Source organism: Arthrobacter sp. 4R501 (assembly GCF_002929755.1).
Taxonomy (GTDB): Bacteria; Actinomycetota; Actinomycetes; order Actinomycetales; family Micrococcaceae; genus Arthrobacter.
Map to the genome: position 1 here is coordinate 1 of NZ_PJIW01000030.1, position 44,176 is coordinate 44,176.

Genomic DNA, 44,176 nt, shown 5'->3' on the forward strand with positions numbered 1-44,176 from the left:
CCGAAACCAAAGAATCAACCCGCACCAGAATCAAGCAGGGACCGGGCGGCCAACGTCACTCTGATGAAAAATTCGGGCTAGTCTGTCTCAGGCTGTTGGCATACCGTTCGGCCGACTAAACACTTGCCCACGACCGAGAAGTTGAACGCTCCGGCCCAAGTACGAATGCGATTGCCAGTCACCAACGGCGCGGACACAAGCAACGACTGCAATGTCACAAACGCTGTTTACTCCAGGGAAGGGCAGTAACTTCACGTCACATCGGCGCCGCGGACGTATATATACGCTGCAAGTCTCGAGATACAGATTTCATTGAAAATTCACGATTGACCAAATCGAGGCCGCGCCGAGACATTTCTTGGCGTAGTGACGGGTCCTCCATCAGCATCTCGATGGCTCCGACCAAACCTTCGAGCGAAGCATCAACCACGAAGCCACAACCGCTCCGCGATACGTCAGGGGCAAGACCGCACGAGTCGGTGATGACTACGGGTAGCCCAATCGACAAGGCTTCGAGAACGCTCATCGGGAATGGTTCGTCAACGGAGGGCAAAACGTAGATGGACGATTGCAGCATGCGTTCCAAAGTGCGCTCTGGCGCTAGGGAACCCTCCCATCTAATTTTGCCTCTGAAATGGGACTCCGAAATCATCGATTTTACTTTTTGCCCCTCCCCCTCATCCGGCCCAACCAAGGCGAATCCCCAGGTGTCCTGCCTTGACAAGATGTCAATGGCAGCCTCGACGAAAAGCGCTGGTCGCTTGCGGCTATGCAAGCGACTAAGAAACAGAACGTCTTTTGCCTCATTAGACGTGAGGGATTGGCGGGCCGGAGGTACGCCATTGCGTATGTTCGCGAGATTATCAGCCTTAGAACTCATCACGTTCCTGAGTGATCGCTCCTCGACGGGGGTAAGCCAAAAAACCTTGAATGCCGATTGCAGCACTCTTCGAATTGACAAAAAATCCAGTAGTCGAGCGAGCCACTTGTCGCTCTCATCAATCATTCCGTGCGGCTGCGCCACGTACCGCACTTTCCTCAGACGCGTCAATTCGGCCGCTGGTAGCGTCACCAGGTCTCGTGCCAAATGGACGTGAACCACGTCGAAGGAAGCAACGGTTCGCAGTAGTCTCGCCAGGAGGCCAGGGGCAACCAGCCCAGCAAAACCTGTACCTGGCACAAGCCTCCGGACGGCAAAGAGCTCAACAGGGACACCATCTATTTCCGACGGCGGACTCTCAGCAAAGCCGGAATGACCAGCGTATATAACGACCTCATGTCCATCTTGCATTAGGGCCTTTGCCTGATTCACTGCGACACGGATTGGGCCACCGTAGGCGCCATCTGGCGTGACGAGAGTAGCAATATGAAGGATGCGCACGCTGTCTACGCTACACGGAAGGTGTGCGAATTGCCCCCCTCGATTATGCGTGCGTTTGGAGTGGTACCAAGGCCTCTGTAACACATAGGTTCGTGCAGTAGGATTAGTCCCTAAAGAGACTTGCGAGCCTAACATCAGGGGGCGATGTGGAGCGCTGTAACTACAGCATCACGGAAGAAGCCGGCGAAACCGTAGATCTGTCTCGTTTCTCCGGTCAAGGTCTTGACCGCGGTCGTTCGCGACTCGTAGAAATCTTATGGTGGATTGCAAAGCTGTCTATTGTGCAAACGCGGGCACCTTGGCCGTCATCCGTTCGCAGAGCGGTTCTCCGCCTTTTTGGGGCGAACATCGGACAAGGGTTCTACATCCGTCCATCAGTAAATGTGCATTTTCCTTGGAAGTTAACCATTGGCGATAACGTTTGGATTGGCGAAGGTTGCACAATCCTAAATCTCGAACCAATCGTAATCCGCAGCAATACTGCCATCGCGCATGAGGTTTATATCACTTCTGGCGGTCACGACATCAGCAGCCGGGACTTCGCATACGAAAATAAGCCGGTACTAATCGAATCGGGCGTTTGGCTGGGTACAAGGTCATTCGTCGGTGCAGGGGTTACTGTCCACCGCGGTGCAGTCGTCGCCGCCGGTGCGGTCGTCGTCAAAGATGTCCCCGAATGGGCCATTGTCGGCGGGACCCCAGCCCGAGTCATTGGTACTCGGAAAATGGAAAGGTCCAAAAAATGAGGATCCTGGTAACAGGAGGAAGTGGCTTCATCGGAACAAATCTCGTGGAAGTTCTGAAATCGAACCACGACGTACGCAATTTCGACCACAAGATGCCGCAGGATCGGACGCACTTTCAGTTCTGGACCGAGGGAAGCGTTGACGACTACGACGCGCTGGCAGCCGTCTACAACGATCATCAACCAGAGGTCGTCTACCACTTAGCGGCGCGCACAGACCTTCACGGAGAATCAATCGATGACTACCCTGCGAACACCCAGGGAGTTCGAAATATCATTGCGGCGGGCGAAAGTTTAGCGAACCGGCCCCACACTGTTTACGCCAGCAGTCGCCTTGTTTTTGCGATAGATCATGTACCGACCCACGACTATGACTATAAGCCGACCACTCCATACGGAGAAAGTAAAGTTCAGACGGAACTGATTATCCGAGATGAGGCCGACAGGGGCGGCACGTGGACCATGGTCCGACCGACATCCATTTGGGGTCCCTGGTTCGGAATTCCGTATCGCGATTTCTTCGACACAGTCGAAAGGGGCAGGTATGTCAAGACCATCGGCCAGAACCCCAATAAGTCGTACGGCTTTGTCGGAAACGCAGTCCACGAACTCGTCCAACTCGCCATGGCCCCGACCGAGAAAGTCCACGGAAAAGTTTTTTGGCTGACAGACTACCCGCCAATTGTGTTGGACGAATGGGCTGATTTGATTGCAGATGAGTTCAGAGTGCGCCGCCCATATTCAGTTCCGCTTTGGGCCTTGCGTGCCGCAGCTAAATTAGGAGATGCGGCAAAGGCTCTCGGATACAGAGAACCGCCGCTAACATCCTTTAGACTCCGCAATCTCTTAACGGATATGAACTATGATGCCACTTCGACCCAACAAATCGTAGGTGATCTCCCATACTCCACGAATGAGGGTGTCCGACTGACGGTTGACTGGATTACGCAGCAACGCACAACGACCAAACAACCGGCCGAGGCGGTTCTGTAGATCCCGACACCTTCGACGCTTGTGTCGAAAGCGCCTCTGACCTTCGTTCGCTGTCAAAGTCCGACTTACTGCCTAAGAAAGTCAGACGACTAAATTCGCTTCTAACAATTTGAGGATAGAACTATGCATATCGTTATCACCGGGGTTGCGGGATTTGTCGGGAGCGCTATCGCCAGGCGAATGCTTGCCGAAGGACACTCTGTCGTTGGAATTGATTCGCTCACCAGTTACTATGATCCGAAAATTAAATTGGCTAACCTAGGAGATTTGAAGTCTTCGAAGTTTGAATTCATCGAAGGTGACATCAATTACATCGATCTCGCCGACGCTTTGGATGGCGCCGAAATTATCTTTCATGAAGCCGGACAACCTGGCGTTCGAAAATCATGGGGGGAAGAATTTTCCGAGTACACAAACGCAAACATTCTCGCAACCCAGAAGCTTCTGGAGGTCGCCAGATCAATCTCGACACTGAGAAAATTCGTCTACGCATCTTCCTCATCTCTGTACGGTGACGCCGAAGGATACCCAACGTCAGTGGAAGCGCTGCCGGCTCCTATCAGCCCGTATGGCGTGTCTAAGTTGGCGGCCGAGCATCTCTGCACCCTTTACGGAAAAAACTTTGGTGTGCCGACAGTTTCCCTACGGTACTTCACGGTGTTCGGTCCAGGACAACGTCCGGACATGGCCTTCACCCGTTTTATGCGGGCAGCCATACTTGACGATGAAATCCAAATTTTCGGCACGGGCGAACAAATTCGTGACTTCACGTACATAGATGACGTAGTTCAGGCCAATTACCTAGCTGCTACGACCGATACAGTGCCAGGTGTGGTTTACAACGTTGCTGGCGGCAGCAGCATCTCTGTAAACGACGTCCTGAAGATTGTGGCAGAAATCCACGGGTCTCCTTTGAACGTCCGTTACACGACGCCCGTTGCTGGGGATGTGTTTCAGACCGGAGGGGACATAACCTCAATTAGGCGCGACCTCAATTGGTCCTCCCAAGTGGATGTAAAGGAGGGCCTGAAGCGCCACTATGCGTGGGCTCTCAAGACCTTCGCCGGACAAAGTGCCAGCTTATGATCGGAACATCCGCCAGCGGTGGAACTCAGGTAACAGAATCTTCCGATAAGAGGGACAGCAGATGCCTCGGTTAATAGTCGTCATGCCGGCACATAATGCGGAGCAAACCATCGCGTCCGCATTAAAATCAACACTAAAGTTTTTGCCTAAAGATTCACGGATTGTCGTTTGGAATGACGGCAGCTCCGACCAAACACTTGATTGCGTTTCCCGTCTTGCAGACAGTCGCGTTCAAGTAATGGACTCGGCGATAAGTGTCGGCGGAGGAGTGGCACGATCCGAAGTCATCGCTCAAACGGATAGTGAATTCGTAGCCAATATGGATGCAGATGATATTTGCTTTCCTTGGCGCTTTGCCGTTCAGCACCACCACATTCAATCCGTCGATATTTCGTTTACCGCAGCAATAAAGTTCGGAAACTCGCTGCGTCAGATCCGACCCACAAGCCCTCTCCCTTACCGGCCAGAGGATGTAGCAGCATCTCTCGCATTCCACAATACGCTGTCCCATCCGTCTATGTTTGCTCGTCGGAGTGCACTCGAGCTTGCCGGTGGCTATAGAGACCTCAAAGTGGCCCAGGACTACGACCTTTGGCTTCGTGCAGCAACTGTCGATGTTCGGATGGGCCGAATTGGATTGCCTTGTATTGGGTACAGACAGAGCCCCGTTCAGATTTCCAAACAGGCTGGGTACAATCAGCGGATCGTTTCTCAGCACCTGATCAACGATGCATATCTTGCATACGCTGAGCACCGGGTGCCAGGCACTTCTGAGCGACTTCAAGCTGCGAGTGCTCACGAACAGTCCCGCGACTCCGCACTCAATAACCTGCTTTCAGCTCAGCTGCGTGACTTCAACCCAATTCTGCGGGCCTATTATAAACAACTCCTGAGGCAAAAGAGGCTAGGCCCCTTTGCTGTCTCCAAGTTGGCTATGGATACTGAGAAGTGAAAATCAACGGCTACAACGCTTTAGGTTTTGCCCTGAGTGGAATAGAAAAAGATCAAGACTTTATGCGCCGATTATTCGGAACGTCTTTCAAAAAGCGTTCGTCTATCCGAGCTTGGCTCACTAATCCAAGCATTCGAGCCGCCTTCTTGATGAGGCTATCATCATGGGGCGGGGTAATAGGGATCATCGCCCGGCAAAGACTAATCTCCAATTTTTCCTGTGATGTAACACCGGGCGCCCAGATTAGGGGGGCCCTATATCTTCCCCATCCGGTCGGTATTGTCATAGGGTCGGGCACTAACTTGGTTGGATCCATTTCAATTTATCAGGGGGTGACGATCGGTTCCAATAAAAACGGTAGTTACCCGACGGTTCACGAAGGCGTTCGCATTTTTCCAAATGCTTTAGTTATTGGCAACGTAACGCTACATGCCGATTCTACCGTAGGGGCAGGTGCATTCGTTTCCCGCGATGTTGCTGAGCGCGGGTTGGCCCGCAATAGTGAGACCTGAGTGTTCCACGTGAGTTGCACAAAGAGTGCATGGTCAGACCAGGATTCTGAGAATACTTCTATCCAAACAAGAACGGCAGAGGTTTGCTGAGGCAAATTTTGTCCTTGGCCGAGCGACTCGCTCCCAGGCTAACTTCTTCTTTGTTGTTACTGTCTCTCGCATTCTTTGCCGATCCGCATGTTGTTGGGATCTACAACTGGGGGATACTTGTCTTCACCCTCTTTCAAGCGGTTACTGATGCTCCGATTAGGCAAGTGATAATTGTCGCAATATCGAGCAGGAGAGGCCTTAGATTTCTCTCAAGATACAGAGTCCTAGTTCCTGTCTTTGGCTTCGTTAGCATCCTTTCCTGCTGTCTGGTTTTGAACCTAACGCTACCGCGCGAGTCCGCTGGGCAAGCTTGGACGCTCTTGCCTATTGCGTTCGCCCCGCTCTTCACTGCGGCTGGCGTGGAGAGCGTAGGGCGCCTCCAACGTGCACACAAATGGCGAATACTGGCCACCGGCCAACTGGTTGCGGCAACCGCTTCGCTTGCCATCGCCGTACCTGTATTGGTTTTGTTCCGTTCACCCCTGGGATGTTCCCTCGGCCTTCTGGCTACTGAAGTAGGTTTCGCCCTGTGGTGCCGAGTCCAAGCTCGCCGTAGCTTCACCGAACTCCCTCTCCAGAGAAGCGGCCGAATTAGACCACTGTTCCAGGGTATGGCAGCGTACTCCGGGCTGGCATGGACACAAGGTCAGGCGGACAGAGTCCTCATAGGTGCCTTTTCGGGCCCATCGAACCTTGGTATTTTCTCTATGGCTATAGCCTTGGCGCGGAGCTTGGGAGATGCGATGGCAGCTTCGAACGCTAACGTCCTCAGAAGCGAACTCAGCGACTTAACGGTCGATCAAGTGAATCAAACACGCGAGCGTGCCACACGAGTGCTCAATCGCGGTGTGTTGCTTGCAACGTGTGGGGCAGTCTTGTCAGTAGCTCTGACACAAATTCTTGTAGCGCCACTTCTCGGGCCCGAATGGGCACCGTCAACGGAGGTTGTACCAATCCTTGCCTTGTGCACGGTGCCATCGATGCTTTCGTGGAGTTCTGCGGTCCTGCACGTTGCTCGTCGCACATCGACTCGCGCTTTGGTGGCACCAATAGTTGGCATTCTGTTCGCCGTCCCAATAGCTCTCCTCGCAATCACCGACCTCCCAGCTGCGGCGTGGGCAGTCTTGGCGAGAGAAGTAACACTGACGTCCATCGGATATGGCCTTATTGGAAGGGCCGCTCCCTGGAAGAGTTACTTATTCGGAATGGTCCTCGTGGCCGTCGGATCAATTTACTTGCTTGCCATCATATGACCCGTCGCGTTCGAATTACAGCCACTGAAAGAATGCTTCGGGATTCTGAATCAACTTTTTCATCAGAACTCAACATGTAGGAGATAGGCATGACCAACCCACGGCTACGAGTTACCATCATCGGCCTGAACTATGCCCCGGAACCTTCAGGTAATGCACCTTATACCTCCGGGTTGGCGGAAGGGCTCGCCGCACTTGGGCACCGAGTAACGGTCATCACCGGATATCCCCATTATCCTGAGTGGAGACTCACCGACGGATATAAAGGATGGTCCTCTGCTGAGGAGATCAATGGCGTAAACGTTCTTCGGTTACGCCATCATGTACCGACTAAACCCGCGGCACTTTCCCGGCTGCACATGGAATTAAGTTTTGGTCTGCGATCCATCTTTGCCTCATGGGACAAACCCGACGTCGTGCTATTTGTAAGCCCCGCCCTGTTTTCCTCGGGGCTGGCCATTATCAGGGCAAGGTTGCAGCGCAGGCCCGCCGGTGTCGGTATCTGGATCCAAGACATCTACAGTCGTGGCCTCGTAGAAACCGGGATGTCTCCTGGACCGGCCACGAGATTAGCCACATGGATCGAGTCTCGCATATTGCGATCTACCAATGGTGTAGTAGCCATCCACGATCGGTTCAAGAACTACATCGTGACTTCGTTGGGAGTGAGTCACGACGATGTGACCGTTATTCGTAACTGGACGCACCTTCCACCCGCACCGGACGGCATTCGCGATGAAACTCGAGCGCGCCTTGGGTGGAAGGACACAGATCTGGTCGTCCTGCACTCCGGCAACATGGGAAAGAAGCAAGGACTGGAGAATGTCCTAGCTGCAGCGCGGCTTGCAGATTCGAGGAACAGCCGTGTTCGATTTGTCCTGATGGGCGACGGCAACCAGCGGGCCAAACTTGAACAGTCCGCTGATGGGATACAACGTGTACAATTCGTTCCGTCGCTCCCAGACGCTGAATTTCAGGCCGCGCTGGTTTCAGCTGATCTTCTACTCGTGAATGAACTCCCTGGGGTTACGGAAATGGCCGTCCCCAGCAAGCTCACGTCGTACTTCAATTCTGGCGTGCCCATAATCAGTGCAACCGATGAGGGCAGCGTAACTGCGGGAGAGATTGCTACCTCGGGTGGCGGTATTCGCGTCGATCCTGGGAACCCGGCAGCGTTACTCGAAGCTGCCGAGACCCTAGGCCAGGATGGAAACACTATGCGACGTCTTGGCGCAGCAGGCTTAAGGTTTCGTCATGAAACATTGTCGGAGGCGGTCGCCATCTCCAAGTATGATGATTTCATTACAAGCCTGGCATCGTCGCGCGGCCTTTAGGGCTGCGCGATTTCTTTTCGCACAATGGGGGTCTAAGTGACTAAGCGCGCACTTATTACGGGTATCACAGGGCAAGATGGCTCATACTTAGCCGAACTGCTACTGCAGAAGGGCTACGAAGTTCATGGTTTGATCCGCAGGGCGTCGACGTTCAACACCGCACGGGTGGACCATCTTTACGTTGACCCTCACGATCCAAAGGCCAAGCTCTTCCTTCACTATGGAGATCTCAGCGACGGGGCGCGTTTGGTCACGCTTCTGGCAGAGATCAAGCCCGACGAGGTTTACAACCTCGCCGCCCAGTCGCATGTTCGAGTTTCCTTCGATGAGCCCGAGCACACCGCGGACACAACGGGTGTTGGAACTATCCGGCTTCTTGAGGCCGTTCGAATGTCTGGAATTGAAACGCGGTTCTACCAGGCCTCATCTTCTGAAATGTTCGGTGCTACGCCTCCGCCTCAAAATGAAGAAACTCCGTTCTATCCGCGTTCCCCCTACGGTGCCGCGAAGGTGTACAGCTACTGGATCACCAAGAATTACCGCGAGGCCTACGGGATGTTTGCGGTCAATGGCATCCTTTTCAACCACGAATCGCCTCGTCGAGGCGAAACTTTTGTAACCCGCAAGATCACGCGTGCGGTGGCCGCAATCAAGGCCGGCAAACAAGACCTGCTATACATGGGAAATCTGGACGCAGTGCGTGACTGGGGTTACGCTGCGGAATACGTCGAGGGAATGTGGCGCATGCTGCAGGCTGACGAGCCTGACGATTTTGTGCTAGCGACTGGTGGCAACTACACCGTCCGCGACTTCCTCAACATTTCGTTCGAACACGCGGGCCTGAATTGGGAGAACCACGTCCGCTTTGACGAACGCTACCTGCGTCCGACTGAGGTTGATGCTCTCGTCGGAGATGCGTCGAAAGCCCAGGAGAAGCTGGGTTGGAAGGCCTCGATTCACACGCCGGAGTTGGCTCGCATCATGGTCGACGCGGACATCGAAGCCCTCAAGCACGCCGGCAATCACTGGATCGACACGGTCAACCTCGAAAGCTGGAAGAACTAGTGTCTGAAGACGTCACTTTCGAACCTACTGTTCTAGACCGTTCCTCGACATTCTACGTTGCAGGTCATCGCGGGCTTGTGGGATCTGCGATCTGGCGGAATCTAGAAGCCCAGGGCTTTACGAATCTTGTCGGGCGAACGTCATCCGAATTGGACCTAAAGGACCGCGATGCAGTATTCGCTTTCTTTGCGAAGTCGAAGCCACGTTACGTTGTCCTCGCGGCTGCCAAGGTAGGTGGGATTCTTGCAAACAGCACCTATCCGGTTGACTTCCTCAGCGATAACCTGCGAATCCAGGTCAACGTTCTCGACGCAGCACGCGAACACGGTGTGAATCGTCTCCTGTTCCTGGGGTCCTCCTGCATCTATCCGAAATTCGCCGAACAGCCAATACGGGAAGACTCACTGCTTACAGGGCACTTGGAGCCAACCAACGACGCGTATGCCGTTGCCAAGATCGCTGGAATCATGCAGATCCAGGCGGTTCGTCGGCAATACGGGCTTCCCTGGATCTCTGCCATGCCGACCAATTTGTACGGACCCGGCGACAATTTCTCGCCAACAGGGTCCCACGTCTTGCCAGCGTTGATCAGGCGCTATGACGAAGCAGCGAAAGCCGGAACCCGTATCGTCACCAACTGGGGGACAGGGTCTCCCCGGAGAGAGTTCCTTCACGTAGACGATATGGCGGCAGCCTGCTTACATCTGCTCGAGCATTATGACGGCCCCTCGCAGGTCAATGTTGGGACAGGAAGCGATGTAACCATTCGCGAGCTCGCTTCGTTGGTTGCGTCAGCGGTCGGCTATACGGGCGAAATTGCCTGGGACGCTACCAAGCCCGATGGAACGCCTAGGAAGCTGCTCGATGTTTCCAAATTGGCCGATGCCGGTTGGTCAGCGTCGATCGGACTTGAAGACGGAATTCGCAGAACAGTCCAATGGTTCAGAGAAAACTCTCTGTCTGTCCGCAGCTAAATAGCTTTGGGGAATGGGGGAACTGTGAGTGAGGACGCCAACTGGCGCAGGCGTTCATCGCGGCGTCTCCGGGTAGTAGATGCCTTCGTGGTCATTTGGGCTGTCGTGGGAGCGTACCTGATTCGGTTCGGAATGGACCCGGAATTTAGTTCCGCGGGTCAGGATGTCCCGTACATCTGGTTTTCAGTGGTCCTCGCTGCCGCGTGGTGGTTAATGCTGGGAGCTTGGAATACTCGGCAGAGCCGCATCCTCGGTTCCGGACCGGACGAATACAAGCGAGTGGCCGCAGCCTCCCTATGGTTGTTCGGCATCGTTGCCATAGTTTCCTACGTCCTCCGAATTGACACTGCCCGTGGGTACGTTGGGTTGGCTCTTCCCGTAGGTTTACTTGGACTTCTGCTTGGCCGTTGGCTGATCAGACAACACCTCAGCATCAAGCGCGGACAGGGCCACAGCATGTCTCGTCTTCTCTTGGTGGGTGGACCCGGTGCGGTCTCCCATTTGGCGTCGTCATTGACTAGCGCGAAGCATGCTGGATACCTTCCCGTCGGGGTTTACATGCCTGGGGTCGAAAGTGACCTTAAGGTCGAACCAAATTCGGGACTCGAGATTGTGGGGCACGAACCCGACACTCATTCCATAGTCGCCGCTTTAGAAGCCTGTGGGGCGGATGCTGTAGCAGTTTCCGCAGGCGTTCAACTGCACCCTCAGACCCTCCGACATCTGGGATGGGAGTTGGCGGCCCGGAACATTGGGCTGATTATGGCTCCTGCCCTCACGGACATCGCGGGGCCTCGGATACATACACAGCAGGTCGCAGGCTTGCCGCTGATTCATGTCACCACTCCGACACTTGAGGCAGGCCAACGTGTCGCTAAGCGGCTTTTTGACCTTTTCGCAGCGAGCATTTTACTCCTCCTGGCAGCGCCTGCAATGGTTCTGGTGGCCGCCCTGATAAGGCTGGATAGTACTGGCCCCGTATTCTTCCGTCAGGAACGAGTAGGAATGGAAGGGAACCATTTCCATATGCTCAAGTTCCGTTCCATGGTCCTCGACGCAGAAGCCCGCCTTACCGAGCTGGCTCGGAAGAACGAAGGTAGCGGCCCGCTCTTCAAGATGAAGAATGACCCACGTGTGACACGAATTGGCGGACTCCTGCGGCGTTTCAGCGTCGATGAATTGCCGCAACTGCTAAACGTCCTTAGCGGATCCATGAGCCTAGTCGGCCCGCGTCCTCCCCTCCCCCGGGAAGTAGAGGCCTATGAAAGCGACGTCCGCCGTCGTCTGCTGGTCAAGCCCGGGCTCACAGGATTGTGGCAGGTGAGCGGACGCTCGAATCTGTCATGGCAGGACTCAGTACGCCTGGATTTGTACTACGTAGAAAATTGGTCGCTCGCCGGCGACCTCGTAATAATCCTCCGAACCGTCCGTGCTGTCTTTGGCAGTACGGGCGCCTACTAAACCTCGCTGATCTCGCTTCGACGCGAAGGAACAACTGACCCCTTGGGGAAGGAATCATCACAATGCGCATTTCTGTAATCGGTTGCGGCTATCTAGGCGCTGTTCATGCGGCCTGTATGGCGAAGTTGGGCCATGAGGTAGTCGGTATTGATGTCGACGCGCGGAAAATCGAAGAACTGTCTGCAGCGCGTGCGCCGTTTTACGAGCCAGGTCTTGAAGACCTCCTAAGGGAAGTTCAGGAAACGGGACGGCTGTCCTTCACAACCGACATAGCCGCTGCCGCAGGAAGCGCTGTGCACTTCATTTGTGTGGGCACGCCTCAGAAAAAGGGCGAGAACGGTGCAGATATGACGTATGTCGACGCCGCCGCTACAGGGCTCCTCCCCTACATCTCTCCAAGCGACGTGGTAGTGGGAAAATCGACAGTACCTGTGGGAACAGCCTCGCGTCTCGCTGAGCTTCTCCGTGCAGAGCAGCCTGATGCCCACTTGGTCTGGAATCCAGAGTTCCTTCGTGAAGGTCATGCCGTTGCAGATACACTCCATCCCGACCGATTCGTTTACGGTGTTTCCGATGGATCTGAGGAGAATCCTGCAGTTGCCGTACTCGACGACGTTTACGCGTCTCCACTCGCGTCTGGCACCCCGCGTCTGGTGACAGACCATCCGACAGCGGAGCTCGTCAAGGCGGCTGCAAATTCGTTCCTTGCCACAAAGATTTCATTCATAAACGCCATGGCTGAAGTTTGCGAAGCAGCTGGAGCAGACGTAACGCACCTTGCGGACGCTATCGGCATGGATGATCGGATCGGACGAAAATTCCTCAATGCAGGTATCGGTTTTGGAGGTGGCTGCCTGCCGAAGGACATCCGTGCGTTTATGGCCCGCGCCGGAGAGCTGGGCGCCGATCAAGCGCTGACCTTCCTTCGCGAGGTCGACGCCATCAATATGCGTCGCCGAACGCGTGTGGTTGAGCTCGCACGCGACTTATGCGAAGGGTCTTTGCTGGGCAAGCGGGTCACTGTACTGGGCGCCGCATTTAAGCCTGAAAGCGACGACGTACGCGACTCCCCTGCGTTAAGCATTGCGGCGCAGCTGCAATTGCAGGGTGCTGTCGTCACCGTGACGGACCCGAAAGCTCTGGCAAACGCCGCGCGTAGATTCCCGGAGCTCCACTACGAGGCCGACACTTCGACTGCAGTCCGGAATTCGGACGCTTTGCTGTTGCTCACCGAGTGGCAGGAGTATCGGGACCTGGACCCGTACGAGTTGGCGGGGTCGGTATCTTCGCCTCGGGTCCTTGATGGCCGCAACGTTTTGGATGCTGCCAAGTGGCGGGCTGCTGGCTGGAACTACCGCGGACTAGGCCGACCCTAACGATGGATAAACCACAAAGCTCCTCGGCTAACGATGCTTCCTCAAGGATTCGACGGACTTCGCAATCCGGCCGAAAAAGTCCTCGGCGACGGATCCTGTTCGCCCTTGCCACCCTGGGGGGCCTCACTCTCATTGCCGTGGCCGGCACAGTCTGGCTGGGAAGCAAAGCGTCAGAGATAAGTTCCGAACTCACCTCGGCGACCCAGCTGATTCCCTCGCTCAAAGAAGAGATAACCACGGACAACGCCGATGGGGCTGCAGCCACAGTCGATGAACTTCGCACGCACACCGCGGCCGCGAAACAGGCAGCTGACGACCCTCTCTGGACTTTAGCGACGACTCTGCCGATGCTCGGGTCCAACTTCAGCGCCGTCGCGGAGGTTGCACGATCAGCCGACGATGTGGCCAACCTGGGTCTCGCACCGCTCGTAAAGGTTTACAGCTCCCTCAATTGGGAAATGCTTCTCCCCAGCAGCTCAGGTACTGATCTGAAACCGCTCGAAGCAGCTTCTCCAAGCATTTCTGCTGCATCTCATGCCGTGCGGCTTTCAGCTGACAGGCTCAGTCAGATCGATACGACCAAGCTTTTGCCTCAAGTGGCCGACCCTTTGACTAGTGCGAGAGATCAACTGCAGGACCTCACTTTGGCTCTCGATTCCGCCGCCAACGCCGCGAACATCGCGCCTGAGATGCTCGGCGCGCAAACACCACGCAATTACCTCCTCATCATCCAAAACAATGCCGAGGCTAGAGCCTCTGGCGGCATTCCTGGAGCTCTTGCCGTTCTCAGCCTGGACAAGGGCAAACTGACGTTGGGCTCTCAGAGCAGCGCCGGAGCCGTCGGCGTCATGTCGCCCATCGTGCCGTCGGACCCCGAGCAACAACAGATCTATTCAGGGCGCATGGGTAAGTTCATGCAGGATGTGAACCTAACGCCGGACTTTCCCACGGCGGCCAAAACCGCTCAAGCCATGTGGGAGCGGAAGACCGGACAACGTGTTGACGGCGTTATCTCCATTGACCCAGTGGCCTTGAGCTACATCCTGGATGCCACCGGTCCTGTCAAGATCACGGACCCTGAGCTCGTGGCACTCGCCGGCGCGCGCTTGCCGACTGAGCTTACGGGTAAGAACGTCGTCCAAACCGTACTTTCTGATGTCTATGCAGAAATTGAGCAGCCCCGCCTCCAAGATGCCTACTTCGCCGGAGTCGCTCAAGAGATCTTTGCAGCATTGTCCGGCGGCAAGGGAGATGCGAAGGGCCTCATTGAAGGGCTTACACGCGGCACCGATGAGGGTCGTGTTCTTGTCTGGTCAGGGCTGCCCACAGAGCAGTCCGTCATCGCCAAGTACGCCTTGAGCGGATCCATTACGGGACCCAGCATTGCCCCGGCCCAGTTTGGCGTCTACTTCAACGACGGCACTGGAGCGAAGATGGACTACTACGTCAAGCGGACCGTCCAGCTAATAAAGGAATGTCCGAAGGACGGCTACGAGCAGACAACTGTCCGCGTCACCAGCACAAACAGCGCCCCCGCAGACGCAGCCACTTCATTGCCGGCCTACGTTACGGGAGCCGGCAACTATGGCGTACCCGCAGGCTCCATCCAAACAAACATTGTGGCTTACGGGCCCGTCCAAGCCAACGCAGAGACTGCCAAGTCGAACGGACAGAAAGCAGACTTCGCTTCATACATCCACGGCAACAGGCCTGTAGGCGTCATGGCGATCAAGCTCGCACCAGGTGAAAGCCGCACCGTTGAATTTACTTTCGGGAAGATCGTGCAACACACGGAACCTAACGTAGTCGTCACGCCCACTGTCCAAGCTGTCAAAGATGTGATCCTGCCCACAGAAATTCCCTCGTGTGGGTAGTAGTTATAGACAGTGCGTTAACACTATGTAAACCGACTGGATAGAGATTGCTAGCTGCTCTACGCGGATGGTAATGTCGTTGTGGGATATATATCCGGGATTTCTGCACAGGTCTCGTGCGGAGAGGAACCTCCTCAATTCGGGTACACACAAAAACTTAAACGTCTCCGGGGGGACAATAATGAAAAAAACACTCGCAGCACTCGCACTTGCAGGATCTCTTGCACTGGTTGGCACCGCACCGGCTATCGCCGCCAACTACCCGCCGATTCCGCCGCAGGCTGCTGTCTCTGACGGCACCGTTGGCCCGGGTGAACAATTTATCTTCCGCGGACGTGGCCCCTTTGCTGGTGAATCCCTCACCATCACTGTGACGCCGGGTAACCCGCCCGCATCCCAGGGCAGGTCAGTTGCCGTAAAGATCCCCGTTTTCCAGGCGCAGACCTTCGGCGCTCAGGCGGACGCTCAGGGCAACTACTCAGTTCCGATCACGATCACCGAAGCCGGCACCTACTTCATCACCGCTACGGGCAATGTTTCAGGTAACACGGTTGGCCCCGTCACGGTTGTAGTGGACCCGAGCTTCGCCAGCAACGGCGCCCCGCTGTCCAACACCGGCGGCGCTCCGCTCGCAAACACCGGAGCTGGCCTTGCCAACACCGGTGCTGACTCCGGCCTCATCCTCTGGACCCTGGTCGGCGCTGGCGCGCTGGCCGCCGGTGCAGCCTCTGTAGTTGTAGTTCGTCGCCGCGCCAAGACCGAAGCAGCAGCGTAACCGCAGCACTCACTAGCACCAACGAGGGTGGGTGGTTCTCCGGGAAACCGGAGAACCACCCACCTTCTGCATTTAAGGTTTCGACAGGCTCAACCACCGAAGAGAAGTTTTCTACCACCGAACGGTCAGGTTAAACACCGAACTGTGGTACTTATTTGATCTATGGGGAGACATTGGCGCAGAAGACCGTGGCACTGGGACTTGTCGGTTCCTCTCCCCCGCCCTCAGGCGCTCCCCTACATCCTTCTCATGGTGCTGGCCGTAGCCGCTCTGGGAATGGCTGCTATGGCCTTGCTGAGAACTACCTGAGGGTCCGTTGAGGATCCCGGACAACCCGAGGCTCTGGCGCGCGGTTCTGGTCGCCATGCTTGTGCCGCTGGCGCTGGTCGCATTCTGGCCCAGCCCTGTCGATGAGCCTTTGCAGGGTGATCTGGCCAACCTCCTGAGATTCCTTCATGCCCACGGAATTCCCACCTGGTTCAACTACCAATTCGTCGAAGCATCTGCCAATGTAGCGCTCTTTATTCCCCTCGGCGCCGTCGCAGCCCTGGCCTATCCAGGAAAACGCTTGTGGCAGATCGGAATTCTTGGACTGATTGTCTCGGGCTGCATCGAACTGGGCCAGCTGCTATTTCTTCACAATCGGTTTGCAAGCGCGCTGGATCTTGTCACAAATACTGGAGGGGCCGTAATTGGCGCTCTCTTGGTCGCTGCGGCCCTTAAACGCCTACAGGCCGGCCGCTGGTCAGCGGCCGGCCTGTAGGGCGTCACAGAAGCATCAGGAGTTAGCCGACGAAGGCCTTCAACCAGGTCTTCAAGTCTTCGCCGAACTCCACGCGCTCGGAAGCCAGCGTAATGACGGCCTTCAGGTAGCTCAGCTTGTCGCCAGTATCGTAGCGGCGGCCTTTGAACACCACGCCATACACGCCCGAGCCTTCACCCTCGCTGGCGGCCAGGGTCTGGAGCGCATCGGTCAGCTGGATCTCCCCGCCGCGGCCGGGCTCCGTGTTCTCGAGGACCCCAAAGACGGACGGGTGCAGCACGTACCGGCCGATGACGGCCAGATTGGACGGTGCCTCGTCCGCGGCCGGCTTCTCTACCAGGCTGTTGACGCGGACGTAGTCCTCACCATCGATGGCAGTGATGTCCGCGCAGCCGTAGGCGCTGATCTCCGAGGGATCCACCTCGATGAGCGCGATGACCGAACCGCCCGTCTTCTGCTGCACCTCCATCATGGTGGTGAGAAGGGTCTCGGCCTCATCAATGAGGTCGTCACCCAGGAGAACGGCGAACGGTTCGTTGCCAACGTGCTGGCTGGCGCACAGCACTGCGTGCCCCAGGCCCTTGGCTTCGCCTTGGCGGACGTAGTGGATAGGACCAAGATCAGACGCCTCGTGGACCAGGTCCAGGCGACCCTGATCGCCCTTCAGCTCCAGCGCGCGCTCCAAGCCGGGTTCACGGTCGAAGTGGTCCTCAAGGGCGCGCTTGCTGCGCCCCGTGATCATCAAAATGTCGTCGAGGCCGGCCTTGACGGCTTCCTCCACGACGTACTGGATGGCCGGGCGGTCAACCACCGGCAACATTTCCTTCGGCATCGCCTTGGTGGCGGGCAGGAAGCGAGTCCCCAGGCCGGCAGCAGGAATGACGGCTTTTGTAATAGATTTCCCCATTGTCATAGGTGAACCTTACAAATCGATTGCCAAAACACGCAATTGATTTCGACAGGCGCAATCACCGGCCTTCGAACACTGGCGCCCGCTTCTCCTGGAATGCCCGGAAGCCTTCGGCATAGTCCGCGCTCTTGCAAAGCCGCGCCTGCTCCGCATTTTCCTCGGCCATGGCGTCCCATAGGCCCAGCCGCTGGTCGCGGATGTGCGCCACCAGCTCCTTGCTCGCCGTGAAGGCACCCGTTGCCCCGGCGGCAACCTTCGTCACAATTTCCCTGGTATTGGCCAACAATTCATCGGCGGGCATGGCCCGGCTGAACATCCCCTGTGCCACGGCCTCCGTGCCGGACATGAGCTCTGCCGTGTAGATCAGGTCCAAGGTCCGGTGCATCCCCAGCCGCTCGGTGAAGTACCAGTGCCCGCCCGAATCCAGCGTTGCCCCCAGCTTGGCGAACGGCGAGCCGAACTTGGCGTTCTCCGCCACGTACACCACGTCCGTGGCCAGCAGCAGGCCCAGGCCCACGCCCAGGCAGGCGCCATGGGCGGCCGCGAACGTCGGCGCCGGGAACGCGCTCATCTTCCTCAGCAGCGGCTGCACCAGCCCACCCAGGTACGCTTCGGCGTCGTCCGTCTCCGGCGTCACGCCCGAAATGTCCCGGCCCGCGCAGAAGGCGCGGCCCTCTCCCCTAAGCAGCAGCGCCCGCACTTCACCGCGCGAGGCGGCGGCAGCGGCGTCGTCGTACGCCTGTGCTAAATCAGCGAGCGCCTGCTCGTCCAGGGAGTTCAGCTTGTGCGGCGCGTCCAGGACCACTTCGGCGACGTTGTTGGCGATGGAGAGGGAGATCATTGGGCTCCTTGGGTCGGGTTCGGGGGTTTCGACAGGCTCAACCACCGATCACACGTCGAAGTCGACTGTTACTTCTTTGCTGGTGGGGTGGCTCTGGCAGGTCAGGACGTACCCCTTGTCCAGTTCATCCTGCTCCAGCGCGTAGTTTTCGTCCATGGTCACGGTGCCGGTGACCAGTTTGGCGCGGCACGTGCCGCACACTCCCCCGGCGCACGCGAACGGCACATCCGCCCGGACCCGCAGCGCCGCGTTCAGGATGGATTCGCGGGCGTGCGTGGGGCTGGCCACGTCGCCCTGCAGGCCGTCCAGCTTGAACGTGATCCTGTACGTCTCCTGCGACTCGTCCACCACCACGGGACGGCCGGCGTGGCCCTCCGGGCGGTCCGGCTTGCCCGATGTGAACAGCTCGAACCGCACGTGCTCCGGCTTCACGCCGCGCTCGGCCAGGGTGTCCCGGCACAGCTGCACCAGCTCGAACGGCCCGCACAGGAACCACTCGTCCACATCGTCCGCGTGGATGGCGGTGCCCAGCAGCTGCTGCAGCTTCTCGGCGTCGATCCGTCCGCTGAGCAGCGGCGCGATCCGCTGCTCGCGGGACAGCACGTGGTGGATGGCCAGCCGCTGCGGGTACTTGTCCTTCAGGTCCGCGAGCTCCTCCAGGAACATCACGTCCATGGCGGCCTTGTTGGCGTAGATCAGGTCAAAGCGCGTCTCCGGGTTGGCGGCCAGCAGCGTGCGGGCGATCGCGATCACCGGGGTGATGCCGCTCCCCGCCGCGATGGCCACAAAGGTGCCCGCCCCCTGGGAGGCTGCCTCCCCCGCGAGCTCCTCCGGGTGGTTCATGGAGTTCATGACGTTCTGCTCCACGGCCTTGCCGTCCCGGCCGTGCTTGGACACAAACGCGCCCATGGGGCTCATGACGTCCAGGGTGTCCCCCGCCTTCAGCTCCGCGTTGGCCCACGTGGAGAACAGCCCGCCCAGGTCCTGCTTCACGGCCACCCGGATCTCGCTGCTGCCGTCCGGGAAGCTGCGCGGCTCCGCGCAGATGGAGTAGCTGCGGCGGATCTCGTGCGGCTCGCCGCTCTCATCCGGCAGCGTGGTGCGCAGGGCCACGTACTGGCCGGGCAGGTAGTCGAACTGGCCGGCGAGCTCTTGGGGGACGCCGAACGTGACCTCGATGGCGTCCTCGGTCAGCCTTCTTACCTCGGTGACGGTGAGGGTGTGGAAGGACGGACGACGGCGGCCGCTGGCTAGCGCCGATTCGGCGGCGGTCTGGCGCACAACAGGCATGGGGCTTCCTTACAGGACTTTGAAGTAGTCGAACGGTTCCAGGCAGTCCTTGCAGACGTACAGCGCTTTGCAGGACGTGGAGCCGAACCGGGTGAGCTCCCTGGTGTTCAGGCTGGAGCACTGGGGGCATTTGACGGCCATTTTGAGCCTGATGGGTCCGTGGTGGCCGCCGGCTGCTGCCATGCCCGACGGCGGCGCGATGCCGTACTCCCGCAGCTTCGCCTTCCCGGCGGCCGTCATCCAGTCCGTGGTCCAGGCCGGGGCGAGCACCAGTTCGACTTCTGTCTGTTGGTAGCCTTCCTTGGCGAAGGCCTTTTTCAGGTCGTCGCGGATGGCGTCCATGGCCGGGCAGCCCGAGTACGTGGGCGTGATGGTGACGCGGACACTGTGTTCAGCTGTGTTGTGTTCCTCCGTCACCTGCACGTCGCGGAGGATGCCCAGGTCCTCGATGGTGAGCACGGGGATTTCCGGGTCGCAGACCGTGGCGGCGATGTCCCACGCCTGCTGCTGTTGTGTCTGCTGCCGTGTCGGGTGCTGTGCAGCGGTGGCCACGGCGATCACCAGCTTGCTCCGGGATACTCGCGCGCCAGCACCTGCATCTCCGCGAGGAGGTAGCCCAGGTGCTCGGAATGATGGCCATGCCGTCCGCCGCCGGGGGCAGCCGGGACGTCCGGCACTCCCAGCTCGGCTTCGGCCAGGATCTCCCCGGTCAGCCGGTCAAAGTCCGCGCGCAGGCTGGAAGGCTCGACGGCGGCGCCCGTTTCAGTCAGGCGCGTGGTCAGCTCGTCGTCCTGGAAGAGTTCGGCAACGTAGGGCCACATCTGCTTCAGGCCCTGGATCATCCGTGTGCGGGATTCCTCGGTGCCGCCGGCCAGTCGCAGGACCCACTGGGCGCTGTGGTCCCGGTGGTAGTCCACTTCCTTCACGGCCTTCGCGGCGATGGCCGCGAGTGTGGCGTCCGTGGACTCGGTGAGCCGGCGGTAGAGCTCGAACTGGTAGTAGCTCACGATGAACTGGCGGGCGATGGTGGCCGCGAAGTCGCCGTTGGGCTGTTCAAAGATGGCGGCCGACCGGAACTCGTGCTCGCGCCTGAAGTACGCCAGGTCGTCCTCGGTCTTGTCCCAGGCGCCGCCGGCGTAGGTGAGGAAGCTTCTTGCGTGGCCCAGCTGGTCCAGGGCGATGTTGCCCAGGGCCACGTCCTCCTCCAGCTCCGGGCCGCGGGAGATCCAGTGGCCCAGCCGCTGCGCGAGGATCAGGCCATCGTCCCCGAGGCGCAGCGCATACTCGGCCACGTCCTCGGTGGGCTTGGCCAGGCCGGTGCGGACCTCCAGCGCGATGTCCTCCGGGCGCAGGGCGTTGCCGGGGGTGATGCGGGTGGCGGATTCCCCGCCCATGGGAACAGCGTTCACAGGTGCTTCACCCCTTCGCTCTTGGTGTAGTACGTGGCGTGCCGGTAGTCCTTGCCCTGCGGGGACTCGAAGAATGAGCCCTTGGAGTCCGGATCGCTGGCAGCGATGGCGTCGGCCGGGACCACCCAGATGGAGACACCCTCGTTGCGGCGGGTGTAGAGGTCGCGGGCGTTGCGCAGGGCCATGGCCGCGTCCGGCGCGTGCAGGGAGCCGGCGTGAACGTGGGAGAGGCCGCGGCTCGACCGGACGAAGACCTCCCACAGGCCCCAGGCCCTTTCGGTGGTTGAGCCTGTCGAAACCGTCGAAACCGTTGCCGGGATTTCGACAGGCTCAATCACCGGGCTCACCGATCCGTTGGTTGAGCCTTTGATTTCGACAGGCTCAATCACCGGATTGTTTGCGTCGCTCATGCTGCGTATTCCTTTGTCTTCAGTGACTGTTTTGCTGCATACGCCGCGGCTGCTTCGCGGACCCAGGCGCCGTCGTCGTGCGCTTCCCTCCGGCGTTCCAGCCGCTGGGCGTTGCAGGGGCCGCGGCCGGCGAGGACTTCGTGGAACTCGTTCCAGTCCAGCGGGCCGTGCTCCCACTTTTTGGTGTCCTCGTTGAAGCGGATCTCGCTGTCCGGGAGGGTGAGGCCCAGCACGCGGACCTGTTCCACCATCATTCCCACGAAGCGGCTGCGGAGTTCATCGTTGCTGAAGCGCTTGATATTCCAGGCCATGGACTGCTTGGAGTTGGGCGAATCGTCGTCCGGCGGGCCGAACATCATCAGCGCCGGGGCGTACCAGCGATCCACGGCGTCCTGCGCCATCTGCTTCTGCTCCGGGGTGCCGTGGGCGAGTTCCAGCAGGATCTCGAAGCCCTGGCGCTGGTGGAACGATTCCTCCTTGCAGACGCGCACCATGGCGCGGCCGTAGGGGCCGTAGGAGGCGCGGCACAGCGGCACCTGGTTGCAGATGGCGGCGCCGTCCACCAGCCAGCCGATGGCACCCATGTCCGCCCAGGTCCGGGCCGGGTAGTTGAAGATGGACGAGTAGCGGGCCTTGCCGGCGATGAGATCGGCCGTCATCTTGTCTCTTGTTTGACCGAGCGTCTCGGCGGCCGAGTACAGGTAGAGCCCGTGGCCGGCCTCGTCCTGGACCTTCGCCATGAGGATGGCCTTGCGCTTTAGGCTCGGGGCGCGGGAAATCCAGTTGGCCTCCGGCTGCATCCCGATGATCTCGGAGTGGGCGTGCTGGGAGATCTGGCGCAGGAGGGTCTTGCGGTAGGCGTCCGGCATCCAGTCTTTTGGTTCAATGCGGGAGTCTTCGGCGATCACGCGGTCAAAGTTGGCCTGACCGACCGCGTCTTGGCGGTCCTTGGCCTGGCTGTCCTTGGCTTGGCGGTCCGCGTTACGCGGGGCGTTGGCTTCCATGGTTGCTCCTATGCACCTGCCTGGATCGGTTCGATTTATTTACCGACCGTTCGTTCAGGATATGCGGAGGTGGCGGAGGGCGTCAAGGAGGGGCCCGGTGGTTGAGCTTGCCGAAACCGGGTCTCGACAGGCTCGACCACCGTGCCGTCGCGTGGCGGACGACGCGCATATTCCCTGACGCGGCCCGCATTCCGTGAGCGCCAGAGCGGATGCGCGTCGATTGCGATCGTGCGCGTCGACGGTGGTGCAGGTAGTTTTCCACATGGCGGCAGCCTCATCTGTCGCACAGGGCGCGCAACTGGCATCTTCGGTACATAACCGACCTTCCACCGCTCCTCCTGGCCCGCGACCGCATCCAGCACGGGCTGAACGGCAAGGACCTCGCCAAGGGAGTCAAAGGCGGTTCGCTTGTCCGGATCCGGCACGGCGTCTACACCGACGGCCCCGCGTGGAATCGACTGAAGCCCTGGGAACAGTACAGGCTCCGCATCAGCGCGCCGGCGGAAACCTTCGAACGTCCTACTGTGTTCGCCCGACATTCCGCCGCGTCTGTCTGGAGCATTCCCACCATTGGCCTGCACCATCCTGTCCACGCCCTGACGATGAAGAACGACGGCGGCCGGTCCCGTGCCGGAGTTGTTCGCCACTTCGCAGATCCGTCCGACCTACAGTGGTCCGGCGGGAGGGCCTGCTCGTCACCGGCCGCCTCCGCACTGTGCTGGATCTGGCCGCGTTCACGCCTTTCACCGTGGCTGCCGCGCACCTGGACCATGTGCTTCGACCTGCGACTGCCTGCCGTGACGACGGCTGAACTGGAGGCAGGTATCGGATCTATGTACTCCACTGCTGCGGGGCGAAAGATACTGGCCGCCTTGGCTTTCGCGGATCCAATGTCCGGTTCGGCGGGAGAGTCCTACAGCCGCGCGCTGGGCGTGGAGAAGTACGTCAAACCGGAGTTCCTCAAGGGCCGAACAGTATCGCGGGCGGTGGTGGAGGAAAAGAAGCGCGAGAACAGAATCCGGGCCACCGGATTCAGCGTGGTGAGGTGGGACTGGGCCGATCTGAAGGAGCCGGGGAAGCTGGAACGCATGCTGGCAGCGGCCGGTGTGCCCCGCCGTCGTGCGCGTTCTGCGGAACTCGACCCGCGAAAGTCCCCATGACGCGCACACGCCCTGTCGCTACAGGTATTGCGGTCGCGACAGGTCATATGAGTGTCGCCAGGCAGCCGGCAGAGCGTCCCGGATTGAAGGGTGACAAGCCTAGGGCCAGCGTTCGACGTCGGCACGCACGTGGGCAAGCTGGGCCCTGAGCTCCGGCAGACTCCGGGCCGCCGTTTGCCACACTGTGTCGTTGCGAATGGCCGCGTAGTCGTGAGAGAGCACATTCCGGAGTCCGCGCATCTGGCGCCAAGGTATTGCGGGGTACTGCTCACGTACCGGCTCGGGGATACGATCCGCGGCAGTGTTCAGGTCAATGAAGATGGACTTCATCGCCTCGCGTGACCGCCAATTGCCCGGATCGTTGAACGCGGGTTCACCTTCGTCCACGATCTGCTGCGCCCAGCCCAGCCGCTCCTCCATGTCTCCGATCAGCTGGAGGACCCTTCCCTTCGGTGCCGTTGCGAGCGAGAAAGTCGGATCCGTCTGCTCACGGGGCACGAACTGGCCGCCCATGGGGACCTCTTCGGGGTCCCCGCTCACAGGGGGACTGCTTCGCTGAGAATGCGCTCCATGATGGGGCTCTCTGAGCCCGACGGGACGATGTCCACTTCCACGCCGAGCAGGTCAATCATGTCCAGGCGGAAGCCGGACAGGTCGAAAAGCGTGGCGCCCTGTTCGAGGTCAACGAGAAGGTCGACGTCGGATCCCGGCGTGTCCTCGCCTCTTGCCAACGATCCGAAAACGCGGACGTTATGTGCTTTGTACCTGTGGGCGATCTCAAGCGTCTCGCGGCGGTGTTCAGCGAGGACCTCCGATGGCCGGCGCCTCAAGACCTTCATGATCCGGTCAAGGGTTTCAGGCCGGGGGATGCGCTTCCCGGATTCATATGCCGAGAGATTTGGCTGGCTGACATGCGAGAGCTCCGCTAGCCGTTTCTGGCTCAGCCCGGCACGAACCCTCTTCTCGGCGATATCGCTGGTCATGGGTCAAGTATATCGGGGCGATATAAGTCTGGCGGGGCGGCTATCCGGTCCGACGGCTGGGCGGGGCGACGGCCGCCGTCGGGCGTTCCTCCCCACTCACCGGGCTCTCGACAAGCTCAATCTCCGGGTTTTAGCGCGGCCGATGACCGTTGGCGCCAGGCTGCAGAGTGCCCAGTACGCAGAGCCTGCGGCCAGGGAGGCCACGACGGCGAGCGCGGGACTGAGCTCAACCAGCAGCGGGTAGACCAGCCAATGCACCAGGTAAATGTGCAGGGACGCAGTCGCCAGCAGAACGGTGAGGCGCCGGAGCCCGGCCGGGACGGGGAGGCTGGGCAGCCACAGGAGCAGGAGGATCCCGACAATGACAGTCAGTTCACGGCTGGGGTTGTCGAAAAACCCCGGGATAGTCACAGCGGCCACGAGGCTCAGGCCGCACCGCTGAAGGACGTGACGGGCCCGGGCAACCGCCCATCCCAGCGCGAAGAGCCAGAGCGCCGGCGTCGTGTGCGGAATTCCCGGCTCAAGAAGCTCGTACCTGGTAAGCAGTCCGGCGGCGAGCAGCACCAGCGAAAAGAGCAAGGGGAAGCGCCTTTCGGCCCTGCTAACCCAGGGCAGTGCGAGCAATGCCGTCATGCTGACCAGCAGGTAGACGAGCACCTCAATGAACCAGAAATGCGACCGGGTGGTCACCTCTTCGGGTCCGATAATGGCGTGGAGGAGGACGATATTCGCCGGGCTGTATCTGTCGGTAATCAGGTAGGCGAAGCCGATGAAGGCCACGCTGGGTATGACCACCCTGGCGAGGCTGGCCACTTGCTTCTTTAGGCGCGGCCCACGTTCCCCGGACAACTGGAACCGGGCAAAGTTGAACCCCGCCACGGCCAGAAGCACGTGGGCGGCACCCTGCCAGTGCAGGAATCCGATATGGGTGCTGACAATCAGGAAAATGGAGACCGCCCGCAGCACGATGCTGGTTTCAAGCCGGGCGAACAGGCGGCGCTTCGGGGGCCGCGGCTGTTCACGGCGGGCCCCCAGCACCCCCACCGGGGTGATGTGCCAGTCCGGGGGCAAATGCCCCAACACCTGCTCAAGCCGCACGGACGCCGCCACATACGAAAGCGAGTCCCCGCCGAGCGAAACGAACGTGTCGTCGTCGGAAATGTCCGTCAGCTCCAGCGTGTCCTCAAAAATCCGCACCACAGTGTCCCGCGGGCAAGTTCCGGAGTTCGTGCTGGAAGCCGCGTCTTGAACAATGGGTTTGGCGAGCGCCAGGACGGCAGGGTAGTCCAGCTTGCCGGACGCCAGACGCGGGAGCTCCCGCACGGCGTGGACTTCCAGGGCAGCGCGTGGAAGGCCTATGCCCTGGGCGAGGAGCTTGCCCAGGAGCGTTGGGTCGTGTTCACCCTCGACGGCGACGACGAGTCCCTGGTCCGTGCCGGCGCTCGCGGCCTGAACACCAAGGTCGGCAAGGATCCGCTCCACCTGTCCAAGGTCGACGCGGAGGCCGACGATCTTGACGAACCGGCTGTGCCTGCCCACCACTTCGTACAGCCCGTCAGCGTTCTTGCGCGCCAGGTCTCCGGTGCGGAGTTCTTCCACCGTCCGCCCAAGGCCCAGGTCCTCCGGTGTCCGGGCGTATCCCAGCATCACGTTGGGCCCGGAATAGACCAGTTCCCCATGCTCCAGTCCGGGGACCGGGTCTATCCGGAAGGTGCCGCCGGGGATGGGGACACCGATGGCCCCGGGCGACGTACCCGCCAGCCGGGGAGGGAGGTATGCCATGCGCGCGGTGGCCTCCGTCTGGCCGTACATCACAACGAGATCCCAGCCGCTCCGTGCGCCCAGTTCGGCGTAACGCCGGACCAGGCCAGGGCCGAGCCTGCCGCCCGCCTGGGTCACATACCGCAGCGTGGGCAGATTCATGCTGGCGAACCCCACCCGTTCCAGCAACTCGAAAGTGTAGGGCACGGCCGCGAACGACGTCGCCCCCTCGCTGCGGAACAGATCCCAGAAGCAGGGGTCCACCACGGACAGATCCGTCAGGACCAGGCTGGCGCCGCGCAGCAGGTGGCTGTTGATCACTGACAGCCCGTAGCAGTAGGACATGGGCAGCGTGGTCATCGCCCGGTCATTTTCGGTGATGCCCAGGTATTCCGCGATGGACTCGGCGTTCGCCTGGAGGTTTTCATAGGACAGCCGCACAAGCTTGGGTGAACCGGTGGAACCTGAGGTGCTCAACAGAAGGGCCAGGTCCGGGTGCAGCGTGTGTCCGGTGCCTGGCCTTCGTTCTTCCAGTACTGTCCGGCCGTTCGCGGAACGAAGGATGACGTCCGGATCGTAGGCCGCGACGAGGGATTCCAAGGCGGCAGGCTTGTCCGCTGGCAGGAGGATCAGGGGATGGCCGGCAGCCATGGCCGCCAGGTACCCCACCAGCGACTCGACGTCGTTACCGGCCGTCAGGGCCACCAGGCGACGTTCGGAACCGAGGCGCCGGCCCAGCTCCTCAACACGGTCGGCCAGTTCCCGATATGTCAGGACGCCGTGGCTGGTGGCAACGGCAGTCCTGTCACCCCTGCTCGCGAGGTCCGAGGCAAACGACAGGCGTTGAAGGTCAAGTTGGGTGCTCATAGCGTGTGGTCCATAGGTGTCTTCGGCGATTTAGGGAAGCCTAACCTTGGAAGAATACACCGAGCCCTGGCGAATTAAGAAACCAAAATGTGCCGTATTTCTCCAGCCGCTGGCGTAATGCCCGGGGTCTCGACAGGCTCGACCACCGGGGACGTACGACGTCGGCACCCTCGCCGAGTGCCGCCGTCGGACGTTCCTCCCCACTTCCTCCACGACGCGCACATTCCCTTAGGACGCGCACCCGCGCTGTCGACACCCGTATTCGGGGGTCCCCGGCGCGTTTGCGTAGCGCCAGACCGTTTGCGCGTCGCCACGACCGGCGTGCGGCAGGTACTAAATTATCGGCCTGGATAAGTTCAAGATGGCCCGGTTCCGGCGGGATGGGAATCGCTCATCGAGGCGTCATGATTTCGACAGGCTCGATCACCGGGAGGACATCCGATCAGCCCCCTAGCTCGGCGCGGCGGAACCGGAGTTCCCGCAGCGCCCCGTTCAGAGGTGACCCGGTGAAGGGAAGGTCTTCCGGGTCGATTGCCGTGGCTGCCGCCAGCGCGATCTTGTTGGCGGCGGTCGCCGCGCGTGCGGGCAACCCGATGCTGGCCGCAAACTCCTGCCAATGCCGGGCCTTGAGGTTCTTGACGCGGCCGGAGATAGTCAGGGCCATGGTGTCATCGCCGTAGAGCAGCGTGCAGGGGATGTCGTAGACCGGTGCTACTACCCAGCCGCCGTGCCGGCCCTCCAAAACCGACGCGTTCTTGGCATGCAGATCACCGTTTCCGGTCAGCCAGGCGAAGACGAACTGCAGGTAGAGGTTCCTGACGGCAACAGCTTTGGCTTTGCATAGCCCAGCCAACGCCTCCACTACTTCCTCCGAGCTCACAGCATATTTTGACGCTGGAGGGAGGTTCAGGACCTGTGCGGCATCCTCCAGGGCAAGGCGCAGCAGCTTGTGGTCCTGCGTGCGGTCGAACCGCTCCACGAGGAGTCCGGGCAGGCCATTCCGGTCCGAGACAACGCTGTGCTTGGCCACCGGGATTTTCAGCGCCTTAGCCCCGGTGAGGTGTGCTGCTTCATTTAGGACCAGATGAGGGTGCCGCGGCGGATCCAGTTTGAGCAGGTACCGCCGGTTGGCCAGGGCGACCGGGGTGGTGAGCATCGAAGCGCTGGCCTTGGCCTGGACTCCCGGTAGCCCGTGACGGTCCACCGCGTCGGCGATGGCAGCGAAGTCCAGGTCCTCCGGGCGGGACGTGTCCGCCAGCGGTAGTGGCTCCGTAGGCATTTCCCCGGCGGGTACGATCTGCACGTCACCGGGAACGTCGGCCCCGACGGCCAGCAGAAGGCTGAGCTCATCGCCCAGGCTGGTCTTCACGGCGTCCTTCAGTACCGTGAGGCGGTGGCCTTCGGGTAAGAGGCCTGAGTAAAAGGACGGCAGCGCGCCACTGGGTGCTTCCACCGGCTCCGCGACAACAGGCAGGGTGGTCGCGATAGGGCGGCCGGCGGTGCTGAGGTAGTCGGGCGTGTAGGAAAAGACGACGCTGCCACGGCTGGTCCGGTTCAAATGTCCCGCCAGGACACCTGCCTTGTATACATCCGCGCTGGGGACGAATTTCAGCCGTCCCAGGTCCTCAGACATCGGTAGCCTTGAGGTGCAGCCCCACAGCGTTGGCCGCGGCGGCTACCGTGACCAGGGATGGATTGCCGGTCCCTGTTTCGATGGCGTGAACGGTCCGGGAGGACGTACCGATCAGGTCGGCCAGCGTGCCCTGGGTGATACCGGCCTCCTTGCGGGCGCGCCGAATGCTGGCCCCGATGGCTGCGACGTCCTCCACTGCGGCTCCTTCTGAAATATATTGCTGATTCCTCTGGTTTCACCGCCCACTTTTCCCTATGGGATACAAATCTGCAACATATTTCTGAAAATGAGTTGCGACCCTTGATGATCACGAGCAAAAGCTCGAACCAGAAGGATATTTCCGATCACCCACTGCAGGGGCGCTGCCGCCGTCGGACGTTCCTCCCCAGTTGCTCCGCCCAGGACACGCAAAAGCCCGGCGTGTCAGGCGTACTGCGGCGGTTTCTTGGAGGGCAACTGGGCAGGAGTGCCAGGACTTGGACAGGCTCAATCACCCGAGGCACCGACTCGCCCACCCACGTTAATGACGCGCAGGATCCCTGACGACGCGCACTGCCCCGGGGACACGCGTAATCCGCATTCCGGACGCCACAGGGCATATGCGTAGCACCAGGCCGCCTCGTGACACGAAAATGATAGACACAACTATTCCGCAGCGGGAACTGTTCTGCATATACAGAATGATTCCCGCCGCGGTAGAATTGTGTCTATGGCCTCAAACTATGTCAGCACCAAGGAAGCGGCAGACCAGCTCGGCGTGAGCACCCGCCAGGTCAGGAACATGGTCGCCCACGGCCGCCTGGACGTCCTCAAATCCGGCAACAGCCTTCTGGTCTCCACTGACTCCCTGAACCGCGCCTGCCAGATGCCCCGCAGGGCCGGCCGCGCCTGGACCCCAAGGATCGCCTGGGCTGCCCTTGCCATGCTCGGCGGTGCCGACGCAGCTTGGCTCCAGCCCTCCGAACGCTACCGGCTCCGCCAATCCCTGCAGACCCGCACAGTGGATGAGGTCATGGCCGGCGCCCGCAACCGGGCTACGGTCCGCAGGTTCCGCGCCACACCCGACGCGATCTCCAGGCTGCGAGAGCACGTAGCTGCCACCGGCGGGACCGCCATGAGGGACGCCGACATCGCCTCGCAGTTTGGTCTGGCCGGAGGCGGAGAGTTCCTGGACGGCTACGTCCCAGTGGGCGTCGCTGAAGAGATGGCCGAAGCCTTTTACATGGAGGAGGACACGAGCGGGAACGTCATCCTGAGAGAAGTGGATTTCGAGGAAGCCCTCAAAGCAGGTGTTCCCACGGCGGCCATCGCCCTTGACTTGGCCGAATCCGTCGCGACGAGGGAGCACTCTGCCGGCCGGTCCGTTCTCGAGAAGCTCCTCGACGAACAGTTCAACCGTGGCTGACGGCATCCACGACGACGGCCGCGAAATCTGGGACGTCGCCGCACCGCCGGGTGGCTGGGGCCAGCCGTGGCCGCAGTGCGTCGAGCTGGCCCGGAACCTCGCCGCCCAACACTGGACTCTGGTCGGCGGACTAATGGTCCAGCTCCACGCTGCCCGGGCCGGACTGGCCGTGGCCCGGCCTACCGCGGACGTAGACATCGTCCTTCATCTTGAGACCCCTGGGACGACAGTTGCACAGGTCCACGCCATCCTTGCCGGGATGGGCTATACACTGCAGACCTCCATAGACTCCGCTGCTCCGGCCCACCGGTTTGTCCGCGGGAAGGAACAGGTCGACGTCATGGTCGCGGACCGGGTCGCTCCACATGTCCCTCAGCGACTGGGTGGCCACGACATGTTCGCCCTGCCCGCTGGCACCCAGGCCCTGAAGCGGACGGTCTATTGCCGGTTCTCAGTTCCCGCCGTCGACGACGACGGTGACGGTGATGACGAAAAGGACGTCCTCATCAGTATCCCCAACGTCCTCGGAGCCCTCGTCCTGAAAGGTGCGGCCTACCGGGAAGACAGCCGCGACACCCGCCGGCACCTGGACGACGCCGTCGTCCTCTCCGCCTGCGTCCTGGAACCATTGACCACGCGCGATCAGATGAAAGGCAGCGACCGCTCCCGGATCATCGGCCTGCACGATGGCCTCGGCAACCGTGCACACCAATCCTGGATGCTGCTCGAGGACGAGGAACGGCAGAGGGCCCGGATGAACCTGAAGATCCTGGCGGACAACCCGCAGAACGCACCGAGGTTCCGCAGGCTCGGCCAAAGCTAGTTGCACCTGTTGGTTGGGGCGTCTCGAGATTTCCACAGGCTCGACCACCGGGGCCGCTACTAGACTTGCCTCATGACACCGCGGGAGCTGGCCAACCTGGACCACTTGCGCCGGGCCCGTGACCTGATCGACCGTGAGTACGGCCGGCCGCTCGACGTGCCCACGATGGCCGCCGGGGCCCTCATGTCAGCGGCGCACTTCTCCCGCCAGTTCAAGGCCGCCTACGGAGAAACGCCTTACAACTACCTCATGACACGGCGGATCGAACGTGCAATGGCATTGCTGCGCGCCGGCGCCAGCGTGACCGATGCGTGCATGGAGGTGGGCTCTACGTCGCTGGGTTCGTTCAGCTCGCGGTTCACCGAGATCGTCGGCATGACGCCCAGCGCCTATCGGGCCCGCGAACACCACGCCGTGAAAGCGATGCCTACCTGCATCGCCCGGCAGCACACCCGGCCCGCCCGCAAACCGAGCAGGATTGAAGAAGCCTCGCCGCTGCCACTCCCCTAGCGTGGGAGACATGAACATTTCATTGAAGTACGCACACGTCACCGTCAACGATCTCGACGAGTCCCTCGCTTTCTACCGCGACGCCCTTGGCCTGGAAGTCCGGAACGACGTCGGCTCGGACGGACAGCGCTGGGTCACCCTCGGCAGCGCTGCCCAGCCCGACCTTGAGATCGTCCTGTCCCCTCCACACGCCGGCCGCTCCCAGGCCGACGGGGACGCCATCCAGGAGCTCGTCACCAAGGGCGTTATGCCCATGCTCGTGTTCAGCACGGATGATCTCGACGCCGCCTTCGAAGCCGCCCGGGCCTCCGGCGCCGAGGTCCTCCAGGAACCCATCGTCCAGCCCTGGGGCCCGCGCGACTGCGCCTTCCGCGACCCGTCCGGCAACATGATCCGCATCAACCAGGGCTGACGTTCAGTCTGGTGATTGAGCTTGCCCTCCGGTGGTCGAGCCTGTCGAGACCCGGGGGTCTCGACAAGCTCAATCACCGGCGGACTAGCTGGGCGACGTCGGCACCCGGGCCGCCTGCCGACGTCGTGCGTTCCTCCCCGGTTCCGCGACGCGCAAGTTCGTTTTCGACGCGAATATTCCACTACGCAGCCCATATTCCGGATGCGCCCGGGTAGGCGTGGGTCGGAAACGGACAAGCGCGTCGCCAGGACTTCTCCACATAGCGGCACCTACCCCTCGCGTCCATCGCGCGCAGCTGGCATCTTCGCTACATGACGGATCTTCCACCGCTTCTCTTGGCCCGCGACCGCGCCCTTCACGGGCTGACACCGAATGACCTTGCCAAGCGCGTAAAGGCCGGTTCCCTGGTCCGCGTCCGCCACGGCGTCTACACGGACGGGCAGGTCTGGAAAGGGCTGAAGCCGTGGGAGCAGTATCGCCTCCGCGTCCAGGCAGCTGCGGAAACGTTCGAGAAACCCACGGTCTTCGCCAGGCACTCCGCCGCCAGCGTGTGGGGAATTCCCACCATCGGCCTGAACCACCCGGTCCAGGCCCTCACCATGAAGAACGACGGCGGCCGGTCACGTGCCGGAGTCCGCCGCCACTTTGCTGCGCCGGCGGGTCTGACAGTGGTCCAGCGGGAGGGCCTGCTCGTCACCGGCCGCATCCGCACTGTCCTGGACCTGGCAGCGTTTGCGCCGTTCACGGAGGCGGAAGCGCCGCTGGACCACGTACTGAAACCGGACCGCGCCCTGCGACTGAGGGCCCTGACCAAGAACGAGTTAGTGGCGGGCCTCGGCACCAACTACTCGTCGGCCGCCGGGCGGAGGATAGTGACCGCCGTGGCATTCGCGGACCCATTGTCCGGTTCCGCAGGGGAGTCCTACAGCCGCGCGCTGATCCACGTGGCCGGCTTCGAAACGCCGGTCCTGCAGCAAGCCATCCACGACAGGGACGGCCTGGTGGGCTACACCGACTTCTATTGGAAGCAGGCCAAGGTTGTTGGCGAATTCGATGGTGTGGAGAAGTACATCAAACCGGAGTTCCTCCAGGGCCGGACCGCGTCGCAGGCGGTGGTGGAGGAAAAGAAGCGCGAGAACCGAATCCGGGCCGCTGGGTTCAACGTGGTGAGGTGGGATTGGGCCGAGCTGATGGAGCCCGGGAAGCTGGAACGCAAGCTGGCAGCGGCCGGCGCGCCCCGCCGTCGTACGCGTTCTGCGGTTTTCGACGCGCAAACCCGACCGTGACCCGCATATTTCCTGGCGCCGGTGATATTCAGGTGTCGACAAGGAATCTGCGCAGCGACAAGCCGCTGCCGTGTCGAGGAGTACATCCTTGACCGCCGTTAACGCACGACGTCGGCACCCAAGCCGGGTGCCGACGTCGTGCGTTCAGCGGATTTCGACAGGCTCAATCACCGGTGTGCCGTGGTGCCGGCGAGCCGGAGCCAGGTGTCCACCACGGTGTCGGGGTTCAGGGAGACGGAATCGATGCCTTCCCCGACCAGCCACTCGGCGAAGTCGGCGTGGTCGCTGGGACCCTGGCCGCAGATGCCGACATACTTGCCGCGCGCCTTGCAGGCCTTGATGGCCATGCTGAGGAGCTTCTTGACGGCAGGATCGCGTTCATCGAAGCCGCCCGAGACAATGGCGGAATCCCGGTCCAGGCCCAGGGCCAGCTGGGTCATGTCATTGGAGCCGATGGAGAAGCCGTCGAAGTAGTCCAGGAACTCGTCGGCCAGCAGCGCGTTGGACGGAATCTCACACATCATGATCACCTCGAGGCCGTTCTCGCCACGGACCAGGCCGTTCTCCGCCAGCAGCTCGATGACGCCGCGGGCCTCATCCAGGGTCCGCACGAACGGGATCATCAGCTTGACGTTGGTCAGGCCCATCTCGTTGCGGACGAAGGACAGGGCCTCGCACTCGAGGTCGAAGCAGTCCCGGAAGGACGGCTCCAGGTAGCGTGAGGCGCCGCGGAAACCGAGCATCGGGTTCTCTTCGTGCGGCTCGTAGGCCGGTCCGCCAATGAGGTTGGCGTACTCGTTGGACTTGAAGTCGGACATGCGCACAATCACCGGCTCCGGGGCGAAGGCCGCCGCGATGGTGGACACCCCTTCGGCCAGCCGCTTGATGTAGTAGTCGCGCGGGCTGCTGTACGCGGCAATCCGTTCCCGGATTTCCGCGGCCACGTCCGCCGGCTGGCTGTCCAGGTTCAGGAGCGCCTTGGGGTGGATACCGATCTGGCGGTTGATGATGAATTCCAGCCGGGCCAGGCCCACGCCGTGGTTCGGCAGCTGGGCGAAGGTGAACGCCTGCTCCGGGGTTCCGACGTTCATCATTACCTTGACCGGGGCCTCCGGCAGCTCGGTGATGGCGGTTTCCTCGACGCTGAAGTCCAGGAGCCCTTCGTAGATGGTGCCGGTCTCACCGTCGGCGCAGGAGACGGTCACCTCGAGGCCGTCGGCAAGCGAATCCGTAGCGCTTCCGGTGCCGACGACGGCGGGAATCCCCAGTTCGCGGGCGATGATGGCCGCGTGGCAGGTGCGTCCGCCGCGGTTGGTGACGATGGCGGAGGCGCGCTTCATGATCGGTTCCCAGTCCGGGTCGGTCATGTCCGCGACCAGGACGTCGCCGGTCTTGAAGGCGGCCATCTGGTCGATCGATGTGAGGATGCGGACGCTGCCGGCACCGATGCGCTGGCCGATCGCGCGGCCCTCGGCCAGGACCCGGCCGGTCGCGTTGAGGCGGAAACGGCTGAGGCTGCCGGCGGCCCGGCGGGACTGCACCGTCTCCGGGCGTGCCTGCAGGATGTACAGGCCGCCGTCGGTCCCGTCCTTGCCCCATTCGATGTCCATGGGACGGCCGTAATGGTTCTCGATGGCGACGGCGTGCCGGGCGAGCTGCTCGACGTCGGCGTCGCTGAGGCTGAAGCGGCTCCGCAGGGAGGCCTCGACCGGCACGAAGTCGATGGTCCGGCCGATCTCCTGGCTGTTGGTGTAGGTCATCTGGAGGGCCTTCTCGCCCAGTCCGCGCTTGAGGATGGCGGGGCGGCCGGCCTGCAGCGCGGGTTTGTAGACGTAGAACTCATCAGGGTTCACGGCGCCCTGGACCACGGCCTCGCCCAGGCCGTAGGAGGACGTGACGAACACTGCGTCCTGGAACCCGGACTCAGTATCCATGGTGAACATCACGCCGGAAGCCCCGACGTCGGAGCGCACCATCCGCTGGATGCCCGCCGAGAGTGCCACCTCGGCGTGTTCAAATTTGTGGTGCACGCGGTAGGCGATGGCCCGGTCGTTGTAGAGGGACGCGAACACGTCCTTGATGGCGATCAGGATGTTCTCGATGCCGCGGACGTTCAGGAAGGTTTCCTGCTGCCCGGCGAAGGAGGCATCCGGGAGGTCTTCCGCCGTGGCGCTGGAACGGACGGCCCAGGAGAGGTCCTCGGAGCCCGCGTGCTTGTCCACCAGCTGCTGGTAGGCGTTCCGGATCTGCGCCTCGAAGTCCGGCAGGAAGGGCGTCTCGCGCATCAGCGCGCGGATTTCCTTGCCCGCTGCTGCCAGGGCGGTCACGTCATCGGTGTCCAGGCCCACCAGCCGGTCGGCGATCTTCTGGTCCAGGCCCGAGTCAGCCAGGAAGCTGCGGTAGGCGTCCGCCGTCGTGGCAAAGCCGTCAGGGACCTGGACGCCGGCGGAGGTGAGGTTCTGCACCATCTCACCGAGGGAGGCGTTCTTGCCCCCTACCCGGTCCAGGTCCTTGAGTCCGAGTTCTGAGAACCACAGGATGTCTGTTGTCATAATTGCTGCTCCTTTGCAGGGATGATGGCATGCCGGGGCGCCGCCCGCTCGCGGCTGTGGCCGGTTGCTGGGCGCGGATCCTGTCTACAGTGACAGGTCCACAGCACTCATACCAACATGATGTGCGCCACACTGGGCTTGTGAAATTTTTCCCTAATGTTTGAGGTTCATCCGCTGCAGGATGGTGGCGGCCATTTCCTCCACGGACACGGTGGCCGAATTCAAGTACGGGATCCGGTGGGAGACGTATAGCTGCTCGGCACTGCGCAGCTCGAAGCCGCACTGCCGCAGCGACGCGTAGGGTGAGCCGCGGCGCCGCTCGGTGCGGATCTGGCTCAGCCGCAGGGGGTTGGAGGACAGCCCGAAACACTTCTCAACAAAAGGCCGCAGCGGCTTGGGCAGCCCTTCCCGTTGGAAATCCTCGTCCACCAGCGGGAAGTTCGCGGCGAAGATGCCGTGCTGCAGCGCCAGGTACATGGTGGTGGGCGTTTTTCCGCAGCGGGACGGTGCCACCAGGATGACCTGAGCCTTTTCCAGCGCCCGCAGGCTCTGGCCGTCGTCGTGTTCCATGGCGTACTCGACGGCGGCCATCCGGGACTGATACCGCTCCGCGTTGCCCAGGCCGTGGGCCCTGCCGGGTTCGCCGCTGGCCTGGGAACCGAGGGCATGCTCCAGCTGTCCCACATGCGTCCCGATAAGATCCACGATGATCCCCTGGCACTTTGCAATGGCCTGCCTGATGTCAGTGCTGACGGCGGTGGAAAAGACGACGGGCCGCGGGCCGGTGGCGACCAGTTTGTCGATGGTGCCCACCACGGATCTGGCCTGCTCGACCGTGGTTATGAACGGGACCGTGATGCGGTCAAAGTTGTTCGCGGGGAACTGCGTCAACAAGGTGTTGCCGAGTGTTTCCGCGGTGATGCCGGTGCTGTCCGAAAGGAAGTAGACAGGCCGAATCTCGTCATTGGTCATGAAGGCATTCCACCATCCGGTGGTTGAGCTTGTCGAAACCGCCGGACCTTCCGGTGGTTGAGCTCGTCGAAACCCGGGCTTTTACCCGGCAGAAACACTGCGGCAACCTGGCCGGGGCATGCTGGGCATACGGGGACAACCAGCAGGGGGCACAGCATGATCACTGACAAGGTGCAGACGGTAAGAATCCAACCCGGCGACCACATCGAGGCGTGGCACAACGGCAAGCTCTTCCACAAAGGCCGGGTGACCGACGTCGTACATTCCCTGGAACTGATCTGGATCAAGGACGCGAGGACCGGCGCGCGGAAGCTGTTGGACCCGGACGCTCTGGAGATCATCCGGGTCCGGGACTAACGTGGTGCGTGGTGGGCCGCCCGGCTAGGGCTGCCCACAAGGACAGACAAGAGCTGCGAGAGTTGGGCCGCGGGTTCGCACCTTTGGAGGTCGGTCATGCCGCTGCGCAGCTTCTCCCGCCGCACCCGTTCGGTCCCGGATGACGCACCGCCGGACGACGCACCGCCGGACCAGCCACCGCCGCGCCGGAAACGGCGCAGTCGAGGACTGCGTGCCATAGCCGCAGTGGCGCTGACTGTGGTGGGGCTGGTGATTGCCTCCACCCTGGCCAATCTCATCATCGAAGGGGTTGAACGCTCAAACTCCACGGCGTACGGCGAACGGATTCAGATCGGCCCGGGGACCATCAACGTCTCCCGGACCGGCGAAACCGGTCCAACCCTGGTGCTGCTCAGCGGGCTTGGCACGCCGGCGCCGGCGCTGGACTTTGCCCCGCTGATCCGGGAATTGCACGGCTACCAGATCGTGGTTGTGGAGGGGTTCGGCTATGGCTACAGCGACATGACCGCCCGGCCGCGAACCATCGAGAACACCTCCGACGAACTTCACGAACTGCTCTCCAAGCTCGCCATTACGGGCCCCTACGTCCTTGTAGGCCACTCGATCGCGGGCTTCAGCACCTTGTACTACGCCAACAAATATCCCGGGGAAGTGTCTGCCGTCATCGGCATCGACCCCACAGTACCTACCGGCACCACTGCCCCCACTGAACGTCCGGCACCTGCGGAGCTCCCGCCGTCGGGCAATTTCTGGGAACGGATACCTTCGACCATAGGCCTGGTCCGCTGGGCCGCCGCCCTGGGCCTCACGGACCCAGCGGGCGACGGCTATATCGCGGCGGAACGTGATCAGATGCGCATGCTGCAGAGCTGGAACTTTGGCAACCAGGCACTCACCGACGAAACGAACCGGATTGGGGAGAACGCCCTCAAGCTTCAGGCCCTCCGCTATCCCGATCAGCTTCCGGTGCTTGAGTTTCTCGCACGGGAAACTATCCAGCAACAGCCCGAATGGCAGGCCGTCCATGAACGCCAATTGCTTAATGTCACGCGTCGTGAGCTGGTCATTCTTGACGGCCCGCACTACCTGCACTGGACCCACTCCAAGGAGATGGCGAAAAGGATTGATGAGTTCCTGGGCAGGACCCCGTAGGTTTCGCTCCCCACCCGCCCCCTTACCTCGCAAGCTCGGCGCAAGCCCGGCCAGGGAACCCGACGGGCGTGGGCCCGGCTCAACCACCGAGGGCAGTCACTGCGCTCACGGCATGCTTGTGGGCACTCTGGGTTCGGCCTAGATTTGGGCATGACCAATTCGCCCGAACATGAGCTGCTCCTGGAGCTGCAGGACCTGATTATTGGCACGGGATCGGTAGCGGACTTCCTGGGCGGGTTCTCCATCATCGCCGCCGCCGCCCTGAGCCGCTCCGCCGGCGCCACGGTGGAATGCGGGGTCACCCTCAAGCACGCCAGGAAAACCACAACGGTTGGCGGGAGCACTGAGCGCGCCATCCACCTGGATCGGATTGAACAGGCCGTGGGCGAAGGGCCCTGCATCGAAGCGTTGCGGGCCGGGACCCCTGTCCTGCTGGCCGACGTCCGCACCGACCCGCGCTGGCCTGTCTATCAGAAACGCCTGATTGCGGAGGGCATCCACAGCGTCCTCGGCGTCCCCCTCGAAATCGGTGAAAACGCGGCCGCCGTCCTGAACTTCTTCGCGCCGGCCACTGGCGTATTCACCGACGACACCATCAGTGAGGCAGCCAGCTTCGCCGACGTCGCCGGCAGTGCCGTCCGCCTGGCCGTCAGGGTGGGAACCGCCGAGAGCGCCGCGGATGACCTGAGCGCGGCGATGATGAGCCGCACGGCCATCAACATTGCCTGCGGGATCATCATGGCCCAGAACCGCTGCAGCCAGACCGAGGCGATGTCCATCCTGATGAAGGTCTCCAGCCACCGGAACCAGAAGCTCCGGGACGTGGCCGACGAGATCGTCCGGAAGGTCTCGGGCGAGGAAGCCACCACCTACTTCGACATGTAGGGGCACCAACGAAACCCGGGCCTGGGGGCTACCTGCCCGCCCTGGAAAAAAGCGAGTACTCACTACTCGTGTGCCATCCCGTCAGGGCCTTTTACGATGAGGGCGTACCGACACATGGGGGCTGGGCATGATGATCGATCAACAGGTGGACTGGCGCGTCTCGGGGGTCCTGCTGGATTTCCGCGGACACTCGGAAGCGGCATCAGCGTGCGCACTGGCCCGGATTGCGGCGTCCGCCGTGAGCGAGATTGCCGGCTACCCCGTGGAGAGCACGGTGACGCTCGTGCGGCCGGACGGGACGCCCTTCACAGCGGCAACCACCGACGCCGCCGGCGGCCTTTCCCGGTGGGACCAGCTCGCCGGACGGGGTCCCACCTCGCGGGCACTGGGCGGCCGCCTGACCATCATTCTCAATGATCACTGCCTGGACAGGCGCTGGGACGAGTACCCGGCCAGTCTCAGGTCAGCCGGCTTCCGCTCCGCCGTCGCCGTGCCATTGCGGCTGGAACGCGGCTACCGGGCCGCACTGACGCTGTATTCGGCGGAAACGAACGTGTTCACCCCGGTTGTCGCCAGCCAGGCGCTGGCGTTCTCCGACGTGGCGGCCACGAGCCTGGTCCTGGCACTGCAGGTCCGGGCTGGCCTGGCCCAATCCGCGGACCTCCGCGCAGCCATGGCCAGCCGCACCGCGGTCAACGTCGCCTGCGGCGTGATCATGGGCCAGAACGGGTGCTCCTACGAGGCGGCGTTGCAGATGCTCACGCTCGCATCGAGCCACCGGAACCTGACCATCCGCGACGCCGCCGAAGCGATGCTGCGCCCGCTCCCGGGCGGGGTTCCGCCCACACACTTCCAGCAGCGCACCTGACGCAGCGGCCGCCGTCGAGCATTAAGGGCGCCACGACAGTTGCGCACCCCCCACTCCCCCGGTGGTCGAGTGCCGTTCGGTGATCGAGTCTGTCGAGATCCCGGTTTCGCTCCCCACCCGCCCCCTCGCCTCGCAAGCTCGGCCAGGGAACCCGGCGGGCGTGGGCCAGGCTCAACCACCGCGGGTCAGCGCAGAACCACTGTGCGCCCGCCGTCGAGCATTACCCGGCCTTCACAGTGCCACCGGACCGCGTTGCTCAGCGCCTTGCACTCAGCATCACGGCCCACGCGCACCAGGTCGTCCGCCGTGTACGTGTGGTCGACGTCGATGACCTGCTGGGCGATGATCGGCCCTTCATCCAGCTCCGCGTTGACGTAGTGCGCCGTGGCGCCCACGGTTTTCACGCCGCGGTCGTAGGCCTGGTGGTAGGGCTTGGCGCCCTTGAAGCTGGGCAGGAACGAGTGGTGGATGTTGATGGTCCGGCCCGTCAGCTGGGCCGACAGCTCGTCGCTGAGGACCTGCATGTAGCGGGCCAGGACCACCAGTTCCACGTCGAACTCATCCACGAGCTCCAGCAGGCGCGCTTCCTGCGCCGGCTTGGTCTCCCTAGTGACCGGGAGGTGGAAGAACGGGATGCCGTGCCACTTGACCAGCTCTTCGTGGTCCGTGTGGTTGGAGACCACGGCCACGATTTCCACCGGCAGATCGCCCGTGCGGGCCCGGAACAGCAGGTCGTTGAGGCAGTGCCCGAACTTGGACACCATCACCAGGACCCGGCGTTTGCGGCCGTGCGGCTCCAGCTGCCAGTTCATGGCCCACTCAGCGGCCAGCGGCTCGAAGTCCCGGCGCAGGTCCTCCGTGCTGAAGGCGGTTTTCCCGGCGGCGAAGTGCACCCGCATAAAGAACTGCTGGGCCTGGCGGTCACCGAAGTGCTTGGTGTCGATGATGTCGCAGTCGTGATCCAGCAGGTACCCGGTGATCGCGTGGACAATCCCCGGGGACTCGGCGCAGTTGACGGTCAGAACATGTTCGGTTGCCACTTAGCTCTCCCGCGATGCCTTCGCGTCGGTGAGGTCAGCGTCGGCGAGGGCCTTCTCGTCGGCGGCCTTCTCCTCGGCCTCTGCCTTCTCGCCGGCGAGCTCCTTCTGGAACTCCGCGTAGCGGGCCAGGTGGGCCGGGCGCTTGCGCAGGATGAACCAGGCGACGCCGAGGATGATGAACCAGGTGGGGGTGACCAGCAGCGCCACGAGCGTGTCCGGCTGCGTGGTCAGTGCCCACAGGACGAAGGCGAAGAACGCGAAGACCACCCAGACCATGGGGATGCCGCCGGGCATCTTGTACTTGGACGCGTCGTGCAGGTGCGGGCGGCGTGAACGGAACTTCAGGTAGCTGGCCAGGATGATGGACCAGACGAAGACGAAGCAGACGGCGGAGACCGTGGTGACCATGTCGAACGCCTTGCCGATGTCCTTGCCGGCGTACATCAGGATGATGCCGGAGAGCAGCAGGATGCAGGAGAGGAACAGTGCGTTCTGCGGGACCTTGCGGCGGGACAGGTTGCTGAACACGGCGGGGGCGTCGCCCTCCTGGGCCAGGCCGTACACCATGCGGGAGGTGGAGTAGATGCCGGAGTTGGCCGAGGACATGGCCGAACTGAGCACCACCAGGTTCACCACAGTGGCCGCGGCGCCGAGGCCCGCCAGGGAGAACATGGCGATGAACGGGCTGTGGCCGGCCTGGAACTGGGTCCACGGCGTGACGGACATCAGGATGATGAGGGCGCCTACGTAGAAGAGCAGCACGCGGATGGGGATGGAGTTGATGGCCTTGGGCAGGTTCTTCTCCGGGTCCTTGGCCTCGGCGGCGGTGGTGCCCACGAGCTCAATACCCACAAACGCGAACACGGCGATCTGGAACCCGGCTACAAAGCCCATGAATTCGTTCGGGAACATGCCGCCGTGGCTCCACAGGTTGGTGAAGGTGGCCGGGCCGGCATCGGACTGGAACCCGCTGAAAATCATAAACAGGCCAACAATGATCAGCGCGGCGATGGCGATGATCTTGATCAGCGCGAACCAGAACTCGGTCTCACCGAACGCCCGCACCGTTGCGAGGTTCAGGACCAGAAGGATGATCACGGTGGCGATGCCCGGAATCCACAATGGCACCCCCGGCCAGAGTTCCTCCGAGTAGGCGGCGATGGCGATCACATCCGCGATGCCGGTGATCACCCAGCAGAACCAGTAGGTCCAGCCGGTGAAGAAGCCGGCCCACGGGCCCAGCAGGTCGGCCGCGAAGTCGCTGAAGGACTTGTAGTTCAGGTTGGACAGCAGCAGTTCGCCCATGGCCCGCATGACGAAGAACAGCATGAAGCCGATGATCATGTAGACGAAAATGACGGACGGGCCGGCGGCCGAGATGGTCTTGCCTGAGCCCATAAAAAGGCCCGTGCCGATGGCGCCGCCAATGGCGATCAGCTGGATGTGCCTGTTGCTGAGCTGGCGTTCAAGGTGGGGCGTGTTGCCCGGGGTGGTGACGGTTTTAGTACTCACGTGCTGCTCCTCGAATCAATACTGGCTGGTGAGCCGTTGTGGAAGACGCGACCGCTTCGTTGGGGACCGCGCCGAGGTTGTTGAAGCTGTAAAGGTGGATCCCTGCGATGCCGGGCTGACTTTCGAGCCCGGCCACCAGGGTGTGGGGTGAGTAGCGGTCGCCGCTGAGCAGCTTCCGCGCCAAAGTTCCTTTGCTGCTGAGAAACTTCAGGGAACTTCCGACGCCGATCTGCGTGGCGAGTGCCACCAGTTTCGTCCGCGGGACGGACCCCGCCACGCCCGCCCAGACGGGCAGGTTCACGCCTTCGCGGCGCAGGAGCGCCGCGAAGTCGAGGATTTTGGGGGCGTCGAAGCACATCTGGGTGACCACGTGCGTGGCCAGGTGCTGCTTGTCCTGAAGTGCGTCCAGCAGGTCAAGGGCGGCCACCGTCGGGTGGCCTTCCGGGTAACCCGCGACGCCGGCGCGCATCCGGCCGCCGGTGTACTGGGCGATGTCCTCGAGCAGCGGGAGCGCTGAATCGTAGGGGCCGGCTGGCTGCCTCCGGTCGCCGCCGATCACAAACACCTCGCCGATGCCGGCAGCATCGCACTCACGCATGATCCGGGTCAGCTCGGCCCGGTCATGGATGCTGCGCGCGGCCAGGTGCGGGATGACGGTGTAGCCGAGCGTACTCAGCTCCACCGACGTGCGCATGGTCCGTTCGATCCCGTGGTGCGGCAGGCACGTCATGGTCAGCGTGGTGGTCAGCGGAACCAGCGCCTGGACCTGGGCAACAATCCCGGTTGAGGGGATGATTTCGATTCTTGTAGGGAACATCTTCGGTCCTTTCCTGATCTCGACTCTGAATACGGGGGCGGTCAGCTGGCGTGGGCTGCCAGCAGTGAGCTGGCTTCCTGGCGGGTGCTGCCGGAGGACTCGATGTGGGCGAGCTGGGCGGGGATTTCCCAGCCCTTCTTGCGCATCGCGGTGGCCCAGAGCCGGCCGGCCCGGTAGGAGGAACGGACCAGCGGGCCGGACATGACGCCGAGGAAGCCGATCTCCTTGGCCTCGTCCTGCAGGTCCACGAACTCCTGCGGCTTGACCCAGCGGTCCACCGGCAGGTGTCGTTCGGAGGGGCGCAGGTACTGGGTGATGGTGATCAGGTCACAGCCGGCCTCGTGCAGGTCCCGCAGCGCTTCGGAGATTTCCTCGCGGGTTTCGCCCATGCCCAGGATCAGGTTGGACTTAGTGACCATGCCCAGGTTCCGGCCCTGGGTGATGACATCCAGGGACCGGTCGTACCGGAACGCCGGCCGGATCCGCTTGAAGATCCGGGGCACGGTCTCGACGTTGTGCGCAAAGACCTCCGGCTTCGAATCGCAGATCGCCGCGATGTGCTCGGGCTTGCCGGAGAAGTCAGGGATCAGCAGTTCGACGCCGGTGCCCGGGTTCAGCTCGTGGATCTTCCGGACCGTCTCGGCGTACAGCCACACACCCTCATCGGCCAGGTCATCCCGGGC

General features: G+C 61.8%; 43 protein-coding genes. 24 read left to right on the forward strand and 19 right to left on the reverse strand.

Annotation, left to right across the window (positions count from 1 at the left end; translation table 11 throughout):
* Positions 1-256: 256 nt before the first annotated feature.
* Positions 257-1,381: a glycosyltransferase gene (locus CXR02_RS20810; protein ID WP_104063720.1), complete on the reverse strand. Its 1,125-nt coding sequence runs from the start codon at positions 1,379-1,381 to the stop codon at positions 257-259.
* A 146-nt stretch (positions 1,382-1,527) separates the two neighbouring features.
* Here CXR02_RS20810 and CXR02_RS20815 point away from each other — a divergent pair, with 146 nt between their 5' ends.
* From CXR02_RS20815 to CXR02_RS20880, 14 genes are all read left to right on the forward strand, one after another.
* Positions 1,528-2,127: a WcaF family extracellular polysaccharide biosynthesis acetyltransferase gene (locus CXR02_RS20815; protein ID WP_104063721.1), complete on the forward strand. Its 600-nt coding sequence runs from the start codon at positions 1,528-1,530 to the stop codon at positions 2,125-2,127.
* Positions 2,124-3,119 (forward strand): NAD(P)-dependent oxidoreductase, encoded by a 996-nt coding sequence (locus tag CXR02_RS20820; RefSeq protein WP_181037318.1) that lies wholly within the window; start codon positions 2,124-2,126, stop codon positions 3,117-3,119. The genes CXR02_RS20815 and CXR02_RS20820 overlap by 4 nt, the downstream gene beginning before the upstream one ends.
* A 123-nt stretch (positions 3,120-3,242) precedes the next feature.
* Positions 3,243-4,205, forward strand: coding sequence for an NAD-dependent epimerase/dehydratase family protein (locus CXR02_RS20825; RefSeq protein WP_104063723.1), 963 nt, complete (start codon positions 3,243-3,245; stop codon positions 4,203-4,205).
* Positions 4,206-4,266: 61 nt separating this feature from the next.
* Positions 4,267-5,157 carry a glycosyltransferase gene (locus CXR02_RS20830; protein ID WP_104063724.1) on the forward strand — a complete coding sequence of 297 codons (891 nt, stop codon included), beginning with the start codon at positions 4,267-4,269 and terminating at the stop codon, positions 5,155-5,157.
* Positions 5,154-5,669, forward strand: a complete 516-nt coding sequence (locus CXR02_RS20835; RefSeq protein ID WP_104063725.1) for a hypothetical protein — start codon at positions 5,154-5,156, stop codon at positions 5,667-5,669. Before CXR02_RS20830 ends, CXR02_RS20835 begins: the two co-directional genes overlap by 4 nt.
* A gap of 143 nt (positions 5,670-5,812) precedes the next feature.
* Positions 5,813-7,012: a lipopolysaccharide biosynthesis protein gene (locus tag CXR02_RS23325; protein WP_368784609.1), complete on the forward strand. Its 1,200-nt coding sequence runs from the start codon at positions 5,813-5,815 to the stop codon at positions 7,010-7,012.
* Between the two features lie 89 nt (positions 7,013-7,101).
* Positions 7,102-8,346, forward strand: a complete 1,245-nt coding sequence (locus CXR02_RS20845; RefSeq protein WP_104063727.1) for a glycosyltransferase family 4 protein — start codon at positions 7,102-7,104, stop codon at positions 8,344-8,346.
* Positions 8,347-8,382: 36 nt separating this feature from the next.
* Positions 8,383-9,411, forward strand: coding sequence for a GDP-mannose 4,6-dehydratase (gene gmd / locus CXR02_RS20850; protein ID WP_104063728.1), 1,029 nt, complete (start codon positions 8,383-8,385; stop codon positions 9,409-9,411).
* Positions 9,411-10,385 (forward strand): GDP-L-fucose synthase, encoded by a 975-nt coding sequence (locus tag CXR02_RS20855; protein ID WP_104063729.1) that lies wholly within the window; start codon positions 9,411-9,413, stop codon positions 10,383-10,385. The genes gmd and CXR02_RS20855 overlap by 1 nt, the downstream gene beginning before the upstream one ends.
* A gap of 24 nt (positions 10,386-10,409) precedes the next feature.
* Complete coding sequence (locus tag CXR02_RS20860; protein WP_104063754.1) at positions 10,410-11,846, forward strand: sugar transferase; 1,437 nt, start codon at positions 10,410-10,412, stop codon at positions 11,844-11,846.
* A gap of 62 nt (positions 11,847-11,908) precedes the next feature.
* Positions 11,909-13,222 carry a UDP-glucose/GDP-mannose dehydrogenase family protein gene (locus CXR02_RS20865; protein ID WP_104063730.1) on the forward strand — a complete coding sequence of 438 codons (1,314 nt, stop codon included), beginning with the start codon at positions 11,909-11,911 and terminating at the stop codon, positions 13,220-13,222.
* 137 nt (positions 13,223-13,359) lie between these two features.
* Positions 13,360-15,096 carry a DUF4012 domain-containing protein gene (locus CXR02_RS20870; RefSeq protein WP_258061155.1) on the forward strand — a complete coding sequence of 579 codons (1,737 nt, stop codon included), beginning with the start codon at positions 13,360-13,362 and terminating at the stop codon, positions 15,094-15,096.
* Between the two features lie 181 nt (positions 15,097-15,277).
* The gene (locus tag CXR02_RS20875) at positions 15,278-15,871 is read left to right on the forward strand and encodes an LPXTG cell wall anchor domain-containing protein (RefSeq protein ID WP_104063732.1); all 594 of its coding nucleotides are present in this window, start codon (positions 15,278-15,280) and stop codon (positions 15,869-15,871) included.
* 316 nt (positions 15,872-16,187) lie between these two features.
* The gene (locus tag CXR02_RS20880) at positions 16,188-16,634 is read left to right on the forward strand and encodes a VanZ family protein (protein ID WP_258061156.1); all 447 of its coding nucleotides are present in this window, start codon (positions 16,188-16,190) and stop codon (positions 16,632-16,634) included.
* A gap of 22 nt (positions 16,635-16,656) precedes the next feature.
* Here CXR02_RS20880 and galU read toward each other — a convergent pair whose 3' ends face one another.
* The 7 genes from galU to paaA are packed head-to-tail and all read right to left on the reverse strand — an operon-like array spanning position 16,657 to position 22,498.
* Positions 16,657-17,547, reverse strand: a complete 891-nt coding sequence (gene galU, locus CXR02_RS20885) for a UTP--glucose-1-phosphate uridylyltransferase GalU (RefSeq protein ID WP_104063733.1) — start codon at positions 17,545-17,547, stop codon at positions 16,657-16,659.
* 55 nt (positions 17,548-17,602) lie between these two features.
* The gene (locus tag CXR02_RS20890) at positions 17,603-18,385 is read right to left on the reverse strand and encodes an enoyl-CoA hydratase/isomerase family protein (protein WP_104063734.1); all 783 of its coding nucleotides are present in this window, start codon (positions 18,383-18,385) and stop codon (positions 17,603-17,605) included.
* A gap of 48 nt (positions 18,386-18,433) precedes the next feature.
* Complete coding sequence (paaE, locus tag CXR02_RS20895) at positions 18,434-19,675, reverse strand: 1,2-phenylacetyl-CoA epoxidase subunit PaaE (RefSeq protein ID WP_104063735.1); 1,242 nt, start codon at positions 19,673-19,675, stop codon at positions 18,434-18,436.
* 9 nt (positions 19,676-19,684) lie between these two features.
* A complete protein-coding gene (paaD, locus tag CXR02_RS20900) occupies positions 19,685-20,236 on the reverse strand; it encodes a 1,2-phenylacetyl-CoA epoxidase subunit PaaD (protein WP_104063736.1) in 552 nt (183 codons plus the stop codon).
* Positions 20,233-21,069, reverse strand: coding sequence for a 1,2-phenylacetyl-CoA epoxidase subunit PaaC (gene paaC / locus CXR02_RS20905; RefSeq protein ID WP_104063757.1), 837 nt, complete (start codon positions 21,067-21,069; stop codon positions 20,233-20,235). Before paaC ends, paaD begins: the two co-directional genes overlap by 4 nt.
* Positions 21,070-21,080: 11 nt before the next feature.
* Positions 21,081-21,431, reverse strand: coding sequence for a 1,2-phenylacetyl-CoA epoxidase subunit PaaB (paaB, locus tag CXR02_RS20910; protein ID WP_104063756.1), 351 nt, complete (start codon positions 21,429-21,431; stop codon positions 21,081-21,083).
* A gap of 59 nt (positions 21,432-21,490) precedes the next feature.
* Positions 21,491-22,498 (reverse strand): 1,2-phenylacetyl-CoA epoxidase subunit PaaA, encoded by a 1,008-nt coding sequence (gene paaA / locus CXR02_RS20915; protein ID WP_258061157.1) that lies wholly within the window; start codon positions 22,496-22,498, stop codon positions 21,491-21,493.
* A gap of 524 nt (positions 22,499-23,022) precedes the next feature.
* Between paaA and CXR02_RS20920 the strand changes: the two genes are divergently transcribed.
* The gene (locus tag CXR02_RS20920) at positions 23,023-23,658 is read left to right on the forward strand and encodes a hypothetical protein (RefSeq protein ID WP_258061158.1); all 636 of its coding nucleotides are present in this window, start codon (positions 23,023-23,025) and stop codon (positions 23,656-23,658) included.
* A 99-nt stretch (positions 23,659-23,757) separates the two neighbouring features.
* Here the strand turns inward: CXR02_RS20920 and CXR02_RS22700 are convergent, their stop codons facing one another.
* The 5 genes from CXR02_RS22700 to CXR02_RS20945 all read right to left on the reverse strand — a co-directional run bounded on the left by CXR02_RS22700 (position 23,758) and on the right by CXR02_RS20945 (position 29,098).
* Complete coding sequence (locus tag CXR02_RS22700) at positions 23,758-24,198, reverse strand: DUF86 domain-containing protein (RefSeq protein ID WP_219816469.1); 441 nt, start codon at positions 24,196-24,198, stop codon at positions 23,758-23,760.
* Complete coding sequence (locus tag CXR02_RS20930; RefSeq protein ID WP_104063737.1) at positions 24,195-24,641, reverse strand: helix-turn-helix domain-containing protein; 447 nt, start codon at positions 24,639-24,641, stop codon at positions 24,195-24,197. The genes CXR02_RS22700 and CXR02_RS20930 overlap by 4 nt, the downstream gene beginning before the upstream one ends.
* Positions 24,642-24,737: 96 nt before the next feature.
* On the reverse strand, positions 24,738-27,269 hold the full coding sequence (locus CXR02_RS20935) for an AMP-binding protein (RefSeq protein WP_104063738.1): 2,532 nt from the start codon (positions 27,267-27,269) through the stop codon (positions 24,738-24,740).
* Between the two features lie 442 nt (positions 27,270-27,711).
* Positions 27,712-28,902, reverse strand: a complete 1,191-nt coding sequence (locus CXR02_RS20940; protein ID WP_104063739.1) for a type II toxin-antitoxin system HipA family toxin — start codon at positions 28,900-28,902, stop codon at positions 27,712-27,714.
* The gene (locus CXR02_RS20945) at positions 28,895-29,098 is read right to left on the reverse strand and encodes a helix-turn-helix transcriptional regulator (RefSeq protein ID WP_104063740.1); all 204 of its coding nucleotides are present in this window, start codon (positions 29,096-29,098) and stop codon (positions 28,895-28,897) included. Before CXR02_RS20945 ends, CXR02_RS20940 begins: the two co-directional genes overlap by 8 nt.
* A gap of 513 nt (positions 29,099-29,611) precedes the next feature.
* Here CXR02_RS20945 and CXR02_RS20950 point away from each other — a divergent pair.
* From CXR02_RS20950 to CXR02_RS20970, 5 genes are all read left to right on the forward strand, one after another.
* On the forward strand, positions 29,612-30,307 hold the full coding sequence (locus CXR02_RS20950; protein ID WP_104063741.1) for a helix-turn-helix domain-containing protein: 696 nt from the start codon (positions 29,612-29,614) through the stop codon (positions 30,305-30,307).
* Positions 30,300-31,130: a hypothetical protein gene (locus CXR02_RS20955; protein ID WP_104063742.1), complete on the forward strand. Its 831-nt coding sequence runs from the start codon at positions 30,300-30,302 to the stop codon at positions 31,128-31,130. The genes CXR02_RS20950 and CXR02_RS20955 overlap by 8 nt, the downstream gene beginning before the upstream one ends.
* A gap of 72 nt (positions 31,131-31,202) precedes the next feature.
* Complete coding sequence (locus tag CXR02_RS20960) at positions 31,203-31,640, forward strand: helix-turn-helix transcriptional regulator (protein ID WP_104063743.1); 438 nt, start codon at positions 31,203-31,205, stop codon at positions 31,638-31,640.
* 10 nt (positions 31,641-31,650) lie between these two features.
* Positions 31,651-32,052 (forward strand): VOC family protein, encoded by a 402-nt coding sequence (locus CXR02_RS20965; RefSeq protein WP_104063759.1) that lies wholly within the window; start codon positions 31,651-31,653, stop codon positions 32,050-32,052.
* Between the two features lie 311 nt (positions 32,053-32,363).
* Entirely contained in the window at positions 32,364-33,338 is a 975-nt protein-coding gene (locus CXR02_RS20970) for a type IV toxin-antitoxin system AbiEi family antitoxin domain-containing protein (RefSeq protein WP_104063744.1), read from the forward strand.
* Positions 33,339-33,505: 167 nt separating this feature from the next.
* On the opposite strand, the gene ppsA is transcribed toward CXR02_RS20970, so the two are convergent.
* Both ppsA and CXR02_RS20980 read right to left on the reverse strand, forming a co-directional pair.
* A complete protein-coding gene (gene ppsA, locus CXR02_RS20975) occupies positions 33,506-35,890 on the reverse strand; it encodes a phosphoenolpyruvate synthase (protein WP_104063745.1) in 2,385 nt (794 codons plus the stop codon).
* 153 nt (positions 35,891-36,043) lie between these two features.
* Positions 36,044-36,862 carry a pyruvate, water dikinase regulatory protein gene (locus CXR02_RS20980; RefSeq protein ID WP_104063746.1) on the reverse strand — a complete coding sequence of 273 codons (819 nt, stop codon included), beginning with the start codon at positions 36,860-36,862 and terminating at the stop codon, positions 36,044-36,046.
* A gap of 156 nt (positions 36,863-37,018) precedes the next feature.
* On the opposite strand from CXR02_RS20980, the gene CXR02_RS20985 reads away from it, so the two are divergent.
* The 4 genes from CXR02_RS20985 (at position 37,019) to CXR02_RS21000 (ending at position 40,124) form a co-directional block, all read left to right on the forward strand.
* Positions 37,019-37,219, forward strand: a complete 201-nt coding sequence (locus tag CXR02_RS20985) for a hypothetical protein (RefSeq protein ID WP_104063747.1) — start codon at positions 37,019-37,021, stop codon at positions 37,217-37,219.
* Between the two features lie 96 nt (positions 37,220-37,315).
* The gene (locus CXR02_RS20990) at positions 37,316-38,371 is read left to right on the forward strand and encodes an alpha/beta fold hydrolase (RefSeq protein WP_104063748.1); all 1,056 of its coding nucleotides are present in this window, start codon (positions 37,316-37,318) and stop codon (positions 38,369-38,371) included.
* Between the two features lie 150 nt (positions 38,372-38,521).
* Positions 38,522-39,256, forward strand: a complete 735-nt coding sequence (locus CXR02_RS20995; protein WP_104063749.1) for a GAF and ANTAR domain-containing protein — start codon at positions 38,522-38,524, stop codon at positions 39,254-39,256.
* Positions 39,257-39,383: 127 nt separating this feature from the next.
* Positions 39,384-40,124, forward strand: coding sequence for a GAF and ANTAR domain-containing protein (locus CXR02_RS21000; RefSeq protein ID WP_104063750.1), 741 nt, complete (start codon positions 39,384-39,386; stop codon positions 40,122-40,124).
* A gap of 185 nt (positions 40,125-40,309) precedes the next feature.
* Here the strand turns inward: CXR02_RS21000 and purU are convergent, their stop codons facing one another.
* The 4 genes from purU to CXR02_RS21020 form a co-directional block, all read right to left on the reverse strand.
* Positions 40,310-41,164 (reverse strand): formyltetrahydrofolate deformylase, encoded by an 855-nt coding sequence (gene purU, locus CXR02_RS21005; RefSeq protein WP_104063751.1) that lies wholly within the window; start codon positions 41,162-41,164, stop codon positions 40,310-40,312.
* Positions 41,165-42,676 (reverse strand): D-serine/D-alanine/glycine transporter, encoded by a 1,512-nt coding sequence (gene cycA / locus CXR02_RS21010; RefSeq protein ID WP_104063752.1) that lies wholly within the window; start codon positions 42,674-42,676, stop codon positions 41,165-41,167.
* The gene (locus tag CXR02_RS21015) at positions 42,666-43,493 is read right to left on the reverse strand and encodes a methylenetetrahydrofolate reductase (RefSeq protein ID WP_104063753.1); all 828 of its coding nucleotides are present in this window, start codon (positions 43,491-43,493) and stop codon (positions 42,666-42,668) included. The genes cycA and CXR02_RS21015 overlap by 11 nt, the downstream gene beginning before the upstream one ends.
* Positions 43,494-43,534: 41 nt before the next feature.
* Positions 43,535-44,176 (reverse strand): lipoyl synthase (locus CXR02_RS21020; RefSeq protein WP_146072577.1); only part of this gene is annotated, 642 nt, incomplete at its 5' end.

Bases quoted from the DNA above. Each gene is read 5' to 3' on its own strand.
- paaA (WP_258061157.1), bottom strand. From the start codon at position 22,498: ATGGAAGCCAACGCCCCGCGTAACGCGGACCGCCAAGCCAAGGACAGC.
- CXR02_RS20875 (WP_104063732.1), top strand. From the start codon at position 15,278: ATGAAAAAAACACTCGCAGCACTCGCACTTGCAGGATCTCTTGCACTG.
- CXR02_RS20950 (WP_104063741.1), top strand. From the start codon at position 29,612: ATGGCCTCAAACTATGTCAGCACCAAGGAAGCGGCAGACCAGCTCGGC.
- CXR02_RS20970 (WP_104063744.1), top strand. From the start codon at position 32,364: ATGACGGATCTTCCACCGCTTCTCTTGGCCCGCGACCGCGCCCTTCAC.
- CXR02_RS21000 (WP_104063750.1), top strand. From the start codon at position 39,384: ATGATGATCGATCAACAGGTGGACTGGCGCGTCTCGGGGGTCCTGCTG.
- CXR02_RS20825 (WP_104063723.1), top strand. From the start codon at position 3,243: ATGCATATCGTTATCACCGGGGTTGCGGGATTTGTCGGGAGCGCTATC.
- CXR02_RS20980 (WP_104063746.1), bottom strand. From the start codon at position 36,862: ATGACCAATGACGAGATTCGGCCTGTCTACTTCCTTTCGGACAGCACC.
- CXR02_RS20845 (WP_104063727.1), top strand. From the start codon at position 7,102: ATGACCAACCCACGGCTACGAGTTACCATCATCGGCCTGAACTATGCC.
- CXR02_RS20960 (WP_104063743.1), top strand. From the start codon at position 31,203: ATGACACCGCGGGAGCTGGCCAACCTGGACCACTTGCGCCGGGCCCGT.
- galU (WP_104063733.1), bottom strand. From the start codon at position 17,547: ATGACAATGGGGAAATCTATTACAAAAGCCGTCATTCCTGCTGCCGGC.
- CXR02_RS20965 (WP_104063759.1), top strand. From the start codon at position 31,651: ATGAACATTTCATTGAAGTACGCACACGTCACCGTCAACGATCTCGAC.
- CXR02_RS20830 (WP_104063724.1), top strand. From the start codon at position 4,267: ATGCCTCGGTTAATAGTCGTCATGCCGGCACATAATGCGGAGCAAACC.
- CXR02_RS20930 (WP_104063737.1), bottom strand. From the start codon at position 24,641: ATGACCAGCGATATCGCCGAGAAGAGGGTTCGTGCCGGGCTGAGCCAG.
- CXR02_RS20985 (WP_104063747.1), top strand. From the start codon at position 37,019: ATGATCACTGACAAGGTGCAGACGGTAAGAATCCAACCCGGCGACCAC.
- CXR02_RS20940 (WP_104063739.1), bottom strand. From the start codon at position 28,902: ATGTCTGAGGACCTGGGACGGCTGAAATTCGTCCCCAGCGCGGATGTA.
- CXR02_RS20935 (WP_104063738.1), bottom strand. From the start codon at position 27,269: ATGAGCACCCAACTTGACCTTCAACGCCTGTCGTTTGCCTCGGACCTC.
- CXR02_RS21015 (WP_104063753.1), bottom strand. From the start codon at position 43,493: ATGTTCCCTACAAGAATCGAAATCATCCCCTCAACCGGGATTGTTGCC.
- ppsA (WP_104063745.1), bottom strand. From the start codon at position 35,890: ATGACAACAGACATCCTGTGGTTCTCAGAACTCGGACTCAAGGACCTG.
- CXR02_RS20820 (WP_181037318.1), top strand. From the start codon at position 2,124: ATGAGGATCCTGGTAACAGGAGGAAGTGGCTTCATCGGAACAAATCTC.
- CXR02_RS20865 (WP_104063730.1), top strand. From the start codon at position 11,909: ATGCGCATTTCTGTAATCGGTTGCGGCTATCTAGGCGCTGTTCATGCG.
- CXR02_RS20890 (WP_104063734.1), bottom strand. From the start codon at position 18,385: ATGATCTCCCTCTCCATCGCCAACAACGTCGCCGAAGTGGTCCTGGAC.
- CXR02_RS20995 (WP_104063749.1), top strand. From the start codon at position 38,522: ATGACCAATTCGCCCGAACATGAGCTGCTCCTGGAGCTGCAGGACCTG.
- CXR02_RS20990 (WP_104063748.1), top strand. From the start codon at position 37,316: ATGCCGCTGCGCAGCTTCTCCCGCCGCACCCGTTCGGTCCCGGATGAC.
- paaE (WP_104063735.1), bottom strand. From the start codon at position 19,675: ATGCCTGTTGTGCGCCAGACCGCCGCCGAATCGGCGCTAGCCAGCGGC.
- paaC (WP_104063757.1), bottom strand. From the start codon at position 21,069: ATGGGCGGGGAATCCGCCACCCGCATCACCCCCGGCAACGCCCTGCGC.